Genomic DNA, 45,306 nt, shown 5'->3' with positions numbered 1-45,306 from the left:
ATGATAAACACATGAAATTAAGAAAGACATTTTGGTTAGAATATGGGATCATTTTGATCATCACCGCGATTAGCTCTCTGGTTCGGTATTCGCTTTGGGATAAATTGGAATTAAAAGGGGATTTCCCCTTGGAAGTCATCCCCATTTCTTTCCTTTTCATGGTTGTTACTTGGGAGTTTTTTAAAGGAATGAATGCATTGTTGAATCGAAAACTTCCTTTTTCGAAAGGAGTGATCCTTCGTATCGCTATTCAGCTGATTCTCGGAGCTATTTTCATGTTGATTGTCAATAGGATCCTTTTCCTTTTTGCCGGCAACTACTTGGAAGGCTCTCTTAGCACTCTATTCAGCATGACAACCTACGCCACGTTCACAATTATGTCCTTTTTAATCAATAGCGTGTTTTTTGGAAAATACTTTTTTGATGAGTGGAAAAAAAGCCTCTTGAAAGCCAATCGGCTGGAAAAAGAAAAAACCCAGGTTCAGTTTGATAACCTGAAAAATCAACTAAACCCTCATTTTTTATTTAATTCACTCAGCTCACTCCACAGCCTAATTTATGACGACCCCAGACTTGCCTCAGAGTTTGTGACCAACCTTTCCAAAGTTTATCGTTATGTTCTTCAGCATGAAGAAAAAAACCTGGTCAGTTTACGGGAGGAATTGGATTTTATCGGTCATTTTATTTTCCTTTTGGAAACCAGATTCAAAGCAGGTATTGAAATCACCATGGAAATTCAACAAGATCAGTTGTCCAAGTGCATTGCACCAGTCAGCCTTCAGGTTCTACTGGAGAATTGCATCAAGCACAATGTCATCGACTCGGATCAAACCTTAAAAATCCAACTTCAAACGCAAGGTCAATACCTTTGCGTTCGAAACAATAAAAATCCAAAAGTTCAAGTGGGTGATTCCAATCAAATGGGTTTGAGGCAAGTGAAGAAACTGTATAGTTTTTTGACCGACTTACCCATTAAAATCGAAGAAAATCAAACCTATTTTTCTGTATTTATCCCCCTTATTTCAGCTAAAACACAAGAATTATGAGTACTTATTTTTATACCCATCGACCGAAAATTCTGATTTTAGAGGACGAGCCTTTAGTGGCAGATGGATTAAAAAAACATGTTTTGGACCTCATTCCCAGTGCTGAGATGCTTCCTGTCCTTTCCAGTGTAAAAAAGGCCATTCATTGGTTTGAGCAATCCCAAATTCCCGATTTGATTTTTGCAGATATTCAACTGTCCGACGGAATCAGTTTTGATATTTTTCGTCGATTTGAACCTCCCTGTCCGGTGATTTTCACCACGGCATTTGATCACTATGCCATTCGTGCTTTTGAAGTAAATAGTGTGGATTTTTTACTCAAGCCTATCGAAAAATCAGAATTAAAATCCGCATTGGAAAAGCTCGGAAAACGTAGGGCATCTTATACCCTTCCAGATATGACAGAAAGTATCAGGCAAAGCAAAACCGGTAGCCTCTACTTGAAACGGATTTTGGCAACCTTCCAACAGAGCCTGATCCCAGTAAGCGATGAAGAAATCGCAGCCTTTATCAAAGAAGAACTGATTTATGTGATCACTACAGAGGGCAAACGGCTGTTGACAGATTTTCAGAGTTTGGATGAATTGGACAAGACTTTGGACCCTAGCTATTTTTTTCGTGCAAACCGCCAATCTATTATCAGAATCGATTCGGTAAAACAACTTAAATCCAACTTCAAAGGCCTGGAAGTGGAGCTGAAAATTTCCTCACTTCCCACCATTCCGATCAGCAAAGAACGGAGTGCTGTATTTAAGAAGTGGCTACTCGGTAAACATGGCTAGTTTGATTCTTTCAGTGAGGATTTCTACTAGACTTTACGGGTAAAACCTCAAATAAGCCAAGCAAGAGGCAATCATCGGTTCCGATTATCCGGAAAGTACGCCCTAATTTAACCCTAGGGAAAGGTAAAAGGGAGCTGATGGTAAGTTTTTGAAAAATCTTCCGTTTGGGAATTTCTAGTTGATTTAAAAATGGGTTTTGCTGCTTTAATACTTATCGCTTTAGGATACTTCTCACTTGAAAGCTAGCTATCATGGCCAGACAACGGCTTATTATTGAACCTCCCAATTTAGCGGTATTCAGGATTGGGATGATCGTGGTCACTTTCATCCCATTCTTTTCGATTGTTTCCATGGCGGGGAAAGCCATTTTTTAGCAGGTAAGCTAAATGCATCAAATTCCAAGTCATAAAAGTGGTATTGCGCGTAGTAAAATCATTTTCAATCCCTCCACTTCCTTCATCTAAATAACTCGGTCCAGGTCCTGCCTCCCCTATCCAGCCAGCATCAGCCTGCGGTGGAACGCTATACCCCAAATGCTGCAAGCTGTAAAGCAAATTCATCGCACAGTGCTTGATTCCATCTTCATTGCCGGTAATCAAACACCCTCCGACCTTTCCATAATAGGCGTATTGACCATACTGGTTTAGTTGACCCGAATACCCATAGAGGCGCTCAATAACTTTGGTGGCAATGGATGATTTTTCACCGAGCCAAATGGGAGTTCCGATAACCAGGATATTTGCAGCCATTACTTTTTCTTGAATTTCAGGCCACTCATCGTATTCCCAGCCATGTTCTTTCATATTCGGGTAAACGCCGTAGGCTATTTCATGGTCGACCGCTCGAATCAATTCGGTGTTCACCCCATTAGCCTGCATGATCGTTTTAGCCATGGTCAATAAGCCCTCCGTATGAGATTGTTCTGGGGACTTCTTGAGCGTACAATTAATCAACACTGCTTTTAGATCAGAAAAATCATACGGATTGGATTTATTCCATTGGTCTTGGAGTTGGTTGAGTTTGAATTTCATGGGAAGTGATTGGGTTAAAAAAGAAAATCAGATACACTAAACTACTCGATTGTATTTCATCCGGTTGAAGAGAACTCCTCTTTACCGGCTCAAGCTTAAGTTACTAAAAAAAGCATCCTAAACCGAGACACTTTCCAGCCCTGCTGTAAAACCCGTGACTTAGTTGGCCCAATTCATTGTACAATTTAGGGCTTTGGTAAAGATGATTCCTTCTCATTTCCCATTCTTCCTGCATGCACTGTCTCCATGACTAGGAAGACATCTTACTCACTACTACCGATTGTCCTGAGGTATTTGCCTAAAAACTTGCCATTTTACTTGTATAGCACATCGAAATGAGGAAACCGGGTCTCTCCATAGGCTTGGATGACTTGCTGACTTTTGTCTTAACAGAAAGGAACGTAAAAGTTATGTCAGCTGAACTCCTTTTAACAACTAATCATTTCTTGGATAAAAGGGATACACGAAGTGGCTTAAAAATTAAATACCCGGAGTTTTGAGGATTGCTGATGGTTCAACTGCTCAAACGAAACAATCTTAAAATTACCGACTCAGGGTTTTGCTTTTTTCGACATGGGAAACAAAAAGTAGCGTAAAGGCTAAGATAATTGAAAGCATGCCAGTGACAATTAGTAAAGATTACCAAAATTCGAAACGCAGCTATTTTTTATTTTTACCCACTTAACAAAAGTTCAAGGCATTCATCTGAATAATTCGGCAGTATAGTCCAACAACTTTTGATCTCCACTTTCACCATGCCCGGGTACTACGATTTCAATTTTAGGATAGGCGTTGATCAGACGCTGAATGGTGGTTGTCCAAGAAAGCGTATCAGCATCGGCCAGATTTCCTTTTCCTGCACCCAACTCTTTAACCAAACAACCTCCAAAAAGGACCTGATCTTCTTCCACAAAGCACACGATATTATCTTGAGTATGGCCTTTCCCGAAAAACTGAGTGCTCACCTCTAAGCTTCCCAATTTCAAACTCAACAAGCGATCAAAACCCAACTTTGGGGAAGAAAAACCGCTCTCTTTTGCAAGAGAAATGGTCAATTTAGATCCATAGGATGGAATTTGTTGGCGATGAAAAGCTTCCAAGCCTCCCAAGCAATCCTCATGAAAATGGGTGGCGATTACCCCAGATACTTCAAGTCCCATTTCTGTTGTAAGCCATTTAAGCAAACTATCCGCATCCTCTTCCTCTGCCGGAGAATCCACCACCAATGCTTTTCCCTCATTTACCACGATCATTCCATTACAGGGAACTTTGCCAAAGGAATCTGTTTGTAAATAGGTAATGTGCTGAAAAGTATGCTCACTAAGCCGAAGAATTTTTAAGCGCTCATCTTCAACCATTACTTCTTGGGCCAATGAAGCAGTACAGGACAGATAAAGAAAGAAAAATGCGAGGTAACTGAATTTCATGTGTCTATCATTGATTTTCAAAGGTCACATAGAATACCTGGCATAATCATCCCCCTGTATGAGAATTATTCTTCTAGGCATTTCATGACTTCAGCAATATGGAAAAAAATTAAAACCAAAAAACAAGCCAATCGGTGGGATTGTGTGAGACTGAAGAAAAATAAATTTTTAAAATCTCAATTCAATAATAAATCAATTTATTCCATACATTTGCATTCCGATTTAGCATACCGAATGTTAAATCGTGATCTGAAGCAAGATCAAAAAAACTAAGTTCGGGGTGTAGCGTAGCCCGGTATCGCGCCTCGTTTGGGACGAGGAGGTCGTAGGTTCGAATCCTGCCACCCCGACGAAACCTGTTTCAAGGGAAATCAAAAGCCTGTAAATCTATTGATTTATAGGCTTTTTTATTTTTTTAGACTTTAGCTTAAAAAAAATATTAAAAAAATGTGCCTCATTCGGTGAAAGCTAATTTTGGTATTCGAAGTTAAATAAGGAATATTGATGTAAATGAGGCTATGCCTCTTAGGATTGAAAGAGATTTTGAATGAAATAATCTTTTAAAAGAGCACCGTGTTGTTTTATTGATTAAAGCAAGCCCAAAAACAATCTATAAAATTAGTCCGTTAAGGAGCACTTATTGAAAAATTGGAAGCAAATACCGGTTTCTTTCCCAAAATAGCAGCCTTGAAGCTTAATTTGGGGTTCACTAGTCATTAAAAGCTCTTCCAACTTAGTCAAACACCCTTGTCCCCAATTTTCAACAAAACGAAAATCAATTCACTTTTTACAAAAATACAATTAGACAATACGGATATGAACTAGCTATTTTACCTAGCTAAAAAATTACCAAGATTGGTCTTGCGAAATTCAGTTTTCAAGAAAATTAATATTCTTGAGACCTTTTTTAAAATTTAGAAGATCAATCCAAATGGAAGGTATTCAGTCAAAATTTGGGAAAGGAGGACTTTTTCTTACAGCAATGTGCAACAAATCAATGCTACTTTTCCTCTTCAACCCTAACATCAAACTATTGGCTTGGCTAAACATCTGGGGAAGAGAAATCTCATTCAGCTCCAAATTTTAACCACAAAAACTCTAAATTCTTAAATGGATAGACTATGATTTTTTTGCTTCAAATAGTGATAACTTCTGCTATACTCGCCGCACTGGCCATCTTAGTCTTGGCTTTTTCTAATCGAAAGCCCCTGGTGAGGTCTTTTCAATTCCTTTCGCTGTTATTTTTAGCAGGATCTGTTTTTTTGCTTTTTAAAGAGTTTGTTGCTTTTCAAAAAAGGGAAGTTAACTATGGGACCATTGAAATCATTGATTGCCAGGATTTGCCGGAGCATGAAATCATCAAAAACGAGCTCACTGCTTTTAGGCATTTTCAAGATTATAGAAATGCACCATTTGGTTACGAGATTTTTCTACTGGATGCCACTCGGCAGAGAAATGATCCTAAATCCTTTCAAATCACTTTACGAGATGAAATCATTAATCAATTACAAAAACAGGAATATGAGTCTCCTTATTGGAAAAAGATCTTTGAAATAGCATTTGATTTTGAACCGAAGTTGGCAGATTTTGAAAGAACGAATTTTTCTGCGGTCTTTTCAATTCCTTTTGGTTTTCAATACCAAGGTGTAGAGGAAGGCTTCGGGGACTTAGCGATTCCTGAAAACTACTCGAATTTCGAGCGAGAATCTCAACTGATTTATATTGCTCTTAAGGCCCAATCCGTTGACCGCAACCCTGAAAGGAATTCCTATTTCTGGGACCAAAACAAAGTCTATTTCTACACTTTTTTCTCCAATACCAGTTAGGAAAAATTATGCAAAAAACTTATAGATGACTTAATCTTAGCTTATAAGGAGATTGTCAATACTCCCCTTCATCAGGAATTCTACTCCAAATATGATGTAAGCGATGAGGAATTTCTGGACTTTCCCTCTAAAAAATTTACCAGAACATTTGAGTATTCATGGCCTTTTAGTTTTTGGGACAGGCGATTTACTGAACAAAATGAGCAGGAGATAATCCGAATCCTAAACGATATCCAAAACCATTACCAGAATTAGTATGAAAAAGACGGCCATTATCTCGGTAGTAATAGGACTTTCTTTCCTTGGTTTTGCCTATTACTATTCTCTCAAATCCTTACAGTTCATCGAACAGAATCAGGGGTATGATCCTATCAAAGAAATCCTCAATAAATATCAGAAGACTGCCATTGAAGATGAAATTTATGAAATCCAAAACAATGATTTTATTGGCTATCAATTCACGGAACTAAGCGAGTCAGATTATAGGGATGTAACCGGGATGATCGTGCAGTTCAACAGCCATGAGGATCTGGATCCACTCTATTCAAATAGGGTAATTGATTTAATTGAAAAGGACTTTGGGGAATTGGGCTTAATCAAGGCGTTCATAGGTTTTTCAATCGATTATGACAATTTTTCTTGGAATTATTCATTCCTGAATCGACTGTTTAACAAAGATGCCTCCCTCTCCGAAAAGCTCATACGAGTATCCTTAAATAAATACCGGAACCCAGTTCTCCTTCGCCAAACTTTTGAAAAATTCAAATGGGAGATTTTTCAAAGAATTCCCAAGAGTCTTTATGATAAAGTCTTTAAGGAAGTAATATCGGATATCCTTCAAGCTCATCAGGTAATCGAGTCACAACCTAACAGGGAAGCTTATTTTGAAGCCATATTTAAGAAAGCCAAAAGCCAACTCTGAAAATCTACATAGAAAATATTGGACCTATACATTTTGGAAACGGAGGGAAATGGAAAAAAACGATAAAGCAGTCTATGCCATCTTAAATGAAATCAAAGCCTATTATGAAGCATTATAAAAATCAGTCAGGGCATAAAAAACTAAAGGCCATAATTACTTTGTTGGCTTTTACCTTTACTTCCCTCCTTTCTTTTTCTCAAACAGATTTTCTAAAGGAATCTTGGCATAAACAATCTGAACCTTTGGAAACCAAGATTTTGAACTTCGAATTTCAGGAAAGTTCCAACCAACTACTCCACAGCTTTGCCCCGTGGCAACAAACCCATTTCTCCTCCTCGGGAGAAATTTGGAGCAATGCAACTAACTTTAGTAAAATAGATACTATAAGATCAAATCAGGATCGCTACCTGTCAAAAACAGTCCTGAGTGAACAGGATTTCCTTCAACAAAACTATGGAAAGGAGCAGCTGGAACTGCTCACCAAACTCCACTTCCAAGAACAGATTTATCTCACCGCGAGATACATACCTCATAGACTTTTGAGCTACCTAAAAGAACACCATACCCCTATTGAACGCCTTGAAGAAAAATGCGCTATTTATAGCGTTCAAATCAACCATACTACCGTTAAGCTCTATATAGACAAAGGAACATTTCTGATTTCCAAAATCCAGACCTTGAGTCATGACGAACTGTTTGGAGATGTGGAAACCGAATACACCTATTCAGATTATTTTCAAATTGGAGAATTCTATATCGCCAAACATATAGCGATCAAAAAAATCAATGGAAAGCTCCTGGACCATGTGGATATCATTCATGCAAAATTTACGGACTCAAGCCCGAAATTATTGGAAAGGCCCTCTGGCTACAAATTAGCCGATGAGGATCCAAAAGTCCCTTCTGTTTCTACTTCTTCCTATAACGAGCATATTCATCTGGTGGAGTTGGGCCATACCGATGATCGTGCTATGATTGTGGAGTTCTCTGATTTTCTATTGGTTGCAGAATCCCCTTTGACTAGTGAAAACGGGGAATTAATCATTGCAGAAGCAAAAAAATTAGCACCTGATAAACCGATCAAATACTTTGTTTTTGGTCACTACCACCCTCACTATTTGGGCGGAGTTAGGCCCTTTGTCCAGGAAGGCGCTCAGATCATAGTCTCTAAGCATAATCAGGAATACCTCTCTTATATCGTCAATGCCAAAAGAACTGTCAAACCTGACAGGCTATCGCTACATTCTAGATCTCTTCAAATGGAATTAATACAGAACAGCTTGAGAATTTCAGATGGTGATTACTCCATGGACATCTACCTGATCGGTGAAAAATCGAAACACACAATCGACTACCTGATTTACTATTTACCAAAGGAAAAACTTCTGTTTGAAGATGATTTGGTTTGGATACCCATGGAGGGAGATCCTAAAAATGTAAGCCCGCGACAAATCGGACTCTATAATGCTATTCAGGATTTGGGATTAGAGGTTCAAACGATCATCCAATCCTGGCCAGTTTCGGACTATGGGGTGAAAACGATAATTCCATTTGAAGAACTAGAAAACAGCATAAAAAATCTCAAGGAATGAACCAGTCAAATAACAATTACGAATTTTCATTCAAGTCTTTGAGATTTCTTTTTAAAGATGAATCCTATCCAGAAATCTGATCCAATTCTATCGAAAAGAGAATAAATCAATTATTTTGGCCGAGATTAGAAGCTCACTAAAATCAAAAACGAGTTTAATGAGCATAGGAACAAGGCTTATTACCATCCTCCAATTTTGGATTGCCTCTAATCATTTATAATAATACCATGTGCTATACTTTTAGGATTATTCTTGGTTTTTTGCTCACCAACCTAGTTTGGACAAGTGCATTTGGGCAAAACCCAGTCCTTGATAGCTTACAATCAGAGTTAGACCTACACACAGATCAAGACACCATTCGGGTCAACCTTCTCAATGACCTTGCATTCTCCTTTTTCAGCAGAGACATTCCAAAATCACTGGAATATTTGAGTGAATCCGAGGAGTTGGCCGATGCAATCGGATTTAAAAAAGGAAAGGCAAGAAGCATATACATCAAAGGAATAACAGAAGCTATTCAATCCAATTATGATCAAGCTTTGCGTTATTACCTTCAAGCACAAAAACTGTATAAAAGCATCAATTTCAAAAAGGGAATAGCAAACAGTTACAATGCCATGGGTATCACTTTTAGAAATAAAGGCAAGCTCAGGGATGCCATTGAAAATTTTAAAAAAGCAATTGAAATTGAAGAAGAAATCGAAAGCGATAATCTTTCAGCAAGCCTCTTAAATTTAGGAACTGCTTATGAGGTACTAGGTGAATTTGATGAAGCCATTTCTAATTTGAATAAAGCGCTTTCCATAGCTGAAGCAAATCAAAATGAACAACGGATTTCCTATAGTCTGAACAATTTGGGCAACGTCTATAGGAAGCTAGGTAATTATCCCCTCGCCCAAGAGCATTTCAAAAAATCTTTATATAAAAATGAGTTACTGGGGGACAGTATCAGTATGGCTCATAACCTTGGGAATATAGCAGCGATCTATAAGATTCAGAAAAACTTTGATAGAGCTATAGAAAACTTTGAAAGCTCATTGGGAATCTATGCACGGATCAACAGTAAACAAGGAGTAGCCAATACCCTGAACGGATTAGGAACCATCTACGAGGAAAAGAAGGCGTTTGATAAAGCTCTTCAAACCTATTTTGAGGCTTTAGAAATAAGTAAACAAATAGATGCAAGCGGTGAAATCCCTTTTATTCTAAATAATATCGGAGGGACTTATCTGAAACTTAATGACCTTGAAAATGCAATTTCCTACTTCTCCGAATCAGAAAAAATCAGTTGGGACATTGAAAGCGTAGAGACATTATCCGGAGCTTATATCGGACAGTCGAGAATTTTTACAAAACAAAAAAAGTATGAGCCGGCGCTGTCCAAGGCGCTGAAAGCCTATGAAATCTCCACAACATCCGGGTTCTTAAACCATCAAAAAGAAGCCTCAGAAATGCTTTCCTTAATTTATGAAGCAACGGGAAATTATAAAGAAGCGCTCAAAAACCATAAGCAATATAAACTACTGGACGACAGCCTTTTTAATAAGGAAAACATAGAAAAAATAGCCCAACTGGAATACGAGTATAAATACAAGTTGGAACTCGATTCTGCCAATATCAGAGAACTGAAGCTGACAAAAACCGTTTTGGACACCTCGCAGGATCTGGCAAAAACAAGGCAAAATTACCTCTGGGCCATCATTGGTATTCTATTGATTTCCATCGCATTAGGAACATTGATTTTTATAGAAAAACTGAAAAACGAAAAATCCAAAACCAAAAATGTCATCGTGGAGCAAAAACTGCTTCGCTCCCAGATGACCCCTCATTTTATTTTCAATTCTCTCTCCGTACTCCAAGGGATGATCCTTAATAAAGAGGAAGGAAAATCAGTGAACTACCTGTCTAAATTTTCTAAACTCCTGCGAATTATATTGGAAAACTCCAGAGATAAACTGGTTTTGCTCTCCAAGGAAATCACTGCAATGGAGAATTATCTTTCTCTCCATAATCTGGAAGACAATCAATTCTGCTTTTCAATTCATGTAGCTAATCAAATTGATCCAATAGCAATAAAAATCCCTCCTATGCTAATTCAGCCATTTGTGGAAAATGCGATTGAACATGCATTCAACGGGCAACCCGGGGAAAACAAGATTGATATATCTCTTAGAATGAAACAGGGACAACTTATCTGTACCATCTCTGACAACGGAATAGGAATAGATTCTCACACAGAAAATCGATCAAAAACAAAAAAATCTCTGGCCACCACAATCACTTCAGAGCGGCTAAAAATACTATCCAAGGATCTTAAAATGAAAGGGGAAATAAGCATAGTCGATAGATCTAAATTCAATGAAAAAGGAACCCTAGTGACTTTGACTATCCCTTTTAAACAAAGCCAAGAATCATGAATGCACTGGTTATTGAAGACAAGGCCTACATCAGAAAAGGCCTGATCAATTTGCTCCACTCCGTAAGCGCTGAGATCCATGTCATCGGTGAATGTGAATCTGTCAAAGAGGCAGTGATCGTCGCCAATGCCTGCAAGCCTGGGCTGGTATTTTTGGACATCAATTTATCCGATGGTACAGGCTTTGATTTTTTGGATCAAACCGAACATCTGGATTTCAAGGTCATCTTTATAACAGCTTATGAAGAATTCGCACTCAAAGCCTTGAAAATCGGAGCTGTAGATTATCTGATGAAGCCAGTGGATCCGGAGGAGCTTCAGATCGCATTGAAAAAAGTGCAGAGCAAAAGTTCGGTTCAACAAAAAGAGCAGATCAACCAAACAAAAAAAGTGTGGTATCAAGATGATTCCACGCTTGTACTTTCTTTAAGTGACAGTTTTCAGGTAATTGACCTATCCGAATTATTGTATTGCGAGTCCGATAAAGGATATACCACTTTTCATTTATCAAACGGAAAAAAACACATAGCTTCCAAACCCATCAAAAGTTATGAGGAACAACTTGTAAAAGCCCATTTCACAAGACCGCATCAGTCCTTTATGGTAAACCTGAAGTTCATTGACAAATACGACAAATCAGGGACCATTTATTTAAAAAACGGGAAGCAAATCCCCGTTTCCTTCCGAAAAAAAGATGCTTTTTTGACTACTTTTTTAGAATTCAACAGGCACTAAAATCTCTTCTTACTTACCAAAACACCTTTTTACCCAATTTTCAATAAAACGAAATGCAGTCAACTTTTTACTAATATACAGTTAGGCATTACGGATATAGACTGGCTATTTCACCAGCACTAAAAAATTCCAAAATTGATCTTAAGATTTCAGGAGTTCAAGGAACAACAAACCTTGAGCACGTTTTTTAAAAAATTTAATAGATCAAACAAATGGAAGACATCAAATCAAAACTTGGCCAAGGCGGACTATTGTTAGCTGCTATGGGAATCATTTCAATGCTTCTCTCAATTTTCAATTACAATATTAGGCTATTGGCCTGGATTGATATCTGGGGAAGTGGAATGGGCTGGATCATTCGGATTCTACTGATTGTCATTGGTGGGGCACTGTTCTACATCTACGGCAGGGATACTGAAGAAATTGAAAACTAATCTTTAACCACAAAAAAATGAAAAGCCTTCATACCCCTTGTCTATTCCTTTTGCTGACATTTCTGATTTCTTGCGGTAGTGGCGCGAGCAATCAAGAAGCAAATGAAGATGGCTTCCTGGCCATAGAAGAAGCTCTGAAAGACCAATTTGGAGCCGATGCATACTTTACCGATTTAACAATCACACATAATAAATCAGTTGGAAACATCATCTCAGTGACGGTCACAGATGATCCATTTTCTCTAAAAATGGGACAATGGACACAATCCAATGACAGTTGGACACAAACCTCCGACATCACTTTGGAAGTACCAGAAAACATGAATGCTTCCGACTTCATGTTCCAATTGGGTGATCCGATCGACCTGGGCAAACTGGGTGGTCTGGTAGAAAAATCCAAAGAGAAATTAGAGGAAGAAAAGGAGATCCCTAGCCCTTCTTTTCATATGGCACTAGTGAAAATCCCCAAAGATGGAGTGCGGTCAAAGATTGAATACCTAGTCCTACTTCAGCCGGAAAACGGAGGAACCACCTTCACCTCTAGGTATGATCTAAACGGGAATTTCATTTCTATGGATTATTAACCTAAAATGATTATCTACAATAATGTCTGTAGCCTTAAATTCTTTGCTTATCTGGACGGAAGACCGAAGACTAGCAGCCTCATTTGTTAAGTTTAATATATCCGACATTGCTTTTACCTCTTTACTGGTAGAAAAGCGGATATACATAGCATTCTAAATCAGGAAACCTTTCCAATAATCATCGCTGAATTGGTGACCCTATTTTTCAAAAAGCCAGAGTTCACTGCAAACCCAACCAAAACGAATACCATGAATAATAACCTAAGCTACTTCCCTCCCATCAATCCCAAAAAGGCCTCAACAAAACAGGATGAGAAATGGGATGAATCAATAGCCTTATTTAACAATAGACAATATGAATTAGTCCTCCCAACACTTTTGGACTACATCGACAGTACTCTGAGAACGAAGAAAAAGGAAAACACCTATGAAATAGCGCATGGGTCTGTGGTGCTATTCATTTCCCAAACGGAGACAGAACTGATCATCAAATGCCCCTTTTTAACTATAGAAGATTCCAAGAAAGTGCCCTTGATGAGACGTCTGGCGGAATTGCGGATGTACCCCCTCTATTTGGCCAACTTGACTTTGGAGGGAGATCGGGTCTTTTTCACTTTTTCTTGTCCTATCCAGCTATGTGAACCTTATAAAATTTATGGAGTTTTACGTGAAATCTGTTTGTACGCCGACAGCTATGACGATGAATTAATTGAAAAATTCGGTGCAGCCCACCTTCAGGAACCAACCGTCTCTCCTTTCCCGGATAATTTAAAAGAGCAGGCTTATGACAATTGTCAGGCAATTCTTTCAGAAGGCCTAGAGCGGTTTAACTATTACATGGAAAAGCGACAGGCAAACAATGCTTGGTACACGCTTAGCATCACTTTTAAAAAGCTGGAGTTTTACTCCGAACCTCAGGGCTATTTCAGAACTCTTATCGAAAAAGCGGTGGATAGAATCCAGGATCGAAGAATACAGTTTCAGACCAGGCTACAAAACGGGAAATCAAGTCTTGAAGTGTTAATAAACCATCCCAAGGAAAAGTTTCTTTCCGATCTGTATCAAGTAGAAACGTTCGTCCCTCACAAATACAGCAGCAAAATAGAGAATATCAGAGAAAATTGGGAGGACAGTTACCAGGATGCAGTGGATAAAATCTCCAACCGCCAGTTTGAGGACGCCTGCAACCTCATGCAGTCCTGCTTCTACAATCTATTCTATTACAATTTGGTAAATGAATCCATCAGTAAACCCATCACGGATGCTTTGGCACAAGCAAGCCAAATGGAATGGAACCAGGCGGCTCCAATCTTGATGAGCGGGATGGAATCCATCATGGAAGATTCACTTTTCGGCCAGGAATTCGGCATGGACTTATCAAAAATCATGGGGACCCAAATGCAAGAATCCATGGCAGCAATTCAACAGATGATGGCAAACTTTAAGACTTATTGAAAATGAACACCATTCAAAATTTAGAAAATTCAGTATATAAAATAAATACCGCCTTTGGCTCAGGAACAGGTTTTTACAGCGCTCAGGACAAGGTGATTATTACCAATTTCCATGTGGTTTCAGGAAGTTTATCAGTCAGTCTTGAAGATGGGTTAAAAAACAGGTATTTAGCAAAAGTCATCTACGCAAACCCTGGTAAAGACATCGCTTTTTTAAAAGCGGAAAGTCTTCCCATCCCTATACAAACAGTCACTACCCATCATGCCACTACAGTTTCTACAAGGGACAAACTATTGGTATTGGGATTCCCCTATGGCATGCCCTATACCGTGACTGAAGGAACGGTTTCCAATCCCAAACAAGCCATCGGCAGTAGTGATTACATTCAAACAGATGCAGCCATCAACCCCGGAAATAGCGGCGGGCCAGTGATCAATGAAAAGGGTGAATTGCTTGGAATCGTTACCGCTAAATTTTCTGATGCTGACAATATGGGCTTTGCGATTCCAATAGATACAATCCGAGAAGAGCTTGATATCATTGACCAACTTTTAGACGAGCTCACCGTCGGCTGTCCTTCCTGTAATTCCTTAATTCAGGAAAAAACATCCTATTGTCCCAACTGTGGGAATGATATTGAAGAGAGTCTTTTCCAAGAAAGCCTTTCCTCCGATTTCAGTGTGAAAGTTGAAAAAGCAATTCAAACTCTGGGGATTGATCCGGTTTTGGCCAGGACAGGCTGCGAATACTGGAAATTTCACTTAGGAAGTGCTGAAATAAGAATGTTTGTCTATGACAACAATTACCTATTTGCCACCTCTCCTCTGAATAAGCTCCCAAGGAAAAACCTAGCTGAAATTTACGAATACATCATTCGAACGGATACCGGAGAACACCGTTTGTCCATCTCCGAAAATCAGATTTTCCTTTCCTATAGGGTTCATATCAGCGATCTGTATTCCGACTACGAGGATCAGGTGATTAAAAATCTGGCCCAATTGGCTGAAAAAGCAGATGAACTGGACAATAGGTTCGTGGGTGATTTTGGAGCGAACATGTCAAAATTCAGCAAACAACATGAGACCTAAGACCCCTACTCTATTGCTTAGTTTTCTGGTTTTATCCAGCTCTTGTATTTCGGTTAAAGCAACTGGGGAAGAATCCCAAATATTCAACTACCTCAATCAGATCGAGTATCCTTTTACTGAATTCAAAAATAAAAATGGGAACACTTCTATTTCCGATTTTTTGAAAGAAGATGAAATCTTGATTCTCAAGAATTGGAAAAACTCCCTGGGAGCTCCTGAGCGCTTGCTTGAATCGGAATGCATCGGATGTACGGATCAATCCAGCGATCTTAGACCGATATATAGAGTTCATAAAGGAAAGTTCATCCACTTTGGTCTGGGGAGTAGTCAGGGCATTCAAAACCTGGTTTTTAGAAAAAACGGAGCATTTACCAATCAATTCTACCTCTATGAAGGGGCCTCCCAACAAGAACTGCAGCAAGAGTCGGAGAAAAAAAACAGCAATGAGTTTGAGGTAATTGCAGGTGTCTATCCTATTGAAATCGGCAGAAAGAAATTGTACCAGGAACTCTATGAGGACAATCCTTTGGGGGCAGGCGAAAATTGGTACCTCAGTCCCTACCCTACCCAAATCCTATTTGAAAGAAGTTTTCTGGAACAAAGAGTTGACTTAGCCTTCAGGTTTCAGGGAGGTCTGTATAGTATTCAGGACCAGTGTAACTCTGGTGAATTCAGGATTTACAATTTTGTAGAACCCATTTATTACGCCAATGCCCTGGATACTGATGCCATATCCTATTCTTCCATCACAGATGCTTTCTACGCTGATGCCTCATTTTTCCTGTTGGATTTGGAATCAGATATGAATGTTTTGATTCAAATCAAATCGAATACTCCGGGAAAAGATTATAAATTTTCAGTACTTAAAAACCAAGAATATCTTACTATCAACGAATACCTGAAAAATAACGCAGGTTTTTATGACCAATACCGGAATGAGCTAAAGGAAGGGGCTTATCTCATCAGGATCCTTCATGAAGATTCAGATTATGCTGAAAAACCACTGTACACAATTCATATAGATAAAACCTCTGTGGATCAATAGGAAACAGGGATCAATTAAAAAAATATAAAGACCAAACTTGTGTTCATACTGATTATAGTCATCCTGATTATTCTATTAATTCTTCTGCTTTTACTGGGCATTAGGTTATTCAGATGGACCTTAAAAAGTCAAAGGAGAATTCAGGGATTGCTGATCATTTTGGTAGCCAGTGGAATAGGAATGGGTATCCATCACTTCTTTTTTAAAAACATGCGGTTTATCCAGTCAGAGGTTTACCCCAATCTGTATCTGGTTAAATATCCTGACAAGGATTACTCGGTAGTGGAAGATGCCATCAAAGAAAAAATAAAGGAACATCTGAGCTCGGAATATAAAACGGGTAAACCACTTTCTTATACCGGAGAAAAAGCCATCTACTTTTATGAGTTGGGGGGAATGACCTTTGGCTTTTTAGGTGAGGCCGGAACCGGTTATTTTATAGATCATGAAGAGGATTTAGGCGGTTTTGTCAGTGAAGAACTGGGCATGTACCAAGACTATCGCCTGGCCGAATTTTACTATGAACCCTGTCCCCGGGACAACTCCTTAGTCTGTGGTGAAATCAACTTTTTCAAAGAGGGAGAACATGTCAAGGTGGATAAGCTGGAAGATCTTAATTCCGTTCACATAGCGACCCAGAACCTTTTGGATTTAACCCAAAAAACGAATTACGCCATCAAATTCCCTTTTCATGGTGTACTGGATACTGAAGCTGTAGCTAAGTATTATCCTGAAATTTTAAACGAATTTGATTCCATAGGAAATTTCTTTGCGCAAAGGATTCCACTTTCCCATGACAGAGCCGGCATCCTGAGTCTGTTGCAACGTACAGATTACCATACCGATTATTTTCTTTACACCCATGACCAGGATTTCAAGGCCATTGACTTCTTTTATGTGGGGAAAGCCATGGATTTTGACCAGGGAAAAAGTGTAACTATTGCGTACGAGCTCAACACAGATTCCTCTATTTCATTTCACAAAGTACTATGGGGACCAGTCCTTCAAAACAGGGAGGAAACCATTGATACCCTGAGCCATGAAACAATCCTACTCAGGGTAAATCAAAGCGGAAAGCTAGAATATACCATTTCAAATCAGACTTTGGCTATTGAAAAGCTAATAGAAGCCTATAAAACCAAAAACGAAACTCAGTTTCTAAAACAATTTCCGGCAGACTTTCAGCAATTCATGGCGTATTTCGGAGGGAATACTAAAAGTAACCAAGCCAACCCACTATACGAAGAAAGCTATGAATACATCGTGTACTTCTTTGATTTACTGCCGCAGGACAAATACCGGAAATTTGAATCAAAATTAATAGGCATAGCAGCGAATGGGGTTTGGCAAGAAGATGGGGTGAATTACTTTCAGAATTCTGCAATGGAATACATCAAGCGCAATAATAGCTATCCTCTCATTGATGAATTACCATCCAAGAAGGCCAAATCAGTTCTTTTTTTCCTCTTCGATGGACCTCATCCCCAGTTTGACGCTGATTTTTCCTCCCATCTCAGTTCTGCAAAAAAAGAAATACTGGAAGAGCTATTCGAATCGGGATGGTATGATGACAAGGAAAATCCGGCCCCTATAGACTACGAAAAACCCATAAGCTATGAGTTAGCTGATTTTGAGAATAGGGAACATTACTTCATCAGGGACATCGACTTAAATCAAGATCACATTTTGGATAAATTAGTGAGTGCGGCTTCTTACCAAGGAGATGAACTTTATCTCTTTTTAAAAAATGGTGATGCGTATGAGTTTGTCCTTAAAACCATCAATTTTTCAGAGGATGGAGGCAATCAAATTGTTGATGTCCAACCCGGGCAAGGCGGTTTTGTAATTAAAACAGCATTTCCTGATAGAGGAGTTTTGGAAGCCTATCATCCCATAAGCTTTGAAGACAATAGTTGGATTTTGACCCATACAGTTTACAGAACCCAAAGTAGTAATCAAAAAGATGCTTTTCTCAATATATGTGATGTAAAACAAGGATTAAACCTCAAGGACAGCCATTTTATTAAATAGCTTAAAGAGATGCCAGAGAAAGCTGAAAGAGAAACCCTTTGTACCAAATAAAAAATAAATTAAGGCAATAACGATGCGCTTCTTGAAACTCATATTGACCTACTTCATTTGGATGTTCCTTTCCCTGCTTTTGGGTATTGGATATATGAGGCTCGTTTTAGGACCCAATGATATCTCCAAAGAAGGCATGTGGTATCTATTGCATTTATTTTATGATGTAGGGCTGTTCCACGTTGGGGTTTGGATCGGCGTGGCTATCGCCTCCTGTTTTATCCTTTTGGATGTCTTTTATCTCCGGAAAAATTTAAAAAACAATCCCAAAAAAACAACCATACAGCTGCTCACCTTATTGACGATTACTGTAGTAGTAGCTAGTGTTCATTATATCCTCGAAAAAGTAATCGATGTCATTTAACAGAAGAATAATGAAATACCAGCTGATCCTATTTTTACTTACTCTTTCTGCCTGTCCCCACAGAGGCGATTTGAAAACCGCAGATGAACCTGAAATCCTTGAAAGGAAAACGGAAGAAGAAAAACGCGATACTTTAGAAACCCAACAAGGCCAAAATCATCTTGACAGCAAAATCCTTCTGTACGATTCCAGACCTTTTGCCAAAATCCAGACCGACACCATTGAATTTATAGACTACAACGATGACTTTGATTATCGGAATCTAATTGGGCAAAAAAACGGGAAAAAACTATCATTCGTTTACCATTGGGACTGGATAGAAAATCAGGAATACAATTTCATGCCGGGAGACCTGATCCTTATTGAATGGAAAATGGACAGCATCCGCATGGCCGGGGACGAAGAGGTTGTGAATGTGGTGCAACGGGTGCTGGATGCAAAAAAGATACGTTCCGGAAACCTACTTATTCAATTTTTAACCCGAGAGGATCGCTATGATGAATCGGTCAAGGCCATTGTCAGTAAAATGGTCATCAACCAATCCTACCTTCAAAACATCAGCCCACCAGAAAGAGTAGCTTTGGGCTACATCGCATTTGATATCGGAAACGAATGTGAATGGGGTTATGATTCAGCAGGAAACCGAGCGCTTTTCTGCCAAATTGTAACTGCCCTGAATTTGGATTATCAATGTTCGGACACCCAACTGGCCTTTTTAAGAAAGTGGTTTTCCAAAGACACTATGGCGTTAGATAAACTAAAAAGCTGTCCCATTATTCCCAATTCGGCAACCATTCAAAGCACTTTTGATGAAATTCTTATTCAAAAGGATGAATCCAATAATACAATAACTGTCCAATCTATAATTACCGAAATCAATTTCCGAGAATCAAAATCCAGGTCCTGGTCACAGACCGACCTGTTTGAATATGGTCAAGATCATATCATGCTAGCCGATTCCAAAAAATCAGATTTAGTTGAAAGTGAAATTGATTTGAATCCTGATCATGAGCCCAATAATGACCTTAGATAAAGCGGCACACTCCCTATGAAAACATTCTACTTTACCTTGTCTTTACTCATCTTTTCCTGCGATTCCGGCACCCAAAAAGACAAAAGCACTACGGGAGCTATTGAATTAATTGACCGAGCCAAGGAGACTATTCCCACAGGTGTAGCAACCGATTTTCTTAAAACGATTAATTCCTGCAAAACCAAAAAGCTACCTCAATTAGAGCGAACCAACTTTGACAGTTTCACCGATGAAAGCGAGTATGCCCAAATCGATACAAGGGCTTTGAACTTAAATCAGGTGTATCCTGAGAGAAATTTTGAAGATCAAAAAGTCAGGGCTATCGACATGTACACCCTTCCGATTCGGGATGGCTTTCATTCTGTTGTTGTCACGCTATTAAAAAATGAGCATGAAATGGAAAGCATTCTTATCAACTACACTGCTGAGGGGGATATCATTGACCATGAACTGGTTTCCTATGATGAAATCGCCGAAGGTATGTCACAGGTTGTTTCGCGAATCAGTGAAAACTTACTTACGGTCAACAGAATATTATGGGGCAATACCAAAGAAGTCGAGCAAATCGAATATGAAATCCGATGGAATGGCACCATAGAAAAAGTAAATACTCTAAACTTGAACGAATTCTTTACAGATTTTAATCTGATTGATGAGGTTTTAACCGGCCTTGAGTTGGATTGGGTACAGACAAAAACTGCTATGCTTAAGACAAGGGTTTTCCCTGATAATCCAAATGAAGCGTTCCTAGTCATCCCCGAAGTGATCGATGAAGGAGAACAGTTTTTCGAGCTCAACAGCCATATTTTAATTGCCGATATACGCACAGGAAAAATAACCCATAATTTTTTTGAAAGTCATCAATCCAATCAATGGGTCTCTGATGCCATTGAAATGCAGGACATTATCATCGACACGGCGCTGTATCCCCTTTCGGAGGAAACAAAAGCTTATGGAATACAGGTCGAGTATTTAGGGATGTCTAGAGTAAACCCCTATTCCAACCAAACCTGGTCCCTATTCATAAAATCAGGTGATACCCTTGAAAAATTTCTTTCCAATTACTCCATTAAAGATTTTGGAGGAGAATGGGACGGTGATTGTGAGGGGGAATTTGTAAGCGAAGAAAAAATAGTATTTCTAGGCACCCATAAAACCGAGGGCTACTTTGATCTTTTGGTCTATAATAGAATCACAGAATCAAAGGATTACAAAGATGAGGATGAGGAGTGCCAAACGGAAAATTCCTTTCACATTAAAAACTCAATTCTAAAGTTTGATGGCACAACCTACAGCCAGGTAGAGGAAAGCCTTAATACCAAATCTTATTCACAAATCCACCCCAGGAAGCTGACAAACTTCCAAATTGACCAATTCGAGGTAGATCAAGCCTATGAATTAAATGGGCAAAAAATCATAACAGGCAATTATACCTCCGAAAAGGACTCCCTCTATACCTCAACCAATGAAAACCAATTTGATCGGGGCGATAGGTTACTTATGCTGGATTCGGAAAATGACATCGTTTTTCAATCACTTGGTTTTGGAGATCTATATCTCTTTGAACCTCATTTTTATCGAGCCAAAACCTCTGATAAAACTATTATTATATGCCAAAAAGCTTTTGAATATCCTTCTGGTGGGGAAGTTTTTATCCTTGAAAAAAGCACCATAAAACACATAGGAACCCTAGCTATAGAAGGGAATGAGGAAGGAAAATTTCTGACTGATTTGGTAGATATCCAGGAGACAGGAAACAGCCTTGTTTTCTCCATAAAATCTGACCAATTGACTTTGAATCCTGGGGAAGAATCCAGTATCCAAGTCCCCAATGCCATTTTTGCTTACCAAGGCGGGCAATTGATTTTAAAGACAAATACCCCATGACTTATCCAAAGACTCACATAATATGGATGTTTCTCCTGGCCCATGGGCTCTATGCACAAAGCGAATCCAACTATCCCGAATTGACTGCAAAAGGGGAAAATATAGAAGAAGTAATTCCAATGGGTTGGCAACTATTATCCGAAGCCAGAGGAGATCTGAATGGAGATGGACTTGCAGATGTAGTCTTTGCAATTCAAAGCCCTATACAAGAGACAATTGAGTACAATGATGGCTTTGAGAGCGATACCCTAAACACCAATCCCAGAGTTTTAGGAATATACTTTGGAAAAAGGAATGAAAAACTTAAAAAAGTACTGCAATCCAATACCTTCATCATCAATCGGAGCACCCCTGCAATGGATGACCCTTTTAAAGGACTGCAGATTCTTCCAAATGGGATACTCCAATTAAACTTTTACATCTGGGAATGCAGGGAATGTACATCATGGTCCTCTCATGAATATCGATTTATATACCAAAATCAAGCATTCGAATTGGTCAGCTATGTGGAAAGTACTACTCAAAGAATATCCGGGGATGAAACATCCTATCAGGTCGATTTCCAAAAGGGTACTTTGACCACCATCAGCATTGAAAGCGACGCGGAAACCAACGAACAAACATCTGACAAGCAAATCATAAAATTCGAACTGCTTCAATTACAAACCATCAAATCATTAAAAAAACCCTTTCAATGGCTATTTCAGAATCTACACATTTGACCATTATACTAATTAAGATATGAATACAAGCATTATAGTTTTATTAGTCCTAGCAGCCTTGACGGCAATAATTATTGTGATCATCAACAACAAAATCATTGTCAAAAAGAATCAGGTTGCCCAAGCTTATGGGAGTATTGAGATCTATCTGAAAAAGAGATTTGATCTACTTCCCAACTTGGCCGCCATGGTCAAAAAACACATGGAACATGAGAAAGAGATTCTGCTAAAAGTTACCGAACTCAGATCCCAGGTAGAACAGGCAATTGACGAAAAAGAGAAAATTGAAGCGTCAAACCAAATGACAAAGGTTTTAGGCGGACTGAATATCGCGATTGAAAATTATCCGGAGCTTAAAGCGGACAAGCAATTCCTTCATCTTCAATATGAGGTCAGTGAAATGGAGGATCAAATCTCTGCAGCCCGAAGAGCCTATAATGCCTCGGTCACTCGATACAACAATCAAATTCAGCTATTTCCCTCCAACCTGATCGCAGACATCAGAAAGGATGAAAAAGAGCTGCTTTTGGAAATCCCAAAATCAGATCAAAAAGAAGTAAATCTCAATCAACTATTAAATTCATAAACTATGCAAATGTTCGACAATATGCCTTGGTACGGTTATATTATCCTCGCTTTGGCCATCGCCTCCTATGCTTACAAGTATTTTAATATCGGAAAAAAGGAATACGACAAACCTGATTTAGAAAAGGCAAAATTCAAAAAATCTTCAGAGGAGAATCTTGGTTTGGACCGGCTTTTCTCATTAGCCCTTTTTACCCCTATTTCTGAATGGTGGGGAGCAAGTACCAATACGTTGACTTTCAGGGACGCAAAAACCATTCAGCCTTACTTGGAGGGCTGGGGTATTGATTCCCCAAGCGGATACTGGGATTTGACGGAGTATTTCATGAAAGATGGCAGACGCTGGTATTTTGACTTTATCTTTCAAATGATCCAAGCTGAGCCAAAGGAAAATTGGAATAAATTGATGGATCAAAAATTCGGTACCAATGAGCGGGCACAGAAATATCTTGATTTATTGAGCTCTGGTGAAGTTCTAAATGATTTAAAGCAAAAAGGCATTTTTTCTTTCGATTCTGACATGGAGCTAAGTCTGGCAGGATATGATGCAGGGATGTTGGTGGGACAGGCCCGAATAGCCTTTACAGGTAATATCATCTCTGAGGAAGAGGCCTGGAAAGTCATTGATTTTGCCACCAAATTGGCATTAGACAAGTTTAGCTCTTGGGAGGATTTCGGAAAGAGCTTTGCCTTAGGTTTTGCCTTGGACATGAAAGGGAAATATGACAACTATTATCAGGAGGTCTGTCATATCTATAAGCAAGTATTGAATGATAAAAACAGTCCCTGGAACACCATAAACTGGCCTAATTAAATGGATCAGCACCAACTCCAGGAAACATTTACCGATGTCCAAGCATCGTTGGAAGACATTCAGTTGAAGCGAAAGAGGACGCATTTTTATCAGAAAATCATTTGGGGAATCACAGGTATATATCTGCTTGGTATGCTATTTATGATGTCTCCACTTTTTCTACCAGGCACAGAATTTCCTTTAGGAAATATCCTTGCAAAAGCTCAGCCATCGGCCAGTAATCCGTATGCACAGATCTTGCCCTTAGCTGGATTGATGGTATTGATCTATTTCTCGACTTCTTTTTTCATCCAGGCATTTCAGAAATTCAAAACCCAAGAAATGAAAACCATAGCTGGCATGGTTCAGAACCTATTCCCGAGTTTGGAATTTACACAAGGAGCCAGCCCTCCTAAAAAGGAAATCCTGAGCAGTAAACTTTTTGCTTGGCTCAAAAGCGAGAATCCTGTGTATAATTTCGGTCAACTGCGAAGCAGATCAAGGGAGGTGGAATTCAACCTTGCGGACATAGGAATCATTGAGAATGACCTGTCCAACAAAGCAACTGATATAGTAATGCAGATTCCGCTCCTGAATCTGGCAGTAATAATGTATCGTTATGTATTCAAAAATCTGGTTTCAAACAAGCTTCAAGAAAATCTCCCCTATTCATTTCGTGGGATGTTCTGTTGGCTTAAATTCCAAAAAAAGCTCGATGGACATACGGTGGTATTATCTAGAAATCAGGGAATCAAATTAGATCGCTGGTCTAGTTTCAAATTCAGAGAGGAGCAGGAAATCTATCTGGAAGACCCCAGGTTTACGGAAAACTTTATTGTTTATGGTACAGATCAGGTTGAGGCAAGGTATGTTTTATCCACTTCATTGATGGAGGGAATTTTGGAGTTAAAAGAAAAATATGACAACTCCATCTATCTGTCATTTCAAAATAAGGAACTTTACCTGGCAGTGAAGAATGAAAATGGACTGTTTTCATTTCCTTCAGGAAATCTCAAAAACATTCAGGTATTGAATGAACTGACAAGACAGATTGAAATAGGATTAGAAGTCAAAAACAGTCTAAGACTTCACTAGTTTTTTTTAAACCTTAGGGTCATTTATCCAAACTTAACGATTCTCAGTTATCCAGAAGCAGGGATTTTAACCACTGAAACTCCAAGGAAAAGCTGAGCTTTAAATTTAGCACTTCCCTATTCTAAGAAATACGTGTATTTCTATCTGCCAATAATTGTTACACAATTGTCGAGTAGTTTTTAACAAAGCTATATTCTAAAGTTTGATCCGCTTGATGCCAAACCGTTTGGAATTGAATCAGTTTTAAACTGTTCGATATTCCGGACAATTCAAAAATTCTCTGCTAAAAATATCAAAAGACAGGTTTACCTATAATTAGGACTACTACAATACTGATAAATCTAATCCCAAGTTGTTGAAATGCTTCATCTCAATACGAGCTTTTTAAAGCCTCACCTTAGGCATTGACATTTCGTAAATAATACATACAGATCCCAGTCAATCGGAGGAACTATCTATCAACCTATTGGCAAAGGGGATAGAACTCTCTAGTAACCCCCACCCTGTTCCCTTACTTTTCCCTCCTACCTACGGAGAGGCAAGTGAGAAAAAAGGGAGGATCAAGGAAGAAAAAAATGTAGCCATAATATTTAGGTCAACTATTCTAGTCTACTATTCGACCGGGTGAAATTTAGTGGTCTAAAATTGAATCAATCCCTTGCTACCTTACTTTACCCTCATTTTGAGTAACTGCATAGGGATACAAGAAACTACTGCATCATAAGTTTATTCATAACTGGCAATTAAATGCATAAATAATAGTATATTTGTTACTCTATTTGCAAGTTATGGGAAAAAGCAAACCAATAGTATTACCAAAATTACAGCTACTCATGGATCAGGTGGGTGAGCAAATTAGGCTTGCCCGACTTCGTAGAAGGTTGAGCGCAGATCAATTGGCGGAAAGGACTGGAATAAGCCGAAGAACTATTTATAGCATAGAAAAAGGTTCATCAAGTGTAAGCATTGGATACTATTTAAATGTGCTCAAAGTCTTAGGACTAGAAAAGGATATCCTGAAATTGGCTAGTGACGATGAGCTGGGAAGAAAACTACAGGATGCAGGAATGGTAACAAAAGATAGGGCACCCAAAAAGAAATTGTAGTGGCAACAAGAGAAATACATGTATATGCCGATTGGCACCAACTCGGTACCCCTAAGCTAATGGGAACTCTTATGGCGGATCAATCAAGAGGCAAATAAGTTTTTTCGTTTACATATGATAAATCATGGTTGGCGTCTGGGGTCTCCTTAATCCTTGATCCTAACTTACAATTTTATGATGGGCCGCAATATTTGTCTAGTAGTGAGAAGCCTAATTTTGAAATGTTCCTAGACTCATCACCTGACAGATGGGGAAGAATACTGATGCGGAGAAGAGAGGCGGCGGAAGCCCGACTAACTGAGAGAAAAGAAAACAAGTTATTTAAAACAGACTTTCTTTTAAGAGTTTATGATGGTCACCGAATGGGGGGCTTCGGTTCAAAACAGATCATGAGGGACCGTTCCTAAGTGATAATGACAGATTGGCAAGCCCACCATGGACATCTATTCGAGAGCTTGAGCAAATAAGTTTAAGACTGGAAGAAGATGATGTAATAGATGATCCTGAATACCTGGACTGGCTAAATATGCTAGTCGCACCAGGGTCCTCGTTGGGAGGAGCGAGACCTAAAGCCAGTGTCCTCGATCCGAATGGAAATTTATGGATTGCAAAATTTCCCAGTAAAAATGACAATGAAGATATAGGAGCCTGGGAAATGGTAACCTACATAATGGCGGTAAATGCCGGTATTGAAATGGCCGAGTCACAGGCACGCAAATTTTCTAATGATCGACATACTTTTTTAACTAGGAGATTTGATAGAACAAATATTGGCGAGCGGATTCATTTTTCTTCTGCTATGACACAGCTAGGTTATAATGACGGAGAGCATGCCGCTGAAGGTGTAAGCTACCTGGATCTTGTAGATTTCATAAGTACACATGGATCCCGTGTGAAGGATGACCTGAAGGAGCTTTGGAGAAGAATCGTTTTCAGTATTTGTGTGTCAAATACTGATGATCACTTAAGAAACCACGGCTTCTTACTCACTACTGAGGGCTGGGTACTTTCTCCAGCTTATGATATCAATCCGGTAGAAACAGGCCGTGGACTGAAACTCAATATTTCCGATAATGACAACTCTCTCGACCTAGAGTTGGCCATGAACGTTCACGAATTCTTTCGATTGAACAAAAGCGAAGCTGAGGAAATAATAAACACAGTTAAAACTTCTGTAAGAAACTGGCGGCACTTAGCCACTAGTCTTGGAATTTCAAGAGTTCAGCAAGAGTTGAAGGCCTTGGCCTTTAGTCAGGCTGAAAATTGAATTTTATTAGAATTTAACTAACCCCTTTCATTTTTATAAATTAAGTCTTTGAATTCAAGTTCATTCAGAAAACAGTTGTACAGGCACAATTCTAAAACAAAATAATCTTTGGAAGAGTAGATAAAAGACAATAAACTAAATTACCTGTTACTTAAATTATTTAGTACAAGAAAACGTACAATAATCACCTCTGATAATCTGCACGTTACAATTAAGATTAAAATCTCGCCAGCTTCAGCCGGTGAGACATCAAATAAAACAGGAACCCCAATCTTAATTAGGCGACGAAATTCAACTAAATAAGAAGGTTGGAAAGCTATTTAACTAAAATCTGTTGGTTTACAGAACTTCTAAAGCGGGGCTGATTTTAATTATTTTGGAAATTATTTCTGAAAAACACAAGCAAATGTATTAACTTGTTGTATTTTAATAAGTTACATCACTAAAAAATAATTTTGCCTTATTCGGTGACATAAAGAAAAACAGCAAGCACGAACAATTGTATATCCGTAAATTACAAGCTCAGGTTCGAATCCTGCCACCCCGACTAGACGGGACGAATTAGAAAATTCTATTTTGTCCCGTTTTTATTTTTATGCCACCTGATCCATTCGAATAATTAGGGGCAGGGCTTAGATTTTGAATAAGTTACCTTACTTCATTTATTTAAGATCTACCTATTCAAAACCTTTTTGGGTAGATGTAAAAACGAGTCAAACCTCTAAGAAAATTCGAAGTGATCATTTACTTTAGGCAAAGTCAGGGTGATCGGTCAAAAATCAACAGACAACCAACGGTAGGCTTTGACCGAAACTTGGATGAACTCAGCTAAGCGTAAAAATGAAACGGAAATTTTAAACCATCAGACCTCGTGAAAACCCTAAGACCTAGAGATCTGTCGGTTACATGTATTTTTTGCCATTTTTCCTTACTTTAGAGAGAAGATGGCCGTATAAGCGAAAAGCCTGTTTGATCCCCTCCTTTTTTGTAAAAAAGATGGCCTCAGAGAGTCAATGCGGTAATCCGCTCAGCACTAGCCAGGATCCAAGGGCAATTTTTGTTTGGTCATCAAACTAACCTCTATCCTACCCGGATGATGAATTTGAAGGTAAACAAGAGAATAAATGGAGTACCCGGAAAAAAATTTAAGTTTCGAAACCGCCCGTAAGATTTGCCTTGTTAAAACATTGGCCAAATTAGGACACCTCCCCACCAAGACTTCAGAAAAACAAGCTTGGTTTCTAAGTCCCTTTCGCTCAGAAACACAAGCCTCGTTTAATGTCTCTTTATCCAAGAATTTATGGTATGACTTCGGATTAGGAAAAGGAGGCACAACCATAGACCTGATCATGGAGCTAAAATCCTGCTCTGAAAAAGAAGCACTGGATTTTTTAAAGGATGATATGGAGTTCTTCACTTTTAGAACGCCTAAAACTAATCCTTCTAAAAAAAATTTATCCACAGAGTCGAAACTCCAAATTACTGAAATTGGACCGCTGCAACACCCAGCCTTACTTAGGTATATCTATTCAAGAAGAATTCCAGTAAGGGTATCCAGAAAGTACTGTAGCCAAGTAAGCTATCGCTATCAGGGCAAACAATATTATGCTGTCGGACTTCGCAATACTGATGGCGGTTGGGAACTTCGCAATAAATACCTTAAAAACTCAAGTAGCCCCAAGACCTATTCATTCATTCAGAATGATTCAAGCCAGCTTATTATCACCGAAGGAATGTTTGATTTTTTGTCCTTAGCAACCTTGGAGGAATCAGTAGTGAATACTTCGGATGCCATCATTTTAAATTCCTTGGCCTTTGTAGATCGAATTAAACCCTTACTTCCGAACTATGGGCGGGTACTACTTTTCCTGGATAATGATTCGGCGGGCAATAAAGCAACGGATTCGCTTCTACACTTAGATGATGTTTTGATCAAGGATTGCAGTGATTTCTACAGCGGGTATGAAGATCTCAATGAGAAACTGATCAATGAAAGGTCCTAATCCCACCATACCGATTCTTTGAGGGGAAAAATTTCGAGTAAGGAACAAGCTAGTTCAGCGTCAGGGAGCTGAGCCAAACTGAAGGGCTAAGAAGATTCAACCCCTGATGGAAGGACTGTATTGGGGGAATGAAAAGTCAAATAGATCGGTAAGGATAAAAGGGTGAGATTGCAAATTTCATCCCACCCAAAAGAAAAATGAGGCTTCATGGACAGCGAAATACCTGATTGGTCAATACGATCGTTTGTCGGTTTGAACCTGCAAAATCGAAAAAATAATGGCAATGAAACTCCAATTCGCCTCTGACCTTCACCTGGAGTTTCCCTCCAACAAAGCATACTTAAGTCTGCAGCCTTTGGATCCCGTGGGCAATGTGCTGGTCTTGGCGGGAGATATTGTTCCATTTGCTGTCTTGGATCAACACCTCGATTTTATCAACTATGTCAGTGATCATTTTGAAACCACCTATTGGATACCGGGGAATCATGAATATTACCATTTTGATATTACCGAAAAAAGTGGGGTGCTGAATGAAGCAATGAGAAGCAATGTGTTTTTAGTAAACAACATTTCTGTGGTTTATGAAAAAACGAAACTGATTTTTTCCACCCTTTGGAGCAAAATCAGTCCCAGCTATAAATGGCAGATCGAACGCAGACTAAATGATTTTCATTTAATTAGAAACCAAGGCCATCGCTTTTCAGCTGAGCTTTACAATCGGTTGCATGCAGAGAGTTTGACATTTATTCAAAGGGAACTCAATGCAAAACCTGAGGAACAAACGGTAGTTTTCACCCATCACTGCCCTACTTTTCTCAACTATCCTGAGCACTATAAAGGGGATATTCTCAATGAGGCCTTTGCCGTAGAGCTACATAATTTGATCGAATCCTCCAAAATTGCCTATTGGGTCTATGGTCATCATCATACCAATACCCCTGAGTTTACCATTGGAAATACAAAGCTGATAACTAATCAACTTGGGTATGTACAACAAAATGAGCATCTGCTTTTTGAACGAAACAAACTTATTCAACTATGATATCCATCATCACAAAGCTTTGGTGGCACCCTTAATCTCATCGATTTAGGATGCATCATTTGGTTAGTTTCCGAAAGAGGAATGAAGCCAACACTTCGATACAGAAAACATGGGGAATAACCCAGGAAAAACACGATATCAAACGATTTTTACAAAAGGCTTCCCCTGTCCTTCAGCAAAACTCAATAGTCCTTCTGCACTGACTTTTTCAGTAGAAAATCATTCGGGCAGAACTGAGAAACTTCGCTAAGCGAAGCTGTCAGCAACCTGAAAATAGGCCCAAGAAACAAACAAACTACATCACCAACTACATACCCAAAAAGGGAGACGAGCATTCATCGTATTGAAAAAAGATCAAGCCTAACTTTCATTCATTTTTCTGGGTTCTCTTGTTAAAAATTCTTAAAAAACTCCAGCCACTCGACTGACTTTTAGGTAAATCATCACTCAACAAATACCCGAACGCTTCCAGTCCAGGGGTACGTTCTAGGGTAATTTTTAGCACTCCGACTAAAGGAATGAAAAGCACCATTCCTGAAACCCCCCAAAGCCATCCGCCCAGCAATATGGCCAAAATCACAGCTAAGGCATTCACTTTAACCTGAGATCCGACAATTAAGGGGGTAATGATATTATTTTCCAAAAGCTGTATTCCCCACAAAACACCAAAAGTCAACAAAGGATAAATCATCGTATCAGTCGTTAGGAAAACGTAAAGAATGCCGAAGAAGGAGGAAATAAAAACGCCTACATAGGGAATCAAATTCATCACAGCTATGAATGCTGCAAAGAGTAAAAAGTATTTCACATCTATCACGTAAAAGAACAATCCTGCCAATACCGCTACAATCCCTGTCACACGAATCATCCCACTGAGGTAAAGCTGAATAACCTTCCCTGAATCCACCGCCCAGGCTAGTACTTTGTCTTTATTTCTGGAGGAAAACCGAATCAAAAACTCAACGAAAAAATCTCTATAATACATCAACAAAAAAATATACAGGGGAATGATTCCTGCCAAAGTTAAGGATTTACCTGTCGCAAAGAGTGTCGTATTCAAATTCTCCGGTTTAAAATAATTCAGCACTTCCCCGGAAGTGGCCTCGTTTAAAATCTCCCTACCGAGTAAAAGCGAGATTTCTTCCAAATACACCTTGAACTTAGTTTCCAAGCTGTAACTGATCTCTGGAATATCCTGAATTAAACCGACCATTTGACCCAGAAGTACATAAAAGACTCCAAAAACAATCATGCTAACCAATAGAATACTCAAAATAATGGATAAGCTGCGAGGGAACCTCCTCTTCTCAAACCAATTGGAAATTGGAGTCAAGGCAAAGGCAAAAAATATTCCCCAGACCATGGGGACCAGCAAAAAATCGCCTTCACGCAGGACTATGGCCCCTAAAACAATAGAAATCAGGAAATAGGCGGTTTTTTGCATCGCAATGATCACTAAGATTTAATTCAGGAATATACAAATTTGCCGGAAGTCCTATATTCCCGATTGTAAAATCGCTGCGTAAAAATTTACAATTTATCCTTATTTTTCCTCGTTCTAAATCCGATCCCAGACCTATGAAAAAATCCCTATTTCTTATTTTCCTTTTCCCGATGATGGCTTGGTCACAAGTCAGGGTGGATTCGATTCAAGTTTACAGTGACTTAATGGAAAAGAATCTCAAGGTTGCCGTCACCCTTCCTCCCAGCTATGAATCTACAACCGGTCGCTACCCGGTGCTCTATCTCTTACACGGTGGCTCGGGAGCATTTAATGACTGGCATCAAAAAGTTACCGAACCAGGCTTGGTTAATCGAATGGCCGCTGCCTACAATCTCATCATTGTTACCCCGGGGGTAGGTCCTGCCAGTTATTATTACGACAGCCCGATGATGGACAGTGTTCAGTATGAAAGCTATTTCACGCAGGAATTGATCCCTCAAATAGACCGTCTTTACCGAACATTGGCCCAGAAAGAGTCTCGAGCAATCACGGGGCTATCGATGGGAGGACACGGTGCATTGATGATTTCTGCCAAACACCCGGAGTTATTCATTGCAGCCGGCAGCATGAGTGGGGTGATGAATATCGATACTCGCATGTGGAAAGTCCCGGAAGATTTTAGAAATCTCCGGCAAAAAGGCCAAAAAGAAATGCTGGGAGAAGGGCTGAACTACGAAGCTCCGGACTTTAACCCCTATACCGTTGTTGGTTTAATCGATGAATTAAAGCGTAATCAAACCGCCCTAATTATCGATTGTGGAGTTGATGACTTTCTCATCGACACCAACCGCCAGCTTCATGAGTTGCTCTTGGAAAATGAAACACCCCATGACTATATTGAGCGGCCGGGGGCACATACCTGGCAATATTGGACCGAAGCTTTGCCTGTCCATTTATTATTTATCAGTAAGTACTTGAAACGGGACTGATTAGCCTTTGATCAATCTAGCTTAAGGCATAAATCTTTCACTTTTTGAGCGATTTTTTGCTTTTTGCAACCTGTTCATCCCTACTTTATGTCAAAATTCGATTCCATCAGACCATTTTATGACGCCGAGGCAAACCAGGCAATTCGTCAAATTATTGACGACCCTATGCTCGAGGCCATGATGAATTTTTCTTTCCCAAACGACCACAATAAGCTTTGGAAAGAACGGCTGATGCATACCCATTCACTTCGGGATTTTCAGATCAATTTCATTTATCCGGGATTAATGCGGGTATTGGAGAAAAGTTCGGACGGATTAAGCACAGGAGGTTTTGAACAGCTGGAGCCCAATACCGCCTACCTTTTTGTTTCCAATCATCGGGACATCATATTGGACACCTCCTTACTCAATGCTTGCCTATATGAGAATGGTTTGGTCATGACCACCTCGGCTATCGGAGATAACCTAATCAAAAAACCTTTTCTCCATACCTTATCCCGACTCAATCGGAATTTCGCCATTCGTCGGGGCTTAAGCGGGAGGGCACTCCTGGAGAGCTCTCAATTGGTATCGGCCTACATTCGAAAATCCCTACTTCAGGAAAACCGCTCGGTTTGGACCGCACAGCGCGAGGGACGAACCAAAGACGGAAATGACATTACCCATCGAGGGGTGCTCAAGATGCTTACTTTGGCAGAAGAGGGAAACAATCCCTTCGGCTTTTTTGAGAAAATCAAACTCGTACCCATCTCCATTTCCTACGAATACGACCCCACCGACATTTTAAAATTACCGGAACTGTTGGCCAAATCAAGGCAAGAAAAATATGTAAAAGGAGAAAATGAAGATTTTCTGAATCTGCTTCGGGGAATTATGGGTACCAAAAAGCGGATTCATATCCAAGTCAATGGGATTCTCGATCAAGAAATTCGACAAATCGCACAGGGTGAAAGCAACCAAAGCGAGAAACTTTCCCAACTGGCAGAAATCATCGATCAAAGCATTTGGAAAGGATATAAACTTTGGCCAAGCAATTTTATTGCCTATGATTTATTGGAGGGTAATGAAGCGCATCACTCCCACTATACCGAATCTGAAAAACAGGATTTCCAAAAACGAATTCAGGAAAAACTCAATAGCAAAAGTCCGGAGGAACTACAAAATTTCCTATCCATGTATGCTTTTCCAGTGATCAATAAGCAGAAAGTAAAGTTGAGCTAGGCTATCCCTTAATCGGGATGGTGATTTTAAATATGCTCCCTTCCCCGGGTTTAGACTCGATTTCAAGCTTTCCTTTGAGGCTTTGGATCAGATGGATAACTAGGTTTAATCCAAATCCAAATCCCGTCTCATTTCCAGTTCCCTGCGTACTTTCGGCCCTTCCTTCCAAAATCTCAGTAATTTTTGCTTCACTCATGCCAGTACCCGTATCGGCCACCTCGAAGCGTAGGATTCTATCCAAATCCAAAACTTCCATTTCCATCGACACGGTGACTTTTCCTTCAGGCGGAGTGAATTTCAAGGCGTTTGAAATCAAGTTTCCTAAAATCTGCATCAATTTATTTTTGGGAAAAGGGATATCCGCATTCTCCTCTTTGTAGTTTACTTCCAGCTTGATTGATTTTGAAATTGCCTGCGGAGCATACATATCGCGGAGCTTATCCTCTAAGAGTTCCAGAGTCAGCTCTTGAGCAGAAGGTAATTTCTTTTTCTCTTTTCCGTAGTCTTGAGAAAGGATTTCATCAGCCAGTTCAAGAACGGATTTTCCACTCTTTTGAATTAATTTAATAAAATCGAGCACCTCCTCAAGTTTGTTGCTATCCCCCTGCATCTGTATGATTTCGGCCAAACCAATAATCCCCCCGATTGGACCTCGGATATCGTGAGCAACTTTATTTTTCACTTGGTTGCTCTCCGAAATTTTAGATTGGAGCTGATTGATGGCAAAGTGAATACGAATTCGATTGACTACCTCACCGGCAATTAATTCCAGCATTTCTTTTTTCTCAGGTGTGATTTCCTGATATTCTTTATCCAACACACAAAGTGCTCCTAAATTAATCTGATCACCCATTTTGAGTGGAACGCCAAAATAATAGGTCAAATTTGGATCTGATTTAACATAAAACTTATCCTTAAACCGCTCATCTGCCGCCAAATTTTTTATTTCAAAGCCCTGAACATCATCGGCAACTGCAAGGGTATATTGACAAACCGAATCCTCCCTAGGCATCTGTTCTAAATCTATCCCAAAGGAAGACACACTCCACTGCGTATAAGAATCAATCAAATTAATTAACGAAATCTCGGTCCCAGCAACTTTTGCGGCTAGCTTGGTCAAATCTTGAAAGGACTCTCTAAACCCCCTGTAATCAAGATCCAGCTCAGATAGTTTCAGCAATCTTTCGAGTTCATTTTTAGGTAGTGGATTTTCTGGATGCATAGGTTTTTTAAAGAAAACGAGTAGGTATTATCTCAATGATTTTTTCTTACTTAATGTTTTAAATATTTTATCTTCAAGTAAATACTTTCTTTGTTCGCATAAAAATTTAAACCCATAAAAACTTTCCATTCCAATGATAAGAGTCACCCATCTTTTACTTCTGCTTTTAACCCCTATTTTTTCAGGTAGTAGTCAAGAAAAATTACCCGTAGGCAAAATCACCACTTCATGGGGAGAAATCTATTTATCCTTTGATGAGCGCACACCTACGCATCGGAATAGCTTTATTGAACTTGCCGAGGCGGGCTATTGGGATAGTTTAACCTTTAATCGAGTTATTCCTGATTTTGTCGCTCAGGGAGGATGTCCAGATACTCCAGCCGGATTTTCAGATCCAGAATATTTGTTAGAGCCGGAATTTCATCCCGACCTAAAACATGTGTATGGAGCAGTAGGTGCCGGCCGTGATGACAATCCCGGAAAGCGTTCGGCACGCTGTCAGTTTTACATTGTCCACAACAAAAATGGGCTGCATCGGCTCGATGGGGATTACACGGTATTTGGACAAGTCATTCAAGGGATGGATATTGTGGATAAAATTGTCCACTTAGATCGAGATGAAAAAGATGAACCGCTTGAAGCTGTGAATTTGAAAATCGAAATCTTATATTTAGACCAATTGGCGATTGAAAAATTAAAAATAAGGAAACCTCTTTTATGAAAAAACCACTACGGATTCTGATCGTAGGCTGTGGAAACATGGGCGCCTCCCATGCTACAGCCTATCATCATATGCCTGAATTTGAAATCTGCGGTTTGGTAGCTCGCGGCCAAAGCAAGGTAATGCTCAATAAGAGGCTGAAGGCATCCTATCCCCTCTTTGATGACTTTGAAACTGCGTTAAAATCTACCCAGCCAGAGGCAGTTTGCATTTCTACTTATCCAGATACCCATGAGGATTTTGCAATCCAAGCCTTAGAGGCCAATTGCCATGTTTTTATAGAAAAACCCCTGGCAGATACAGTGATTGGCTGTGAGCGAATTATCGCTAAAGCAAAAGAAAAAAACAGAAAAGTGGTAGTGGGTTACATTCTCAGACATCACCCTTCCTGGATTCGGTTTATCGAAGAAGCCCAAAAACTGGGCAAGCCCCTGGTCATGCGGATGAACCTCAATCAACAAAGTCATGGCTACATGTGGGATGTACACCGAAACCTAATGAAAAGTCTGAGTCCTATTGTGGACTGCGGGGTGCATTACATTGACGTGATGTGTCAAATGACCCGATCTAAACCTTTAACGGTTTCGGCAATCGGAGCGAGACTCACAGAAGACATTGCACAGGACAACTACAATTACGGACAGCTTCAAATTCGATTTGAGGACGGTTCTGTTGGATGGTATGAGGCAGGCTGGGGACCGATGATTTCGGAAACGGCCTTTTTTGTCAAAGATGTTTTCGGGCCTAAAGGAGCCGTCTCCATCGTCGCAAAAGACGCGGGTGCAGAAGGAAAGTCAGATCATGTAGATAGCCACACCAAAACTGAATCCATCCGAATTCACCATGCCGAGATTGATGAGCAAAACAAGTTCACAAAATCTGACCAGTGGATAGACATGAAGGATGAACCCGGCCATCAAGAGCTTTGTGACCGCGAGCAAACCTATTTTCTAAAAGCAATTACCGAAGATATTGACCTCAGTGAACATTTACAGGATGCCCTCACTAGTCTGAAAATTGCCTTTGCCTGTGATGAATCCGTGAAAACCGGAAAAATCATTTCCATGGACTGACCTCTATACCAGCCTCACCCCACATCCCGACCTGTTAGCACATGGCAAAAAAAAATGAGTCCATAACCCAAGAGAATAAGTCAATTCAAGAATTAAAAACGCTGATTCAAGCTATTGAGAAAATAGCGAAAGTTGGCCACTGGGAAGTAGACCTGCGTTCGGGCAAAAATCATTGGTCTGATGAGTTCTTTAATATTTTAGGGCTTGATCCTCAAAAAAACACAGCTTCTACCGAGCTGGGCCTCTCCTGCATTCACCCCGAAGACAGAGATCAGGCTTCTAAGGCTTATGAGGATTCCTTGAAAACTGGGCAAGCCTATAAAATTCAAAAACGGATCATTCGCCCTTCAGGTGAAATTCGTCACGTGATTTCAGAAGGACTCGTTGAAAAAGACCAAGAGGGCAATTTTATTAAACTCTTCGGGGTTTTTAAAGACATCACCTCCGAGATCAATCTTGAACTTGAAGCGATCCGGAAAAGCAAGAGCCTGACCAGTATTTTTTCCACTTCAAAAGACCTGCTAGTGGAATTGGATTGGGAAGGTAAAATCCTGAATATTTCCAATTCCTGCACCAAAATCATAGGGTATGACCGAGAAAAGCTGGTGGGTACCCTGATGAAAGACCTGGTCTTCCCTGCTGATTTGGCCAAGACCTTAGAAACCTCCAAAAAAGCCAAAGAAGGCGTAGAAATCGGGGAATTTGAAAACCGATACGTCCACAAAAATGGTAGACTTGTTCATCTTAACTGGTCAATTACCGTGGATCAGGAAAACCAACTCCTTTTTCTTGTCGCGCGGGATATCACTGAAAAAATTCAGGAGGAAGATCAAACCCAAGAGATTTTAGACCGACTTCATCGGGCTCAGTCCATCGGAAATATCGGCTATTGGGAACTCGACCTGGCAAGCTTAGAAATTTTCTGGTCTGATGAAATTTATAATATCTGGGAAGTTTCAACCGACATTCAACCCAACTTAGATTTATTCGAGCAAACTATCCATCCCGAGGACAAAGAGGAATACCTTAACCATCAAGGTGAAGCCATAGCCGGAAAGGTCATCTTGGATAAAAGCCATCGGATTATCTTAAAAAACCAAAAAGTAAAACATGTTCACGAGCGAGGAGAGCTTTACCAAGACCCCGTCACGGGTAAAAAGAAACTCCGAGGCACCGTACAGGATATAACCAAACAGCGAGAAATCGAAATCCAATTGATTCAGCGAAACGATTTCATCGAATCTACGTTGGAAAATATCCCTTTGGGGATCGCTGTAAACAAAATCAGTACCGGCCAGGCCACCTACATCAATCCAGCCTTCAGTGCAATTTATGGTTGGCCCAAATCAATTTTTGAAGACGTCACCACTTTTTTTAAAGCCATTTACCCAGACCCAGCTTATCGCTCCCAAATGGTAACGATGATCACCGATGACATCAACTCAGGAGATCGGGAACGAATGGAATGGAAGGAAATTAGCATTACCACGGAAAAAGGTGAAAAACGAATCATTTCGGCCAAAAATATCCCACTGTGGGATCAGGATCTGATGATTTCCACCGTGATCGACGAAACGGATCGCTATTGGGCTGAGCAAGCGCTAAAAATAAGTAACGAGCGGTTTCATCTGGCTACCCAGGCGATTACGGATGCTATTTTTGACTGGAATATCCTCGGAAAAAAAATCTTTTGGGGGAAGGGCTATCATTATCTATTTGGCTATCCAGTAGACATGGAGTATGTCAATGAGGGCTTTTGGGAATCCTGCGTGCACCCCGATGATCTGGAGCAAACCTTGAAAACCATTCTGGAGGCCCGAAAAAATCCAAAAGTAAGCAAATGGGAAGGGGAATACCGATTCAAAAAAGCGGACGGTTCTTATGCTTTCGTCAAAGAAAACACCACCATCCAACGTGATGAGTCCGGCCAACCTATCCGAATAGTCGGTGCCCTGCAGGACATCACCAAAGAAAAAACCCGAGAGGAAGAACTGCTTCGAAAAACACAATTTATTCAAACGGCAGCAGAGGCTACCCAGTCCTTTTTGGAAGCCAAAAATTGGGAAACGATCATGGACAAAACGCTCCAGCTGATGGGAGAAACCATCAAAGCAGATCGGGCATATTTTTTTAGAATCTTCCTTGATGAATCCGGCGAATTGGTTGCACGGCAGGACAATGAATGGACTAATGGCAAGGTCAGTTCAGAACTAGACAATTTGAACTACAAAGCCATTCCCATCAAAGATCATCCGGTTTTGGTCAAAGATATGCTTCAACGCAAACCATTTATGATTTTGACCAAAAATGCCGAAGGCCCCACTCGCAAAATCCTCGAAGAACAAGGAATTAAATCCATCATTCATGTCCCGATTTATGCCAATAATAAGTACATCGGCCATGTAGGTTTTGATGACTGCTTTGAAGAACGTATTTGGACTGAGGATGAACAAGGATACATCCAGTCTATTGTCACCAACTTGACTTTTGCTATCGAGCGAAAAGAAAACTTGGATCGTTTGGCCGAAGCTTTGGAGGCTAACATCAATATCCTGGAAAGTATTGGAGATGCATTTTATTCGGTAGACCGGGATTTTAAAATCACGTATTGGAATAATCAAGCCGAAAACCTCACCAAGCTAAATCGTGACCAGGTATTGGGCGAAAACCTATGGGAGGTCCTGAAAAACGACCTCAACCCTATTTTTAAAAAAAACCTCAACGCAGCGCTTGAATCGCAGACTCCCATCAGTTTCGATTCTTTTGAGCCTTGGCTCAATGCTTGGCTGGAAGTCTCGGTCTATCCACGAAAAAAAGGACTCTCGGTATTTATTCAAGATATTTCCGAACGGAAAAAAGCCGAAAAAGAAATTGCCGAATTCAATGAGCGATTTACGATCATCTCCAATGCCTCGCACGATGCCATCTGGGATTGGAACATCCTCAAAAAGGAACATTATTGGGGTGTTGGCTTCAATCGACTCTTAGGTGAAGAGGCTGCTGGGCTACAAAAAGATCACAACAGGTGGCTCCGGGCCATTCATCCCGAAGACAGAGACCGGGTTCAAACCTATCTATATGAACTCTTAGATGATCCCAAACAGAGTTTCTTTGAATCCGAATACCGAATTCTCAATAAGGATCAGACTATTTTCGTCATTGATAAAGGCACCGTACTGCGCGATGAATCAGGTGCAGCCATCCGAATGGTTGGCGCGATCCAAGACATCTCCCATCGCAAACGCTACGAAGATTCGCTTAAAGCTTTGAACGAAAAGCTCCTCAACACCAATCACGACTTGGAGATTTCCAATCGAGAGCTGGAGCAGTTCGCCTATGTAGCCTCTCACGATCTTCAAGAACCGCTCAGAATGATTTCTAGCTTTTTAGGATTGATTGAACGGAAATACGACCAGGTGCTGGACGATAAAGGAAAGCAGTACATCCGATTTGCCGTAGATGGGGCAAAGCGGATGAGGGATATCATCCTAGATTTGTTGAATTTCTCCAGACTCAGAGATTCTTCCGAAGCAAAAACCTGGGTATCCATGACTAAGATCCTTGAGGAGGTTACCTTGCTCAACAAAAAATCAATTCGTGACACCCAAGCCAAAATCAGCAGTCAAGCCCTTCCCGTCATTCATGGCCATGAGAGTCCGCTGATTCAGCTTCTACATAATTTGGTATCCAATGCCATCAAATACCGAAACAAAAATATCCGTCCCGAAATTACCATAGGTGTAGAGGAAGATCAGGATTTCTGGTGTTTTCGAGTTCAAGATAACGGCATAGGAATTGAAGAAATCTATTTGGAAAAAATCTTCATCATCTTTCAACGATTGCACCTCAAAGAACACTATCCCGGTTCGGGAATAGGACTAGCAATTTGTAAAAAGATCGTTGAAATGCACGGCGGGAAAATCTGGGTGAAGTCAAAACTAGGAGAAGGGAGTACGTTTTATTTTACCATCAAAAAACGAGAGGAGATCAATGAGTGAGGTTGCAAAAAATCGAATTGTTTCCAGTTTTTATTCCAACCCGAAAGCAGTAGGAATCCTTGTTTTTCTGGTGTTTATTTTGGTTTCGGGCAATATTATTTTCAAAGAGCATCAACTTCGAGTATCCTCTACCCGGCAGCAAATCAAGTCCAAACTCACCGAACTGAGTAGTGAAATCAAAACCGCACTTTCCGATGCCAATGGAGCGATCAAAACCTTGGCCTATTTTTCTCAGAATTATCAAATTGAGAGCAATTTTGAAGAAGCCGGAAGGGAAATTCTCGAGAGTCACCCCTATGTGGATGTGGTTCAGCTGTTGGACAGTGGGAAAATCATTGCCGTCTATCCGCTGAACGGTAACGAAGCTGTTTTGGGATATGACATTTTAGTTGATGAAAAAACGCGCGGTGAAGCCCTAGAGGCCATTAATCGAAATGACATTTATTTCGCAGGCCCCCTTAACCTGAAGCAAGGAGGGAAAGGGTTAGTTGGTCGTCTTCCGCTTTATCAATCTGAAAAATTTACCGGATTTGCCGCTGCCATTATTTTCCTGGATGATCTTTTGAATCAGCCTGTGTTTGAAGAATTAAAAATCCCCAATACCCGAATTCAGCTCCAAAAACTAAATTCGGAGACTGATTCTATTGGAGAAATATTTTTTACCACTCACCCTGGAATTACTGAAGAAAAGGGAATCCTTGAAAAAGAATTTATTCCCTCAGCCAATTGGGAAATCAGCATCGCTCAGCTAGAACCCTTCCCAGTTTTAGAGTGGTCTCCGCTACTGTTTATCCGGGTTCTCTCCGCGGTTTTATTTGGTTTTTTAGCCTATAGTTTTGCCGCACAACCTGCCAAACTCAATCAAAAAATCAAGGAACAATCCAAGGATCTGATCCAATCCAACGAACGGTTTCAATATGCCACATTAGCCACCTCTGACGTAATTTGGGATTGGGATTTGGTCAAAAATAAAATTTACCGTGCCGACAACTTTGAGAAAGTCTTTGGTTTTACCAAGGAGGATCAACAAGCTCGGGCTGATTTCTGGTTAGAGTTGATCCATCCTGAGGAAAGAGAAAAAGTACACTCCAACTTAAAAAAGACTTTTGAGAGTGATTCTATTTATTGGAAATACGAGTTTCGAGTTCGAGATAAATCCGGAAACTATCATTTCATTATTGACAACGGCTATATCATCCGGGATGAATCGGGAAAACCCATTCGAATGATCGGTGCCATCCAGGAGATTACCAATCGAAAAATGGCTGAGCTGGAATTGGCAAAAGAAAAAAGCCAACTCAGTCGGGTTATTGAGGGAACCGGGGCTGGAACTTGGGAATGGAATGTACAAACGGGTGAAACCGTTTTTAATGAAGAATGGGCAAATATGATCGGCTACACCTTAGACGAGTTGGAGCCTATTACTATACAGACTTGGATTCAGCATACACATCCGGATGATTTGAAAAAATCTGGTGCTGCGCTGGAAGCTCATTTTCAAGGAAAAGCACCTTTTTACCAATGTGAAGCCCGAATGAAGCATCGGGACGGACACTGGGTTTGGATCTTGGATCGAGGACGGGTTTTCAGCTGGACCGATGAGGGCAAACCCCTGCTGATGTTTGGAACTCACATTGATATTTCAGAAAAAAAAATCAAAGAGGAAGAGCTGGAGCTACTCAATGAAAAACTGCGGGCTACCAATTCCGAACTGAAAGTCTTCGCCTCGGTAGCTTCTCACGATATGCGAGAACCGCTGAGAATGATCAGCTCCTTTCTTTCTCTAATACAAAAAAACTATTCCGATAAACTCGATGCAAAAGGAAACCAATACATCGATTTTGCAGTCGATGGTGCCAAACGCCTGAGCGTTTTAATCGGGGATTTACTCGATTATTCCAGAATGGGTTTTGACTCTGCAAACAAGACCTTACTTAATACACAGTTAATCGTCACTAATGTAATTAAACTCAATCAACGGCTCATTGAAGAAAAGAACGCCGAAATAATTATCGAAACCTTGCCGCAGATTGTTGCCATTCAGGTTCCCATTCAACAGCTATTTCAAAACCTAATCGGGAATGCCCTGAAGTTTACTAAGGCAGATACCAAACCAATAATTCAGATAAAAGGTGAGGAGTTTGAAAATTTTTGGCGATTTTCGGTCAAGGATAATGGAATAGGAATCGAAAAAGAGTACTATGACACCGTTTTTGAAGTCTTAAAACGCCTTCACTCCAAAGAAAAATATTCCGGAAGTGGTATGGGACTCGCCATCTGTAAAAAAATAGTCAAACAGCACGGAGGAGAAATCTGGTTAGAATCCACAGTCGGTATCCAAACGGAAATCTTCTTTACTATACCCAAAACATGAAACCACAGCTTGTAAAAATATTGCTTATCGAGGATAATGAAGGTGATATCGTTTTGACCTTGGACGCCCTGGATGAGGCCAAATTAAAAAACGAAGTCATCGTGCAGCGGGATGGTGACGCGGCCATCAATTACCTGATAAAAACTGCCCACCAGAACCCAGATCTTCTCCCCGATTTAATTTTATTGGACATCAACCTTCCTAAAAAGAACGGGCATGAAGTTTTGGAAATTGTCAAAAACAACGAGGCGATCAAGCACATTCCGATTATCATTTTGACTACATCCTCCTCAGAAATGGATATCTTTAAGGCCTATAGTGAGCATGCCAACTGCTACATAATCAAACCCATAGATGTGCATGATTTTATTTTGATCGTCTCCAAAATTGAGGAATTTTGGTTTAGTATAGTGAAATTACCTAATAACTAACCCTATGCGGAAAGACTCCAAAACCTATAATTTTCTAATCATTGAAGATAATCTTGGCGACTATGTTTTGATTGAGGAGTATCTCTCAGAATATATCCTTGACCCTCATACCACCCATGTGGTAACCTTTGAAAAAGCCCAAGAAAACCTGAAAAACAACGGGGAATTTGATTTGATATTTTTGGATCTTTCGCTTCCTGATCACTCAGGAGAGGACTTAATAAAAGACATCATCAGCCTTGCTAAAGGAATTCCTGTGATCGCCTTAACGGGATTTTCAGACTTGGAATTTAGCATCAGGTCACTTTCCTTAGGTATTTCGGATTACTTGCTCAAAGACGAACTCACCCCCCCATTTCTCTACAAAAGTGTCATCTACGCGATTGAACGAAACCGTTACATCGAAGATCTCCAGGATTCCCAAAAACGCTACAGTGAACTCTTTCACCTCAACCCCTCCCCCATGTGGGTATATGAGGAAAACACTCTTGCATTTTTAGACGTAAATGAGGCAGCGATTACTAAATATGGCTACACGGAGAAGGAGTTTAAACAAATGACCATGGAAGATCTGTTGGAAAAAGGACAGCTTCAAAAATTAGAGGAAATAACAAATGGGGAAAAAAGGGAAAAAGTAGTTTATTCTAATCTCTTTCGACATCTCACCAAATCGGGAACAATCTTGGATGTCGAAATCGAATCCGCCCCCATCCTTTTCCATGACCGAAAAGCAAAAATGGTCGTTGCCAACGACATAACAGATAAAATACGTCACATCCAAACGATTGAACAACAGAATAAAACCTTCAAAGAAATCGCTTGGATCCAATCCCATGTGGTAAGAGCTCCTTTGGCACGAATGATGGGGTTGATTAATCTGTTGGAATCAACAGAAATGGAAGTCAGCGCAGAAAACAAACAAATCTTGGATTTTATCCAAAAATCTGCTGAAGAATTGGATGAAATCATTCGTGACATCAGCAAAAAATCAGAAAACATAGTCTATGCAGACGAAAAATAAACTCGAACTTTTATTAGTAGACGATGATGAAGTATTGCTAATGATTCTTCACCGGATGTTCCTAAAAGCAGACCCTAGCCTTGACATCAAAGAATTTAAATCCGGAGAGCAGGCACTTCAATATTTGGGCGAAAACCCAAAAAGCGAAAACCGTTTTTTGCTAGTCGATATAAATTTAAAGGATATGACCGGGTGGGATTTTTTATCGGTGATCGAAAAAACTAAAGACCCTTCCAAAATTATATTGATCACTTCCTCAGTTGACTCAACCAATCATGGATTAGCCACTCGGTATCCCAATGTGATCAAGTTTTTTGAAAAGCCGATTACTTTTTCCATCATTCAGGTAATGCTTAAATCCATCCAGGAAAAAATCGAAAAAGCGTAGATTCCGCCAGGGAAATCGCTTTTAGATTTTAAGGATTTTAGCTCGATACGTATCATCCAATG

Annotated in this window: 37 protein-coding genes and 1 tRNA gene; 34 read left to right on the top strand and 4 right to left on the bottom strand. The window is 39.9% G+C overall.

The window, feature by feature from the left end; all coding sequences use genetic code 11:
• Positions 1 to 1,046 (top strand): sensor histidine kinase (locus Q0L00_RS01255; protein WP_297335042.1); only part of this gene is annotated, 1,046 nt, incomplete at its 5' end.
• Entirely contained in the window at positions 1,043 to 1,828 is a 786-nt protein-coding gene (locus Q0L00_RS01250) for a LytTR family DNA-binding domain-containing protein (protein ID WP_297335041.1), read from the top strand. The genes Q0L00_RS01255 and Q0L00_RS01250, both read left to right, overlap by 4 nt.
• A gap of 287 nt (positions 1,829 to 2,115) precedes the next feature.
• Here Q0L00_RS01250 and Q0L00_RS01245 read toward each other — a convergent pair whose 3' ends face one another.
• Positions 2,116 to 2,859 (bottom strand): flavodoxin family protein, encoded by a 744-nt coding sequence (locus Q0L00_RS01245; protein ID WP_297335040.1) that lies wholly within the window; start codon positions 2,857 to 2,859, stop codon positions 2,116 to 2,118.
• Positions 2,860 to 3,560: 701 nt separating this feature from the next.
• Positions 3,561 to 4,286 (bottom strand): subclass B1 metallo-beta-lactamase, encoded by a 726-nt coding sequence (gene bla / locus Q0L00_RS01240; RefSeq protein ID WP_297335039.1) that lies wholly within the window; start codon positions 4,284 to 4,286, stop codon positions 3,561 to 3,563.
• A gap of 276 nt (positions 4,287 to 4,562) precedes the next feature.
• Here bla and Q0L00_RS01235 point away from each other — a divergent pair.
• The 23 genes from Q0L00_RS01235 (at position 4,563) to Q0L00_RS01125 (ending at position 30,362) form a co-directional block, all read left to right on the top strand.
• A tRNA-Pro gene (locus Q0L00_RS01235) sits at positions 4,563 to 4,636 on the top strand.
• Between the two features lie 771 nt (positions 4,637 to 5,407).
• Positions 5,408 to 6,112, top strand: a complete 705-nt coding sequence (locus Q0L00_RS01230; protein ID WP_297335038.1) for a hypothetical protein — start codon at positions 5,408 to 5,410, stop codon at positions 6,110 to 6,112.
• A 256-nt stretch (positions 6,113 to 6,368) separates the two neighbouring features.
• Entirely contained in the window at positions 6,369 to 7,034 is a 666-nt protein-coding gene (locus Q0L00_RS01225) for a hypothetical protein (RefSeq protein ID WP_297335037.1), read from the top strand.
• Between the two features lie 104 nt (positions 7,035 to 7,138).
• Positions 7,139 to 8,626, top strand: a complete 1,488-nt coding sequence (locus tag Q0L00_RS01220; RefSeq protein WP_297335036.1) for a hypothetical protein — start codon at positions 7,139 to 7,141, stop codon at positions 8,624 to 8,626.
• Between the two features lie 227 nt (positions 8,627 to 8,853).
• The gene (locus Q0L00_RS01215; RefSeq protein ID WP_297335035.1) at positions 8,854 to 11,043 is read left to right on the top strand and encodes a tetratricopeptide repeat protein; all 2,190 of its coding nucleotides are present in this window, start codon (positions 8,854 to 8,856) and stop codon (positions 11,041 to 11,043) included.
• Positions 11,040 to 11,777 carry a LytTR family DNA-binding domain-containing protein gene (locus tag Q0L00_RS01210; protein ID WP_297335034.1) on the top strand — a complete coding sequence of 246 codons (738 nt, stop codon included), beginning with the start codon at positions 11,040 to 11,042 and terminating at the stop codon, positions 11,775 to 11,777. Before Q0L00_RS01215 ends, Q0L00_RS01210 begins: the two co-directional genes overlap by 4 nt.
• A 212-nt stretch (positions 11,778 to 11,989) precedes the next feature.
• A complete protein-coding gene (locus tag Q0L00_RS01205; RefSeq protein WP_091698401.1) occupies positions 11,990 to 12,211 on the top strand; it encodes a hypothetical protein in 222 nt (73 codons plus the stop codon).
• 17 nt (positions 12,212 to 12,228) lie between these two features.
• Complete coding sequence (locus tag Q0L00_RS01200; protein WP_297335033.1) at positions 12,229 to 12,795, top strand: hypothetical protein; 567 nt, start codon at positions 12,229 to 12,231, stop codon at positions 12,793 to 12,795.
• A 249-nt stretch (positions 12,796 to 13,044) separates the two neighbouring features.
• Entirely contained in the window at positions 13,045 to 14,250 is a 1,206-nt protein-coding gene (locus Q0L00_RS01195; RefSeq protein ID WP_297335032.1) for a hypothetical protein, read from the top strand.
• A gap of 2 nt (positions 14,251 to 14,252) precedes the next feature.
• A complete protein-coding gene (locus tag Q0L00_RS01190) occupies positions 14,253 to 15,338 on the top strand; it encodes a trypsin-like peptidase domain-containing protein (RefSeq protein WP_297335031.1) in 1,086 nt (361 codons plus the stop codon).
• Positions 15,328 to 16,383, top strand: a complete 1,056-nt coding sequence (locus Q0L00_RS01185; RefSeq protein ID WP_297335030.1) for a hypothetical protein — start codon at positions 15,328 to 15,330, stop codon at positions 16,381 to 16,383. Before Q0L00_RS01190 ends, Q0L00_RS01185 begins: the two co-directional genes overlap by 11 nt.
• 39 nt (positions 16,384 to 16,422) lie before the next feature.
• Complete coding sequence (locus Q0L00_RS01180) at positions 16,423 to 18,414, top strand: hypothetical protein (protein ID WP_297335029.1); 1,992 nt, start codon at positions 16,423 to 16,425, stop codon at positions 18,412 to 18,414.
• A gap of 82 nt (positions 18,415 to 18,496) precedes the next feature.
• Entirely contained in the window at positions 18,497 to 18,829 is a 333-nt protein-coding gene (locus tag Q0L00_RS01175) for a hypothetical protein (protein WP_297335028.1), read from the top strand.
• A gap of 10 nt (positions 18,830 to 18,839) precedes the next feature.
• On the top strand, positions 18,840 to 19,862 hold the full coding sequence (locus Q0L00_RS01170; protein ID WP_297335027.1) for a hypothetical protein: 1,023 nt from the start codon (positions 18,840 to 18,842) through the stop codon (positions 19,860 to 19,862).
• A gap of 15 nt (positions 19,863 to 19,877) precedes the next feature.
• Positions 19,878 to 21,749, top strand: coding sequence for a hypothetical protein (locus Q0L00_RS01165; RefSeq protein WP_297335026.1), 1,872 nt, complete (start codon positions 19,878 to 19,880; stop codon positions 21,747 to 21,749).
• 26 nt (positions 21,750 to 21,775) lie between these two features.
• Positions 21,776 to 22,471 carry a hypothetical protein gene (locus Q0L00_RS01160; RefSeq protein WP_297335025.1) on the top strand — a complete coding sequence of 232 codons (696 nt, stop codon included), beginning with the start codon at positions 21,776 to 21,778 and terminating at the stop codon, positions 22,469 to 22,471.
• Between the two features lie 19 nt (positions 22,472 to 22,490).
• Positions 22,491 to 23,057 carry a LemA family protein gene (locus tag Q0L00_RS01155; RefSeq protein ID WP_297335024.1) on the top strand — a complete coding sequence of 189 codons (567 nt, stop codon included), beginning with the start codon at positions 22,491 to 22,493 and terminating at the stop codon, positions 23,055 to 23,057.
• Between the two features lie 3 nt (positions 23,058 to 23,060).
• Positions 23,061 to 23,870, top strand: coding sequence for a DUF1266 domain-containing protein (locus Q0L00_RS01150; protein WP_297335023.1), 810 nt, complete (start codon positions 23,061 to 23,063; stop codon positions 23,868 to 23,870).
• On the top strand, positions 23,871 to 24,944 hold the full coding sequence (locus Q0L00_RS01145; RefSeq protein WP_297335022.1) for a DUF3137 domain-containing protein: 1,074 nt from the start codon (positions 23,871 to 23,873) through the stop codon (positions 24,942 to 24,944).
• An 833-nt stretch (positions 24,945 to 25,777) separates the two neighbouring features.
• Complete coding sequence (locus tag Q0L00_RS01140) at positions 25,778 to 26,050, top strand: helix-turn-helix transcriptional regulator (RefSeq protein ID WP_297335021.1); 273 nt, start codon at positions 25,778 to 25,780, stop codon at positions 26,048 to 26,050.
• Positions 26,051 to 26,471: 421 nt separating this feature from the next.
• Positions 26,472 to 27,317 (top strand): HipA domain-containing protein, encoded by an 846-nt coding sequence (locus tag Q0L00_RS01135; RefSeq protein WP_297335020.1) that lies wholly within the window; start codon positions 26,472 to 26,474, stop codon positions 27,315 to 27,317.
• 1,124 nt (positions 27,318 to 28,441) lie between these two features.
• The gene (locus Q0L00_RS01130; protein WP_297335019.1) at positions 28,442 to 29,320 is read left to right on the top strand and encodes a toprim domain-containing protein; all 879 of its coding nucleotides are present in this window, start codon (positions 28,442 to 28,444) and stop codon (positions 29,318 to 29,320) included.
• Positions 29,321 to 29,603: 283 nt separating this feature from the next.
• Positions 29,604 to 30,362: a metallophosphoesterase gene (locus Q0L00_RS01125; protein WP_297335018.1), complete on the top strand. Its 759-nt coding sequence runs from the start codon at positions 29,604 to 29,606 to the stop codon at positions 30,360 to 30,362.
• Positions 30,363 to 30,729: 367 nt separating this feature from the next.
• Here the strand turns inward: Q0L00_RS01125 and Q0L00_RS01120 are convergent, their stop codons facing one another.
• A complete protein-coding gene (locus tag Q0L00_RS01120) occupies positions 30,730 to 31,806 on the bottom strand; it encodes an AI-2E family transporter (RefSeq protein WP_297335017.1) in 1,077 nt (358 codons plus the stop codon).
• 134 nt (positions 31,807 to 31,940) lie between these two features.
• Here Q0L00_RS01120 and Q0L00_RS01115 point away from each other — a divergent pair, with 134 nt between their 5' ends.
• A complete protein-coding gene (locus Q0L00_RS01115; protein WP_297335016.1) occupies positions 31,941 to 32,795 on the top strand; it encodes an alpha/beta hydrolase family protein in 855 nt (284 codons plus the stop codon).
• Positions 32,796 to 32,882: 87 nt separating this feature from the next.
• Entirely contained in the window at positions 32,883 to 34,016 is a 1,134-nt protein-coding gene (locus Q0L00_RS01110) for a 1-acyl-sn-glycerol-3-phosphate acyltransferase (protein WP_297335015.1), read from the top strand.
• 1 nt (position 34,017) lies between these two features.
• Here the strand turns inward: Q0L00_RS01110 and Q0L00_RS01105 are convergent, their stop codons facing one another.
• Positions 34,018 to 35,238 (bottom strand): GAF domain-containing sensor histidine kinase, encoded by a 1,221-nt coding sequence (locus tag Q0L00_RS01105; RefSeq protein ID WP_297335014.1) that lies wholly within the window; start codon positions 35,236 to 35,238, stop codon positions 34,018 to 34,020.
• A gap of 133 nt (positions 35,239 to 35,371) precedes the next feature.
• Here Q0L00_RS01105 and Q0L00_RS01100 point away from each other — a divergent pair, with 133 nt between their 5' ends.
• The 7 genes from Q0L00_RS01100 to Q0L00_RS01070 are packed head-to-tail and all read left to right on the top strand — an operon-like array spanning position 35,372 to position 45,244.
• Positions 35,372 to 35,959, top strand: a complete 588-nt coding sequence (locus Q0L00_RS01100) for a peptidylprolyl isomerase (protein WP_297335013.1) — start codon at positions 35,372 to 35,374, stop codon at positions 35,957 to 35,959.
• On the top strand, positions 35,956 to 37,032 hold the full coding sequence (locus tag Q0L00_RS01095; RefSeq protein WP_297335012.1) for a Gfo/Idh/MocA family oxidoreductase: 1,077 nt from the start codon (positions 35,956 to 35,958) through the stop codon (positions 37,030 to 37,032). Before Q0L00_RS01100 ends, Q0L00_RS01095 begins: the two co-directional genes overlap by 4 nt.
• A gap of 41 nt (positions 37,033 to 37,073) precedes the next feature.
• A complete protein-coding gene (locus Q0L00_RS01090; protein ID WP_297335011.1) occupies positions 37,074 to 41,030 on the top strand; it encodes a PAS domain-containing protein in 3,957 nt (1,318 codons plus the stop codon).
• Entirely contained in the window at positions 41,023 to 43,404 is a 2,382-nt protein-coding gene (locus Q0L00_RS01085) for a PAS domain-containing protein (protein ID WP_297335010.1), read from the top strand. Before Q0L00_RS01090 ends, Q0L00_RS01085 begins: the two co-directional genes overlap by 8 nt.
• Entirely contained in the window at positions 43,401 to 43,835 is a 435-nt protein-coding gene (locus Q0L00_RS01080) for a response regulator (RefSeq protein ID WP_297335009.1), read from the top strand. The genes Q0L00_RS01085 and Q0L00_RS01080 overlap by 4 nt, the downstream gene beginning before the upstream one ends.
• A 4-nt stretch (positions 43,836 to 43,839) precedes the next feature.
• Positions 43,840 to 44,856, top strand: a complete 1,017-nt coding sequence (locus tag Q0L00_RS01075; protein ID WP_297335008.1) for a PAS domain S-box protein — start codon at positions 43,840 to 43,842, stop codon at positions 44,854 to 44,856.
• Positions 44,840 to 45,244: a response regulator gene (locus tag Q0L00_RS01070; RefSeq protein WP_297335007.1), complete on the top strand. Its 405-nt coding sequence runs from the start codon at positions 44,840 to 44,842 to the stop codon at positions 45,242 to 45,244. The genes Q0L00_RS01075 and Q0L00_RS01070 overlap by 17 nt, the downstream gene beginning before the upstream one ends.
• The last annotated feature ends 62 nt before the right edge of the window (positions 45,245 to 45,306 follow it).

The organism is Algoriphagus sp. (genome assembly GCF_024305035.1).
GTDB lineage: Bacteria > Bacteroidota > Bacteroidia > Cytophagales > Cyclobacteriaceae > Algoriphagus.
Note: the sequence above shows the minus strand (reverse complement) of the source record. Positions and strands in the feature narration are given on the sequence as shown.

What these genes read in the sequence shown, in the direction of transcription:
- Q0L00_RS01250 (WP_297335041.1), top strand. Translation starts at nt 1,043, where the DNA reads ATGAGTACTTATTTTTATACCCATCGACCGAAAATTCTGATTTTAGAG.
- Q0L00_RS01245 (WP_297335040.1), bottom strand. Translation starts at nt 2,859, where the DNA reads ATGAAATTCAAACTCAACCAACTCCAAGACCAATGGAATAAATCCAAT.
- bla (WP_297335039.1), bottom strand. Translation starts at nt 4,286, where the DNA reads ATGAAATTCAGTTACCTCGCATTTTTCTTTCTTTATCTGTCCTGTACT.
- Q0L00_RS01230 (WP_297335038.1), top strand. Translation starts at nt 5,408, where the DNA reads ATGATTTTTTTGCTTCAAATAGTGATAACTTCTGCTATACTCGCCGCA.
- Q0L00_RS01225 (WP_297335037.1), top strand. Translation starts at nt 6,369, where the DNA reads ATGAAAAAGACGGCCATTATCTCGGTAGTAATAGGACTTTCTTTCCTT.
- Q0L00_RS01220 (WP_297335036.1), top strand. Translation starts at nt 7,139, where the DNA reads ATGAAGCATTATAAAAATCAGTCAGGGCATAAAAAACTAAAGGCCATA.
- Q0L00_RS01215 (WP_297335035.1), top strand. Translation starts at nt 8,854, where the DNA reads ATGTGCTATACTTTTAGGATTATTCTTGGTTTTTTGCTCACCAACCTA.
- Q0L00_RS01210 (WP_297335034.1), top strand. Translation starts at nt 11,040, where the DNA reads ATGAATGCACTGGTTATTGAAGACAAGGCCTACATCAGAAAAGGCCTG.
- Q0L00_RS01205 (WP_091698401.1), top strand. Translation starts at nt 11,990, where the DNA reads ATGGAAGACATCAAATCAAAACTTGGCCAAGGCGGACTATTGTTAGCT.
- Q0L00_RS01200 (WP_297335033.1), top strand. Translation starts at nt 12,229, where the DNA reads ATGAAAAGCCTTCATACCCCTTGTCTATTCCTTTTGCTGACATTTCTG.
- Q0L00_RS01195 (WP_297335032.1), top strand. Translation starts at nt 13,045, where the DNA reads ATGAATAATAACCTAAGCTACTTCCCTCCCATCAATCCCAAAAAGGCC.
- Q0L00_RS01190 (WP_297335031.1), top strand. Translation starts at nt 14,253, where the DNA reads ATGAACACCATTCAAAATTTAGAAAATTCAGTATATAAAATAAATACC.
- Q0L00_RS01185 (WP_297335030.1), top strand. Translation starts at nt 15,328, where the DNA reads ATGAGACCTAAGACCCCTACTCTATTGCTTAGTTTTCTGGTTTTATCC.
- Q0L00_RS01170 (WP_297335027.1), top strand. Translation starts at nt 18,840, where the DNA reads ATGAAATACCAGCTGATCCTATTTTTACTTACTCTTTCTGCCTGTCCC.
- Q0L00_RS01165 (WP_297335026.1), top strand. Translation starts at nt 19,878, where the DNA reads ATGAAAACATTCTACTTTACCTTGTCTTTACTCATCTTTTCCTGCGAT.
- Q0L00_RS01160 (WP_297335025.1), top strand. Translation starts at nt 21,776, where the DNA reads ATGTTTCTCCTGGCCCATGGGCTCTATGCACAAAGCGAATCCAACTAT.
- Q0L00_RS01155 (WP_297335024.1), top strand. Translation starts at nt 22,491, where the DNA reads ATGAATACAAGCATTATAGTTTTATTAGTCCTAGCAGCCTTGACGGCA.
- Q0L00_RS01150 (WP_297335023.1), top strand. Translation starts at nt 23,061, where the DNA reads ATGCAAATGTTCGACAATATGCCTTGGTACGGTTATATTATCCTCGCT.
- Q0L00_RS01145 (WP_297335022.1), top strand. Translation starts at nt 23,871, where the DNA reads ATGGATCAGCACCAACTCCAGGAAACATTTACCGATGTCCAAGCATCG.
- Q0L00_RS01140 (WP_297335021.1), top strand. Translation starts at nt 25,778, where the DNA reads ATGGATCAGGTGGGTGAGCAAATTAGGCTTGCCCGACTTCGTAGAAGG.
- Q0L00_RS01130 (WP_297335019.1), top strand. Translation starts at nt 28,442, where the DNA reads ATGGAGTACCCGGAAAAAAATTTAAGTTTCGAAACCGCCCGTAAGATT.
- Q0L00_RS01125 (WP_297335018.1), top strand. Translation starts at nt 29,604, where the DNA reads ATGAAACTCCAATTCGCCTCTGACCTTCACCTGGAGTTTCCCTCCAAC.
- Q0L00_RS01120 (WP_297335017.1), bottom strand. Translation starts at nt 31,806, where the DNA reads ATGCAAAAAACCGCCTATTTCCTGATTTCTATTGTTTTAGGGGCCATA.
- Q0L00_RS01115 (WP_297335016.1), top strand. Translation starts at nt 31,941, where the DNA reads ATGAAAAAATCCCTATTTCTTATTTTCCTTTTCCCGATGATGGCTTGG.
- Q0L00_RS01110 (WP_297335015.1), top strand. Translation starts at nt 32,883, where the DNA reads ATGTCAAAATTCGATTCCATCAGACCATTTTATGACGCCGAGGCAAAC.
- Q0L00_RS01105 (WP_297335014.1), bottom strand. Translation starts at nt 35,238, where the DNA reads ATGCATCCAGAAAATCCACTACCTAAAAATGAACTCGAAAGATTGCTG.
- Q0L00_RS01100 (WP_297335013.1), top strand. Translation starts at nt 35,372, where the DNA reads ATGATAAGAGTCACCCATCTTTTACTTCTGCTTTTAACCCCTATTTTT.
- Q0L00_RS01095 (WP_297335012.1), top strand. Translation starts at nt 35,956, where the DNA reads ATGAAAAAACCACTACGGATTCTGATCGTAGGCTGTGGAAACATGGGC.
- Q0L00_RS01090 (WP_297335011.1), top strand. Translation starts at nt 37,074, where the DNA reads ATGGCAAAAAAAAATGAGTCCATAACCCAAGAGAATAAGTCAATTCAA.
- Q0L00_RS01085 (WP_297335010.1), top strand. Translation starts at nt 41,023, where the DNA reads ATGAGTGAGGTTGCAAAAAATCGAATTGTTTCCAGTTTTTATTCCAAC.
- Q0L00_RS01080 (WP_297335009.1), top strand. Translation starts at nt 43,401, where the DNA reads ATGAAACCACAGCTTGTAAAAATATTGCTTATCGAGGATAATGAAGGT.
- Q0L00_RS01075 (WP_297335008.1), top strand. Translation starts at nt 43,840, where the DNA reads ATGCGGAAAGACTCCAAAACCTATAATTTTCTAATCATTGAAGATAAT.
- Q0L00_RS01070 (WP_297335007.1), top strand. Translation starts at nt 44,840, where the DNA reads ATGCAGACGAAAAATAAACTCGAACTTTTATTAGTAGACGATGATGAA.